The 53,034-nt window shown below is 68.0% G+C and carries 63 protein-coding genes and 1 pseudogene (1 of these 64 only partly in view); 21 read left to right on the forward strand and 43 right to left on the reverse strand.

Annotated features, from left to right (window positions below):
* Both Q8Q77_RS05305 and Q8Q77_RS05310 read left to right on the forward strand, forming a co-directional pair.
* A partial coding sequence (locus Q8Q77_RS05305; protein WP_305581903.1) for a DUF1963 domain-containing protein occupies nucleotides 1-229 on the forward strand: 229 nt, incomplete at its 5' end.
* A gap of 1,089 nt (nucleotides 230-1,318) precedes the next feature.
* Nucleotides 1,319-1,909 carry an HD domain-containing protein gene (locus Q8Q77_RS05310; RefSeq protein WP_305581905.1) on the forward strand — a complete coding sequence of 197 codons (591 nt, stop codon included), beginning with the start codon at nucleotides 1,319-1,321 and terminating at the stop codon, nucleotides 1,907-1,909.
* A 14-nt stretch (nucleotides 1,910-1,923) separates the two neighbouring features.
* Here Q8Q77_RS05310 and Q8Q77_RS05315 read toward each other — a convergent pair whose 3' ends face one another.
* The 3 genes from Q8Q77_RS05315 to Q8Q77_RS05325 are packed head-to-tail and all read right to left on the reverse strand — an operon-like array spanning nucleotide 1,924 to nucleotide 2,770.
* Entirely contained in the window at nucleotides 1,924-2,115 is a 192-nt protein-coding gene (locus Q8Q77_RS05315) for a helix-turn-helix transcriptional regulator (protein ID WP_305582065.1), read from the reverse strand.
* A gap of 5 nt (nucleotides 2,116-2,120) precedes the next feature.
* The gene (locus Q8Q77_RS05320; protein WP_305581907.1) at nucleotides 2,121-2,546 is read right to left on the reverse strand and encodes a hypothetical protein; all 426 of its coding nucleotides are present in this window, start codon (nucleotides 2,544-2,546) and stop codon (nucleotides 2,121-2,123) included.
* A 14-nt stretch (nucleotides 2,547-2,560) separates the two neighbouring features.
* A complete protein-coding gene (locus Q8Q77_RS05325) occupies nucleotides 2,561-2,770 on the reverse strand; it encodes a hypothetical protein (protein ID WP_305581909.1) in 210 nt (69 codons plus the stop codon).
* A 93-nt stretch (nucleotides 2,771-2,863) separates the two neighbouring features.
* On the opposite strand from Q8Q77_RS05325, the gene Q8Q77_RS05330 reads away from it, so the two are divergent.
* Entirely contained in the window at nucleotides 2,864-3,286 is a 423-nt protein-coding gene (locus Q8Q77_RS05330) for a hypothetical protein (protein ID WP_305581911.1), read from the forward strand.
* 270 nt (nucleotides 3,287-3,556) lie between these two features.
* Here Q8Q77_RS05330 and Q8Q77_RS05335 read toward each other — a convergent pair whose 3' ends face one another.
* The 5 genes from Q8Q77_RS05335 to Q8Q77_RS05355 form a co-directional block, all read right to left on the reverse strand.
* Complete coding sequence (locus Q8Q77_RS05335; protein ID WP_305581913.1) at nucleotides 3,557-3,706, reverse strand: hypothetical protein; 150 nt, start codon at nucleotides 3,704-3,706, stop codon at nucleotides 3,557-3,559.
* Between the two features lie 222 nt (nucleotides 3,707-3,928).
* On the reverse strand, nucleotides 3,929-4,666 hold the full coding sequence (locus Q8Q77_RS05340) for a DUF5343 domain-containing protein (protein ID WP_305581915.1): 738 nt from the start codon (nucleotides 4,664-4,666) through the stop codon (nucleotides 3,929-3,931).
* A 402-nt stretch (nucleotides 4,667-5,068) separates the two neighbouring features.
* A complete protein-coding gene (locus Q8Q77_RS05345; RefSeq protein WP_305581917.1) occupies nucleotides 5,069-6,046 on the reverse strand; it encodes an IS1595 family transposase in 978 nt (325 codons plus the stop codon).
* Nucleotides 6,047-6,170: 124 nt separating this feature from the next.
* Nucleotides 6,171-7,022, reverse strand: coding sequence for a TraB/GumN family protein (locus Q8Q77_RS05350; RefSeq protein ID WP_305581919.1), 852 nt, complete (start codon nucleotides 7,020-7,022; stop codon nucleotides 6,171-6,173).
* Between the two features lie 51 nt (nucleotides 7,023-7,073).
* A complete protein-coding gene (locus Q8Q77_RS05355; protein ID WP_305581921.1) occupies nucleotides 7,074-8,111 on the reverse strand; it encodes a 2'-deoxycytidine 5'-triphosphate deaminase in 1,038 nt (345 codons plus the stop codon).
* Nucleotides 8,112-8,250: 139 nt separating this feature from the next.
* Between Q8Q77_RS05355 and metZ the strand changes: the two genes are divergently transcribed.
* Entirely contained in the window at nucleotides 8,251-9,435 is a 1,185-nt protein-coding gene (metZ, locus tag Q8Q77_RS05360) for an O-succinylhomoserine sulfhydrylase (protein ID WP_305581923.1), read from the forward strand.
* 83 nt (nucleotides 9,436-9,518) lie between these two features.
* On the opposite strand, the gene Q8Q77_RS05365 is transcribed toward metZ, so the two are convergent.
* The gene (locus Q8Q77_RS05365) at nucleotides 9,519-10,211 is read right to left on the reverse strand and encodes a DUF4145 domain-containing protein (RefSeq protein ID WP_305581925.1); all 693 of its coding nucleotides are present in this window, start codon (nucleotides 10,209-10,211) and stop codon (nucleotides 9,519-9,521) included.
* A 155-nt stretch (nucleotides 10,212-10,366) separates the two neighbouring features.
* Between Q8Q77_RS05365 and Q8Q77_RS05370 the strand changes: the two genes are divergently transcribed.
* The 5 genes from Q8Q77_RS05370 to Q8Q77_RS05390 all read left to right on the forward strand — a co-directional run bounded on the left by Q8Q77_RS05370 (nucleotide 10,367) and on the right by Q8Q77_RS05390 (nucleotide 12,745).
* Nucleotides 10,367-10,537, forward strand: coding sequence for a hypothetical protein (locus tag Q8Q77_RS05370; protein ID WP_305581927.1), 171 nt, complete (start codon nucleotides 10,367-10,369; stop codon nucleotides 10,535-10,537).
* Nucleotides 10,534-10,698: a hypothetical protein gene (locus Q8Q77_RS05375; RefSeq protein WP_305581929.1), complete on the forward strand. Its 165-nt coding sequence runs from the start codon at nucleotides 10,534-10,536 to the stop codon at nucleotides 10,696-10,698. Before Q8Q77_RS05370 ends, Q8Q77_RS05375 begins: the two co-directional genes overlap by 4 nt.
* A gap of 3 nt (nucleotides 10,699-10,701) precedes the next feature.
* A complete protein-coding gene (locus Q8Q77_RS05380) occupies nucleotides 10,702-11,016 on the forward strand; it encodes a hypothetical protein (protein ID WP_305581931.1) in 315 nt (104 codons plus the stop codon).
* Between the two features lie 127 nt (nucleotides 11,017-11,143).
* Nucleotides 11,144-12,157, forward strand: a complete 1,014-nt coding sequence (locus tag Q8Q77_RS05385) for a hypothetical protein (protein WP_305581933.1) — start codon at nucleotides 11,144-11,146, stop codon at nucleotides 12,155-12,157.
* Between the two features lie 3 nt (nucleotides 12,158-12,160).
* A complete protein-coding gene (locus tag Q8Q77_RS05390; RefSeq protein ID WP_305581935.1) occupies nucleotides 12,161-12,745 on the forward strand; it encodes a hypothetical protein in 585 nt (194 codons plus the stop codon).
* Nucleotides 12,746-12,769: 24 nt separating this feature from the next.
* Here Q8Q77_RS05390 and Q8Q77_RS05395 read toward each other — a convergent pair whose 3' ends face one another.
* The 5 genes from Q8Q77_RS05395 to Q8Q77_RS05415 form a co-directional block, all read right to left on the reverse strand.
* On the reverse strand, nucleotides 12,770-12,964 hold the full coding sequence (locus tag Q8Q77_RS05395) for a hypothetical protein (RefSeq protein WP_305581937.1): 195 nt from the start codon (nucleotides 12,962-12,964) through the stop codon (nucleotides 12,770-12,772).
* Nucleotides 12,965-13,070: 106 nt separating this feature from the next.
* Complete coding sequence (locus Q8Q77_RS05400) at nucleotides 13,071-13,361, reverse strand: hypothetical protein (protein ID WP_305581939.1); 291 nt, start codon at nucleotides 13,359-13,361, stop codon at nucleotides 13,071-13,073.
* A gap of 49 nt (nucleotides 13,362-13,410) precedes the next feature.
* Complete coding sequence (locus tag Q8Q77_RS05405) at nucleotides 13,411-14,037, reverse strand: hypothetical protein (RefSeq protein WP_305581941.1); 627 nt, start codon at nucleotides 14,035-14,037, stop codon at nucleotides 13,411-13,413.
* Nucleotides 14,037-14,312 (reverse strand): hypothetical protein, encoded by a 276-nt coding sequence (locus tag Q8Q77_RS05410; protein ID WP_305581943.1) that lies wholly within the window; start codon nucleotides 14,310-14,312, stop codon nucleotides 14,037-14,039. The genes Q8Q77_RS05405 and Q8Q77_RS05410 overlap by 1 nt, the downstream gene beginning before the upstream one ends.
* Nucleotides 14,309-14,791: a hypothetical protein gene (locus tag Q8Q77_RS05415; protein ID WP_305581945.1), complete on the reverse strand. Its 483-nt coding sequence runs from the start codon at nucleotides 14,789-14,791 to the stop codon at nucleotides 14,309-14,311. Before Q8Q77_RS05415 ends, Q8Q77_RS05410 begins: the two co-directional genes overlap by 4 nt.
* Before the next feature lie 639 nt (nucleotides 14,792-15,430).
* Between Q8Q77_RS05415 and Q8Q77_RS20690 the strand changes: the two are divergent.
* Nucleotides 15,431-15,532: pseudogene (locus tag Q8Q77_RS20690) on the forward strand (PEPxxWA-CTERM sorting domain-containing protein); the annotation flags it as partial.
* On the opposite strand, the gene Q8Q77_RS05425 reads toward Q8Q77_RS20690, so the two are convergent.
* From Q8Q77_RS05425 to Q8Q77_RS05565, 29 genes are all read right to left on the reverse strand, one after another.
* A complete protein-coding gene (locus Q8Q77_RS05425) occupies nucleotides 15,529-17,970 on the reverse strand; it encodes a hypothetical protein (RefSeq protein ID WP_305581949.1) in 2,442 nt (813 codons plus the stop codon). The pseudogene Q8Q77_RS20690 and the gene Q8Q77_RS05425 sit on opposite strands and share 4 nt — an antisense overlap.
* 4 nt (nucleotides 17,971-17,974) lie before the next feature.
* Nucleotides 17,975-19,162, reverse strand: a complete 1,188-nt coding sequence (locus Q8Q77_RS05430) for a hypothetical protein (RefSeq protein WP_305581951.1) — start codon at nucleotides 19,160-19,162, stop codon at nucleotides 17,975-17,977.
* Between the two features lie 11 nt (nucleotides 19,163-19,173).
* Complete coding sequence (locus Q8Q77_RS05435; RefSeq protein ID WP_305581953.1) at nucleotides 19,174-20,199, reverse strand: hypothetical protein; 1,026 nt, start codon at nucleotides 20,197-20,199, stop codon at nucleotides 19,174-19,176.
* Between the two features lie 56 nt (nucleotides 20,200-20,255).
* On the reverse strand, nucleotides 20,256-21,176 hold the full coding sequence (locus tag Q8Q77_RS05440) for a hypothetical protein (RefSeq protein WP_305581954.1): 921 nt from the start codon (nucleotides 21,174-21,176) through the stop codon (nucleotides 20,256-20,258).
* A gap of 10 nt (nucleotides 21,177-21,186) precedes the next feature.
* Nucleotides 21,187-24,399: a phage tail protein gene (locus Q8Q77_RS05445; protein WP_305581956.1), complete on the reverse strand. Its 3,213-nt coding sequence runs from the start codon at nucleotides 24,397-24,399 to the stop codon at nucleotides 21,187-21,189.
* Nucleotides 24,396-24,791, reverse strand: a complete 396-nt coding sequence (locus Q8Q77_RS05450; RefSeq protein ID WP_305581958.1) for a hypothetical protein — start codon at nucleotides 24,789-24,791, stop codon at nucleotides 24,396-24,398. Before Q8Q77_RS05450 ends, Q8Q77_RS05445 begins: the two co-directional genes overlap by 4 nt.
* A 6-nt stretch (nucleotides 24,792-24,797) precedes the next feature.
* The gene (locus tag Q8Q77_RS05455) at nucleotides 24,798-25,457 is read right to left on the reverse strand and encodes a hypothetical protein (RefSeq protein WP_305581960.1); all 660 of its coding nucleotides are present in this window, start codon (nucleotides 25,455-25,457) and stop codon (nucleotides 24,798-24,800) included.
* Entirely contained in the window at nucleotides 25,454-26,137 is a 684-nt protein-coding gene (locus Q8Q77_RS05460) for a hypothetical protein (protein WP_305581962.1), read from the reverse strand. The genes Q8Q77_RS05455 and Q8Q77_RS05460 overlap by 4 nt, the downstream gene beginning before the upstream one ends.
* Nucleotides 26,137-28,626, reverse strand: coding sequence for a phage tail length tape measure family protein (locus tag Q8Q77_RS05465; RefSeq protein ID WP_305581963.1), 2,490 nt, complete (start codon nucleotides 28,624-28,626; stop codon nucleotides 26,137-26,139). The genes Q8Q77_RS05460 and Q8Q77_RS05465 overlap by 1 nt, the downstream gene beginning before the upstream one ends.
* Nucleotides 28,626-28,769: a hypothetical protein gene (locus tag Q8Q77_RS05470; RefSeq protein ID WP_305581965.1), complete on the reverse strand. Its 144-nt coding sequence runs from the start codon at nucleotides 28,767-28,769 to the stop codon at nucleotides 28,626-28,628. Before Q8Q77_RS05470 ends, Q8Q77_RS05465 begins: the two co-directional genes overlap by 1 nt.
* 71 nt (nucleotides 28,770-28,840) lie before the next feature.
* Complete coding sequence (locus tag Q8Q77_RS05475; RefSeq protein WP_305581967.1) at nucleotides 28,841-29,341, reverse strand: hypothetical protein; 501 nt, start codon at nucleotides 29,339-29,341, stop codon at nucleotides 28,841-28,843.
* Nucleotides 29,342-29,378: 37 nt separating this feature from the next.
* Nucleotides 29,379-30,671, reverse strand: coding sequence for a phage tail tube protein (locus tag Q8Q77_RS05480; protein ID WP_305581969.1), 1,293 nt, complete (start codon nucleotides 30,669-30,671; stop codon nucleotides 29,379-29,381).
* A gap of 13 nt (nucleotides 30,672-30,684) precedes the next feature.
* Entirely contained in the window at nucleotides 30,685-31,122 is a 438-nt protein-coding gene (locus tag Q8Q77_RS05485; RefSeq protein WP_305581971.1) for a hypothetical protein, read from the reverse strand.
* Nucleotides 31,119-31,838 (reverse strand): DUF6441 family protein, encoded by a 720-nt coding sequence (locus Q8Q77_RS05490; protein ID WP_305581973.1) that lies wholly within the window; start codon nucleotides 31,836-31,838, stop codon nucleotides 31,119-31,121. Before Q8Q77_RS05490 ends, Q8Q77_RS05485 begins: the two co-directional genes overlap by 4 nt.
* A gap of 22 nt (nucleotides 31,839-31,860) precedes the next feature.
* A complete protein-coding gene (locus Q8Q77_RS05495; RefSeq protein ID WP_305581975.1) occupies nucleotides 31,861-32,190 on the reverse strand; it encodes a hypothetical protein in 330 nt (109 codons plus the stop codon).
* A gap of 3 nt (nucleotides 32,191-32,193) precedes the next feature.
* A complete protein-coding gene (locus tag Q8Q77_RS05500) occupies nucleotides 32,194-32,667 on the reverse strand; it encodes a hypothetical protein (RefSeq protein WP_305581976.1) in 474 nt (157 codons plus the stop codon).
* A 56-nt stretch (nucleotides 32,668-32,723) separates the two neighbouring features.
* Nucleotides 32,724-33,065, reverse strand: a complete 342-nt coding sequence (locus tag Q8Q77_RS05505) for a DUF2190 family protein (protein WP_305581977.1) — start codon at nucleotides 33,063-33,065, stop codon at nucleotides 32,724-32,726.
* Nucleotides 33,066-33,217: 152 nt separating this feature from the next.
* Nucleotides 33,218-35,179, reverse strand: coding sequence for a prohead protease/major capsid protein fusion protein (locus tag Q8Q77_RS05510; RefSeq protein WP_305581978.1), 1,962 nt, complete (start codon nucleotides 35,177-35,179; stop codon nucleotides 33,218-33,220).
* A 3-nt stretch (nucleotides 35,180-35,182) separates the two neighbouring features.
* A complete protein-coding gene (locus Q8Q77_RS05515) occupies nucleotides 35,183-36,685 on the reverse strand; it encodes a phage portal protein (protein ID WP_305581979.1) in 1,503 nt (500 codons plus the stop codon).
* 3 nt (nucleotides 36,686-36,688) lie between these two features.
* Nucleotides 36,689-36,904, reverse strand: coding sequence for a phage head-tail joining protein (locus tag Q8Q77_RS05520; protein WP_305581980.1), 216 nt, complete (start codon nucleotides 36,902-36,904; stop codon nucleotides 36,689-36,691).
* Nucleotides 36,904-39,054, reverse strand: coding sequence for a phage terminase large subunit family protein (locus Q8Q77_RS05525; RefSeq protein WP_305582067.1), 2,151 nt, complete (start codon nucleotides 39,052-39,054; stop codon nucleotides 36,904-36,906). Before Q8Q77_RS05525 ends, Q8Q77_RS05520 begins: the two co-directional genes overlap by 1 nt.
* A 10-nt stretch (nucleotides 39,055-39,064) precedes the next feature.
* On the reverse strand, nucleotides 39,065-39,673 hold the full coding sequence (locus Q8Q77_RS05530; RefSeq protein ID WP_305581981.1) for a hypothetical protein: 609 nt from the start codon (nucleotides 39,671-39,673) through the stop codon (nucleotides 39,065-39,067).
* A 236-nt stretch (nucleotides 39,674-39,909) separates the two neighbouring features.
* The gene (locus Q8Q77_RS05535; protein ID WP_305581982.1) at nucleotides 39,910-40,620 is read right to left on the reverse strand and encodes a hypothetical protein; all 711 of its coding nucleotides are present in this window, start codon (nucleotides 40,618-40,620) and stop codon (nucleotides 39,910-39,912) included.
* 200 nt (nucleotides 40,621-40,820) lie between these two features.
* On the reverse strand, nucleotides 40,821-42,674 hold the full coding sequence (locus Q8Q77_RS05540) for a hypothetical protein (protein WP_305581983.1): 1,854 nt from the start codon (nucleotides 42,672-42,674) through the stop codon (nucleotides 40,821-40,823).
* Nucleotides 42,671-43,864, reverse strand: a complete 1,194-nt coding sequence (locus Q8Q77_RS05545; protein ID WP_305581984.1) for a hypothetical protein — start codon at nucleotides 43,862-43,864, stop codon at nucleotides 42,671-42,673. Before Q8Q77_RS05545 ends, Q8Q77_RS05540 begins: the two co-directional genes overlap by 4 nt.
* Nucleotides 43,861-44,565, reverse strand: coding sequence for a hypothetical protein (locus tag Q8Q77_RS05550; RefSeq protein ID WP_305581985.1), 705 nt, complete (start codon nucleotides 44,563-44,565; stop codon nucleotides 43,861-43,863). Before Q8Q77_RS05550 ends, Q8Q77_RS05545 begins: the two co-directional genes overlap by 4 nt.
* Nucleotides 44,565-44,759, reverse strand: a complete 195-nt coding sequence (locus Q8Q77_RS05555; protein ID WP_305581987.1) for a hypothetical protein — start codon at nucleotides 44,757-44,759, stop codon at nucleotides 44,565-44,567. The genes Q8Q77_RS05550 and Q8Q77_RS05555 overlap by 1 nt, the downstream gene beginning before the upstream one ends.
* A complete protein-coding gene (locus Q8Q77_RS05560; protein WP_305581989.1) occupies nucleotides 44,752-45,111 on the reverse strand; it encodes a hypothetical protein in 360 nt (119 codons plus the stop codon). The genes Q8Q77_RS05555 and Q8Q77_RS05560 overlap by 8 nt, the downstream gene beginning before the upstream one ends.
* Nucleotides 45,108-45,320: a helix-turn-helix domain-containing protein gene (locus Q8Q77_RS05565; RefSeq protein ID WP_305581991.1), complete on the reverse strand. Its 213-nt coding sequence runs from the start codon at nucleotides 45,318-45,320 to the stop codon at nucleotides 45,108-45,110. Before Q8Q77_RS05565 ends, Q8Q77_RS05560 begins: the two co-directional genes overlap by 4 nt.
* 102 nt (nucleotides 45,321-45,422) lie before the next feature.
* Here Q8Q77_RS05565 and Q8Q77_RS05570 point away from each other — a divergent pair, with 102 nt between their 5' ends.
* The 11 genes from Q8Q77_RS05570 to Q8Q77_RS20695 form a co-directional block, all read left to right on the forward strand.
* Nucleotides 45,423-46,097 carry a helix-turn-helix domain-containing protein gene (locus tag Q8Q77_RS05570; RefSeq protein ID WP_305581993.1) on the forward strand — a complete coding sequence of 225 codons (675 nt, stop codon included), beginning with the start codon at nucleotides 45,423-45,425 and terminating at the stop codon, nucleotides 46,095-46,097.
* 191 nt (nucleotides 46,098-46,288) lie between these two features.
* Nucleotides 46,289-46,657, forward strand: coding sequence for a hypothetical protein (locus Q8Q77_RS05575; protein ID WP_305581995.1), 369 nt, complete (start codon nucleotides 46,289-46,291; stop codon nucleotides 46,655-46,657).
* Nucleotides 46,654-47,049, forward strand: coding sequence for a hypothetical protein (locus Q8Q77_RS05580; protein WP_305581997.1), 396 nt, complete (start codon nucleotides 46,654-46,656; stop codon nucleotides 47,047-47,049). Before Q8Q77_RS05575 ends, Q8Q77_RS05580 begins: the two co-directional genes overlap by 4 nt.
* Before the next feature lie 52 nt (nucleotides 47,050-47,101).
* Entirely contained in the window at nucleotides 47,102-47,284 is a 183-nt protein-coding gene (locus Q8Q77_RS05585; RefSeq protein WP_305581999.1) for a hypothetical protein, read from the forward strand.
* Between the two features lie 50 nt (nucleotides 47,285-47,334).
* Nucleotides 47,335-49,791, forward strand: coding sequence for a ParB/RepB/Spo0J family partition protein (locus Q8Q77_RS05590; RefSeq protein ID WP_305582001.1), 2,457 nt, complete (start codon nucleotides 47,335-47,337; stop codon nucleotides 49,789-49,791).
* A complete protein-coding gene (locus Q8Q77_RS05595; RefSeq protein WP_305582003.1) occupies nucleotides 49,788-50,153 on the forward strand; it encodes a hypothetical protein in 366 nt (121 codons plus the stop codon). The genes Q8Q77_RS05590 and Q8Q77_RS05595 overlap by 4 nt, the downstream gene beginning before the upstream one ends.
* Nucleotides 50,150-50,419: a hypothetical protein gene (locus Q8Q77_RS05600; protein WP_305582005.1), complete on the forward strand. Its 270-nt coding sequence runs from the start codon at nucleotides 50,150-50,152 to the stop codon at nucleotides 50,417-50,419. The genes Q8Q77_RS05595 and Q8Q77_RS05600 overlap by 4 nt, the downstream gene beginning before the upstream one ends.
* On the forward strand, nucleotides 50,419-50,721 hold the full coding sequence (locus Q8Q77_RS05605; protein WP_305582007.1) for a hypothetical protein: 303 nt from the start codon (nucleotides 50,419-50,421) through the stop codon (nucleotides 50,719-50,721). The genes Q8Q77_RS05600 and Q8Q77_RS05605 overlap by 1 nt, the downstream gene beginning before the upstream one ends.
* On the forward strand, nucleotides 50,721-51,008 hold the full coding sequence (locus Q8Q77_RS05610) for a hypothetical protein (protein WP_305582009.1): 288 nt from the start codon (nucleotides 50,721-50,723) through the stop codon (nucleotides 51,006-51,008). Before Q8Q77_RS05605 ends, Q8Q77_RS05610 begins: the two co-directional genes overlap by 1 nt.
* A gap of 181 nt (nucleotides 51,009-51,189) precedes the next feature.
* The gene (locus Q8Q77_RS05615; protein WP_305582011.1) at nucleotides 51,190-51,528 is read left to right on the forward strand and encodes a hypothetical protein; all 339 of its coding nucleotides are present in this window, start codon (nucleotides 51,190-51,192) and stop codon (nucleotides 51,526-51,528) included.
* Between the two features lie 173 nt (nucleotides 51,529-51,701).
* Nucleotides 51,702-53,034 carry the 5' portion of a recombinase family protein gene (locus Q8Q77_RS20695; RefSeq protein ID WP_371130414.1) on the forward strand. 284 nt of this gene lie beyond the right edge of the window, so the window shows 1,333 of its 1,617 coding nt (coding positions 1-1,333); its start codon is at nucleotides 51,702-51,704; its stop codon lies beyond the right edge, outside the window.

Below are 53,034 nucleotides of genomic sequence, written 5' to 3' on the forward strand. Positions count from 1 at the left end.
GTGCCCGGTTCAGAGCGACAGCATGGAGGCGGAGTGCCAAGACATCGCTAGGCGCCTGGGCCAACGGGGCGGCGACCTGGCAGATTGGCGTCTGCTGCTGCAGCTCGACACGGATGATGAAGCGGGCATGATGTGGGGCGACGTGGGATCGCTTTACTTCTGGATCCGAGAGAGAGATGCCAGGATCGGCGACTTCTCGAAGGTCTGGATGATCCTCCAGTGTCACTGAGCCGTTCCTTGCGACGCGACGGATAGAGACGACTGCTGGCCTGACTGCCTCCACCGCCAACCACCCCGACAACTTGTCTCTCCGGGTATGGCCATTCCCTAAGGCGCGGAATTTCCGCGACTAACGCCGCCGAAACCCCCGTCACGAGTCTGAATTGCGCCCTGTCTCCGGGACAATCCGAGGCCATTCCCGGTCAACGTCTCCGCGTGTCCGCGTGTCCGCGATCTAGTTGAGTTTCCCTGCGATCAGGGAATTCTGCAGGGAATTTGGAACAAGCACGCAATCGGCGCGCATCTCGTGGCGCCAGGCCGCTCACAATATCCTTTGTTCTCGTAGGCTTACGCTCGTCGAGAGCGAAAATTCCCTGCGTGCGGAAGCAGGGAATTCATTTCTAACAGCAAGGAAATGTGCAGGCCTGATCAGGGAGCCGATCGCCAAGAACAGGAGGCCTCAGGAGAGGTCGGCGAATAGGCGCCGCTGATCTTCCCACGCCGCGGGAAGGTCGGCCGCAATTGGTCCGCGTAGCGTCGGACCTGGAGGCTGCCGACCCTCCAAGATCTGAGCCTGCAGGTCGGGCGCGAGAAGCGCCAGCATCAGCAACTTGCGGTCATAAGGGCTTGCCGGGGCCGAACGCAGAACAGCCTGATCCGGCGCCGCCAGCGGCGCATCGCCGACCTCGGCCAGGAAGCTGTGCGCAGAGCGGCTTAACCCCGTCCACTAATTCAGGCGAAGATCAGGGCCTTCACCGAGAGCTCGGTCAATTTAAGTCGGGCCATCCATTGGCTCCTTTCTGGCTCACAAATCGAATGTGCAAGAGCCAGAACCCATGTTCTCACATGAGCGGAGCCGTAGACCGCAAAGTCAACGGGGATAAGGGATTGGTGCAGGTATGAGAAGCTATGAGAAGCGAGAATTCTAGCTTGGGAAGCTGACGCTCTACCCCTGAGCTACGCCCGCATGCGGTCCGCTTGGGCGGCGGCCGGGAGCGGAACATAGACGGGAGATCGCGCGCGGCCAAGCGCCCTCGTTGACGTCCGCCCTGGTCCGCCGCACGATGGCCTGAACAGCGATAACCCAAGGGAGGCCGTCATGGCCGACGACGCGAGCAGCGCCAAGTTCCACGCCATGACCGAGGGCACCCTGGAGGACTGGCAGGCCATCGGCCGCGCCGGCGCCCCCTATCGCAACGAGCTGCCCGACCGCCTGCTGGCGCACCTGAAGATGCTGGAGGCCGATAGCGGCGGCTTCGCCGTCACCCGGCTGGAGCATTCCCTGCAGACCGCCACGCGGGCCTTCAAGGATGGGCGCGACGAGGAATACGTGGTCTGCGCCCTGATGCACGACATCGGCGACATCCTGGGCCCGTCGAACCACGCCGAGATCGGGGCGATCATCATGAAGCCCTACGTCTCGGAGCGGAACTTCTGGATGATGGACAAGCACGGCGTCTTCCAGGGCTACTATTTCTTCCACTACCTCGGCTTGGATCGCGACATGCGCGACCAGTACCGCGGCCATCCGGACTTCGAGCACACCGCCCAGTTCTGCCACATGTACGACCAGAACAGCTTCGACCCGGCCTACCAGTCCATGCCGCTGGAGGCGTTCGAACCGATGCTACGCCGCGTCGTGGCCGCGCCGAAGCGGTCGATCTACCGGCGGGAGGAGGCGGCGGCCTAGCCGCCCCGCCACCGTCAGTCGTCGCTGAAGATCGTCTCGATCGGCGCCTCGAACAGGCGGGCGATCTTGAAGGCCAGGGGCAGGCTGGGGTCGTACTTGCCGGTTTCGATGGCGTTGACGCTCTGGCGGGACACATCCAATCGCGTGGCGAGGTCGGCCTGGCTCCAGTCGCGTTCGGCGCGGAGCACCTTGAGGCGGTTTTTCATCAGCATCACCGCTTCGAGATCCACCAGCCCACCCAGGCGACGATATAGCCGGTGATCTGGGGAACCAGGACGCCGATCACGCCCAACTCGACGAAGTCCTGTGGAGTCGAGCGGCCATTCCATCCGGCGGTGAGCAGGGCGCCGTCATGGGAGAACAGGGCCACGAAGCCCACGGCCGCGGCGGCCATGCCGATGCTGGCGCCCCAGTACCAGGCGAATTTGTGGGCTTCCTTGGCGGCCTCGTCGAGCCGTCGCCACCAGACCACGCTGGCGCCGATCACCAGGGCGAAGGTGGCCGCCGCGACCAGGCCGGTCGCCAACGGGTTGAACGTCAAGCCGAGATGCTTGCCGACGATGGGAATGCCCGCGCCGAGCGCGATGATGATCGGGCCGTAAGTCCAGGTCGGGACCTGGGCGAGAGGGTTTCTCACTTGGTGCTCCATGGTCAGAGGGCGCGCACAGCGCCCGGAAGCGCCCAGCAGAAATCGGCCACGGCGACGATGAGGTTGGCGGCGGGCGGCAGGGCCTGGGCCAAGGCCACAGCGTCAGCCTCCGCCCAGAAGACGGCGGCGCCGGCGGCGTAGAAGAGCACGATGGCCAGCAACGCCAGCGCGATGACCGCCCTGCCCCACCATCCGTTCGTCCGCGCCGCCATGCCAAGTCTCCCTGTCGATATGACAAGGAAACAGGCGATTATATCGTTCACAAACCCACTTCCCGAACGGGGGTGCGGTGATATGCTGAAGCTATGCGCATCCCGCCGCCGAACCCGCTCACTACAACCTGCACCTGGATCGCAGCCGTCTTCATCGCGGTTCGCGAGGGCGCTGCAAGCACCACTAGTCTCGAGTGGCTGGCTGAAGCCATGAGTGGGTGGTGGAGCTACCTGCCGCTGGCCGTTTTATCGCTCGCTGCGGTCGTCTACCTCGCGCGGCTTGCCCTGCCCAGCAAGGAGCGGCCCGCGAAGGCTCCAGAAGCGAGCCCAGAGCCCGCAAGCCAGCGTCGCACTGGCGTCCTAATGGACGAAGGCGGCCTCGCCGAGGGGTTCGTCGTGACCGGACAGGATGTCGGAGTGCACATGAAGCGCGGCGGCACCATGCGGAACGCCATCATCTTCGGCGGGGACTCCGGCATCGTACTTGGCGATCGTCCCAAAGAGGAGGACACCTAGCTAAGAGCCTTGTCCTCAGGATCGGATTTAGGCGGCGCGGTCGCCACCTTCTTCACGACCTTCTCAAACGCCGCTTCATCGCCGACCACGCCCGCCAGAGGCAGACTAACCCCCACCCGACAAGCGCGACGCCCAAGAGGAAGGGGATAGCCGACAGGACGGCGCCATCCTTGATCTCAAGCCCGGTAGGGTTTGGATTGATCAAATCGGTGAGGAAAAACCACGTCGGGTATATCGCGAGCCCAAGGGCGACTAGGACTAAGCCGCGCCTCACTGGTCCTTGGCCTCGTCCGCCGCTGGTGCCTTCGGCGCGATCTTCCTCACCGTCTCTTCGAAGCGGCCTTCGTCTTCGTCGGCCTCTAGCTCGCGGGCGAGGTCACGGAACTTGTCGGGCTGGGGCTTGTCCTTCGGATCGGCCACGGGATTCCTCTCAACGAGAAGACATGATAGATACGCGTACGCCCGACACCGCAAGCGGAGCCGGGCGCAGAGGCGGTTTGTGAGGCTATCTACCTCCTCATGTGCCACCCCCCTCCGGCTCGCCGCGCCAACGGCGTCCGGCCTTCGGGGTATTCGCCCGTAGGAACTGACGGTTGATGGGGCCGGGGCCGCAAGGCCCCGGTTTCCGTTTTCACGGAACTCTTACGCTTCGGCATCTTCGTCCTCAGCGTCATTGGACGATTGAGACACCCCCGGCGGATAAGCGAAGTCGAGCACAACGCTAAAGGCGGCGAGGAAGCGGTCCCGATCCTCCTGCGTCCAGCCGCGGCCCGATGTCGGGAGGCTGGAGAGAAGCCCCCCCAGCGCAGGATGTAGGCCTGAATTGCCCGGTGGCTCGTACGTCGCGCGGCCCTGATTAGAAGTCGGCGCGCGAACGACGGCCCGTTGCGGGCGAGGCAAGAGGCGCGCCCCTCCGCTAGTCACCGTCTTCTTCGGCGGCGGCTTTGTCTCGCTAGCCTCTCGTACGCCCGCCTCTTCAAACAGGCTCGTGAACAGCCGGATCATGCGCGGCTGCAAGCTTGGGGGGTTGTAATGGCGGAAGGCGTCTCGGATCTGCATCTCGGTCGCCGTGGCCGGGTCGAGTACGTCGAGCGTGTGCTCGTAGGCCCCCTTCAGCCATTCGGCCATTCGCGGGCGGTATTCTGCTTCGGGCGCTCGGCGCAGCGCGTCGAAGACGCCCGTGTGCTTCCCGTCGTCTTCGATTAGGTCAAATATTTTAAGTGCTTGGAACGTGCGTTGGACTAGACTGTCTGACACGCCGAGTCGCTGAAGGACTTCGGTCGTGATCGGGTTGGGAAGCCCCTTCTCCCGATTGCGCGCCAGGAGCATGAGCATCACCGACGTCGGCGCGTAGGGCGCGGATTGTTCTGTTACAGCCATTGGGTCTCAGCCCTTTGTCCCGATCTCATTGGGTACAAGCTACGAGCAATTACATACAGAGTCAATGCGCTGTAATCGTTACGCACTGTAACTCCATGCGCCCTCTGTAATGGCCTTATCTATTTGATTTTCCGTTAAAAAAAATGCCTCATAGCGCGGCGCTACGCCAGCGTCGGAGACAACGAACATGACCAGCCTTGGCGACTTGACGCGAATCGCGCCCCGATCATGCGGGGGGTGGATCGGGATTTTTGCGGACGGTTCCTTGCGGTTCGGCGTGACGGCAGCCTCGGAGGAAGAGGCGCGGACCGCTCTGGAGGCCGCGAGACTTCAATGGCGAGAGCTTGCCTTGCTCCGCGCCGCTTCCCCTTCGTCCGCCAGCGCGACCGACGCCGCTTGCGCTTAGCCTCTGGCGTTGAGCCCATCGTGAGGCCTGCGGTAGGTTAGACGCTTGCCGACCACGCCCTTCAGCGCCGTCACCGCACGGGCCTTGTCGTCCACACCGAGGGCGATGCGGTTCGAATACCGGAAATCGAACTCGGCGGCGTAGCGGTGCAGATGCTTCTTGGAGCAGTGCTGGTAGACGCCCTTCATGCCGCGCTTGAAGATCGAATAGAAGCCTTCGACCGTGTTCGTGTGGACGGTCGGGTCGTCCTTGCTCACGTACTCTTCGCGGGCGTGGGCGACGCTCTGATGCTCGGCGTAGGCCTTGCCAGGGGTGATGTAGTGTTTGGCTTCGTCCGTGCGCAGACGAGCTTCCTTCACGACGTTGACGGAGAGGACTTCGGCGATGTTCGCCGCGTTTAGCTGATCCACCGGCATGACGATGGAGCGCGCCCGGCCGCCGCGCTCAACGAGCGTGAGGATCGCGTTCTTGTTGCGGATCGCCATCTTGGAGGGTGCCGCATCGGGGTCTTGGCCCTGGAACGTCTCGTCGACTTCCACGATGCCGCCGCCGCCGCCGAAGGGCGCCAGCTCGCCGTCGCGCATGGCCTCACGGATGCGGTGCGAGAGGAACCAGGCCGTCTTGTAGGTGACTTCCAGCGTGCGGTGCAGCTGGTGGCTGCTGACGCCCTTCTTGGACGAACACATGAGGAAGATCGCCTGGAGCCACTTGTGGAGCGGCAGGTGGCTTTCCTCGAAGATCGTGCCGATGCGGACGGTGAACTGCTTACGGCAGTCGCCGCACTTCTTCAGGCCCTCGCGCACGACGCCTTCGGGGTTCTTCTTGGTGGCCTTCGTCCGCACGCCCGCCAGCACGTAGACGCGGCCCATCGCGCCGCAATGCGGGCACACCGGGCCTTGCGCCCAGAGGACCGACTCGACGAAAGCGAACGCTTCGGCTTCGTTGTGGAAGTAGGGCTTGGAGAGAACAGACATCGGCGGATTCCTTCAATGGAATCAACGTACCCGATCCTGTGGGTTTGTCAAAGATATAATCGCCAGGAAACATGACAACATCGCGTGTGTCACGCGACCATGACAAAATGTCGATGACGCCTAACTATTGGATGCGGCGGACCTCGTAGCCACGGGCGGCCAGCAGGGTCGGCAGGCCGTCGTCGCCGACCATGTGCAAGGCCCCGACATTGACCAGGTGCACCCCGCCGGACGCGGTGATCTCGCGCTCCAGGGTCTGCGCCCAGGCCAGGTTCCGGCGGCGCAGCAGCATGTCGTAGAACTCGGGGCTGGCCTGGCGCATGTCGCCCACCAGGCCGGGGCCCAGGCGCTGGATGTCGCCGGCGATCCAGGCGTCCTGCAGGGAGGGCTCGCCCCGACGCGCGGGGGCGGAGCGCTCGCGGATCACGTCGGTGAGGTACTGGAGCTCCCCCGGCTCGGAGAGCCCGGCGAACATCCGCACCTGCTCCTCCACGGTCTCGAAGGTGCGCACGGTCTTGGCCGCCTGCTTGGCCTGGCGGGTGACGGCCAGGTCGGCGCCGTGCGCCGCGGTCCCACCACCCGGGCCCAGGGAGCGGGTCGACAGCATCAGGGCCGCGGCCCAGGGGCGCATATGCTCGATCCGCGCCAGGGGAACGCGGCCGCGTTCGAGCAGGGGCTTCAGCGCCCGCATCTCCCAGCTCGCCAGCTTGGCGCTGAGCGGCCGATTGGGATCGACGCCGTAGCGGGCGACCAGGTCGGTGAGCACGGGCGGATCGGCGGTGGTGAGGTCGGCCTCGAACCAGACGGTCTGGGCGCGGTCGTAGGCCGCGTCATAGGCCGGCGTGCGCCAGGCCGCGGCCGGGGTGAGGACGTGCATGGTCCCGAACAGGTAGATCTCGGTGTCGGCGTCGCGCACGAGCCACATGGCCGGGGCCGCGCCAGCCCAGCCGGGCAGAAGGCTCAGGAGGAGCGCCACGGCGCTCGAGATCGCCGATACCCGCCCCACACTTCCCCCGGGACTGAAGGCCTACGACCAGACCTTGAAGTGCTTTGATAGCTTCAAACCCTGGCGCTGGTAATGCGACCCCTGGTCGCCGTAGAGCCGGGTGGGTTTCTCGGTCAGCGGTTCATAGACCAGGCGCGCGACGGTCTGGCCGTCCTCCAGCAGGAAGGGGGTCTCGTGGCTGCGCACCTCCAGCACCCCCTTGGAGCCGACGGCTTTGGCCTCTTCGGTGCCGAAGCCGGGGTCGAAGAAGCCGGCGTAGTGGACCCGGAACTCGCCCACCGAGGGGTCGATGGGGGTCATCTCGGCCGCCTGCAGCACCGGGATCTCGACCGCCTCCTTGGAGGCCAGGATGTAGAACTCGCCGGGGTCCAGCAGCAGTTCCCCGCGGCGCGGGAACAGCGGCTCCCAGAAGTCCTTCGGGTCGTGGCCGTCCACGTGGTCCATGTCGACGACGCCGGCGTGGCGGCGACCGCGGAAGCCGGCGATGCCGTCGGTGAGGTCGGAGAGCTCGACGCCGACGCTGCGGATCGAGAGCTTGGGCGGGGCGCCCCGCTTCAAGCGAAGCTGGTTCAGCCGGGTGTTGGTGCGCACCAGGATCGAGAAGGTCTGGGGCGCGACCTCGATATAGGTCGGGCCGGCATAGCCCTCGGCGACATCGTCGAAAGCCACGGAATTGTTGGTCAGCAGCCGCACGAAGACGTCGACCCGGCCAGTTGAGCTCTTGGGATTGGCCCGCGCCGAGACCCCCGGCGGGAGGGCTAGGCCCTCCTGCAGCTCGGCGATGTAGACGCAGCCGCGCTCCAGCACCGCACCCCTGGTGAGGTCGAGCTCGTGCATGGCCACGTCGGCGATGCGCTGGGGCACCGTGCGGCCCAGGCCCGGCAGGAAGGAGGCGCGAACCCGCCAGGCGCGTGCGCCCAGGCGCAGGTCGAGGCTGGCTGGCTGGACCTGGTCATGGTCGAAGGGCTGGACCGACGTGATGGCGCCCGCGGCGATCAGCGCGTCGATGGACTGGCAGGGCAGGATGCCGGCGGCGTCCTTGGATGGGGTGTCGATCATCGGGGCGACACTCGCCGTCCGGTACGAGTCTGGCAAGGCGCAGACCACGTTCCCCTGGGCGCCGCGACAGTTTTTCCGCTGTGGCGGCGGGCGTTTTCGCCGGGTAGAAGGCCCTGCCCCGTCTGAACTGGAGACCCCGATGGCCGAAGACCCGCGCGACTGGCAGCAGGAGACCAAGCTGGTGCGGGGCGGCATGGCCCGCTCGCCCTATGGCGAGATCTCCGAGGCGATCTTCCTGACCCAGAGCTTCGCCTATGAGAGCGCCAGCGCCGCCGACAAGCGCTTCTCGGGCGAGGAGCCGGGCTTCATCTACCAGCGCTTCGGCAACCCCACGACCCAGATGTTCGAGGACCGCCTGGCCCTGCTGGAGGGCGCCGAGACCTGCCGCGCCACGGCCTCGGGCATGAGCGCGGTGCATGTGTCCCTGCAGGGGCTGGTGCGGGCCGGCGACCACATCGTGGCGGGCCGGGCGCTGTTCGGCTCCTGCCGCTGGATTCTGTCGGAGTGGATGCCCCGGTTCGGCGTCGAGGTGACCTTCGTCGACGCTGTCGATGTCGAGGCCTGGAAGAACGCGGTGCGGCCCAACACCAAGGCCTTCCTGGTGGAGAGCCCGGCCAACCCGCTGCTGGAGGTGACCGCCATCGGCGCGGTGGCCGACATCGCCCACGCCGCCGGCGCCAAGCTGGTGGTCGACAACGTCTTCGCCACCCCGATCTTCCAGAAGCCGTTGGCCCTGGGCGCCGACATCGTCGTCTATTCCGCCACCAAGCACATCGACGGCCAGGGCCGGGTGCTGGGCGGGGCGATCCTGGGCGCTGAGCCGCTGATGACCGAGAGCTACAAGGATATCCTGCGCCACACCGGCCCGGCCCTGTCGCCGTTCAATTCCTGGGTCCTGCTGAAGGGCCTGGAGACCCTGGAGCTGCGCGTGCGCCGCCAGACCGAGAACGCCGGCAAGGTGGCCGACGCCATCGCCGCGCACTCGAAGGCCAAGCGCGTGATCTATCCCGGCCGCTCCGACCATCCGCAGGCGGCGATCATCGCCAACCAGATGAGCGGCGGCGGCAATGTGGTGGCCTTCGACCTGGGGAGCCGCGAGGCGGCCTGGCGGTTCCTCGACACCCTGGCCATCGTCGACATCTCCAACAACCTGGGCGACGCCAAGTCGATGGCGACCCATCCGTCGACCACCACCCACCGCTCGATGTCCGAGGAACAGCGCCAGGAGATCGGCCTGACCGAGGGCTGGGTGCGGATGAGCGTGGGCCTGGAAGGTTCGGGCGACCTGGTGCGCGACGTGAACCGGGCCCTGGACGCGGCCTAGGTCGGGGAGGTCTCGCGAGGTGCGTTGGTAGCTGGGGCGCGCTACAACGTGGAACAACCTAGCCCCGCGCTCCGCATTGCTTGCTAGTCGGCTACTGGTTCGACTGGGACGGCGCCATGCGACGAGAGCGCGACCCTCGCCGGCATTTCAAACGCGACTTCGAAGAAGAGCCGCAAAAAATCGACGTGCTCAATTGCCCGATCAAGGTTCGCTTGAAGGTCATGCGATGCATCAGATCCCTCTTCCCAAAGGGTCTGCGCCCACGCCGCGATAGCTGTCGTGATTAGCCCGGCCGACGCCAGGTTATTGATCCGGGCACGACGGCCACCTTCCTCCTGCCCGAGCGCCTTCAGGGCGACGTCCAGACAGCTCCTCGCGCCGCTTAGTATTCCTGCCGGATTTCGGCGGCGTTGAGCATCCTCCTGGATATAGACGAAGTTCTCCGAGATCAGCTTTGGGAGGTTCGGATAACTCTCAGGTGCGATTGCCGACGGAGGGACAGTTACAATACTTGCGTCGCGAAGAGCGACGTCGGTCTCTTCGGGCGAATTGGTATTGAAAAGATGCTGGATCGTCGACGATCCCAAGTAGATCAGAACGCCGAAAGGCGACTGACAATTGGGACAGATCGCCGCCGCCGCCCCGACATGGCAATTCGGATCGATCCTGATCGCCTGCCGGGACACATCGCTCCAGACCCGCAGGGGACCGGTCAATTCCATGCGCTCGATCGTGTCGCAGATCGGGCAGGTGATGCGCGCTAGTGGCTTACCCATGCGAGACTAGTTCTGCTTCTACCTTGGCCTGTCAACCGGATGACCGCGTCGCGCGCCCGTGCGAGCGCCGCTCGCATCCACCTCGAGCAATGAGAACATATTGCGAACATCGCGAAGGTGAGTCATGAGTCCAGGCCTTCGCTATGGAGGCTGACATGCCCGACCGAAACCCGCCCGATCCTGCCCCACCCCAGCCCGATCCCGGCTTCGCGCCGGTCCTGTCGTTCGGGGCTGACGGCCAGGTGAGCTGGCTCTCCCTGGACGAAACCGCCCGGTTCTGGGCCGCAGTCGACGGCGTCGACCTTGACGAGGTCTGTGGCCGATGAGCGCGAACGACAACGCCAAGCCGGCCGAGACCGCCGATCGCCCGATGTACGTCGCCCAGCTCGGCGCCGACGATGTGGTCAACTTCCTGGCCATCCTGCCGCCCGAGGAAGCCGCTCGCGTGCGAGCGCGGGCCTGGAGCCTGCGGGCCGTCGAGGACTGAGCCGTGGCCTTCCAGAACGCCAACGAGGCCTATGAGGCCTCCCTTCGCAATACGACAATCGGGCTCTGTATTGAGAAGGGCTGGAAGGTGATGCTGACCTGCTCAACCTGCGGCCACGGCGGCAAGATGGGCGCGCTCCTGAACGTCGACCAACTCCGAGAGATGGAGCAGCAAATGACGATGGCGGAACTGGCGCGGCGCGCAACCTTCTCCTGTGGCCATAGTGGGGCCTGGGTCGATCATCGCCAGGACCGCGCCGCAACCCACGTCGGCGAGAAAGCGCGGATCGCGGCCTGGCAGGCACGGTCAGCCGAGTGACGATGCTCGATCCCCTGGCCGCAAAGACCCAGCCTGGCCTGCAACCTGCGGGACCGCTGATCGGTACCACACCCTTGACTCGTAGTTCCGTCCAAGCGCCACTTCCTCCCGGTTGAGGGGGATTTATATGACGACAGGCACGGCACGCACCGTAAAGGTCCACTATCGGCTGGCTCAACTCGCCGGCCCGGACAGCACCGGTCAGACCCTCCAGCAGCGTATCCATGCGGTCATGTCAGGTCCTCTCGGGCTGGATGCCCGCGAGCGGGTCTTCCACATTTCAGACGACGGCCAGCACCGCGGTTGCCTGAACTTCTCAGAGGACGGAACCGCCTTCCTCGCCGACATCATGCACCTGGACGGTCGCAGCGCCTTGCCCACTTGGCTTCACCCGAAGGAGCCCCGGCCCGTCGCAGAAGTGATCCCAAGGACGCTGGCCGAAGGCGAGGCGTCGCTTGGCGAGCCTGTCTACCTCATGGTCCGGGGCAACCACGTCGCCGCGATTGAGCGCATGGCGTTCCGGACGATCAGTCTGGCCAGGTACATCAATGCGCTCCTGAAGGCCGGCTCGCAGCTCGACCCCGGGTCGGAATGGAAGCTTCAGCCGAAGATCCAAATTGAAGGCGGAGCGTCACTCGGCGGCAGCGCCAAGAAGCTTGTGTTCAAGGCCCGGGGGCTGGCAGTCGGAGAGGGGCCTACCGATGGTCCCGGAGGGTTCCCTTTGGCTGCAGAGCGACCCAAATCGCGCAAGTTCGACGAGATGGCCGCCGAAGGCTGGCGTGTGCTGGACATGATGCGTGCGGCTGGCGCCGACGAGACGAAGCTTGAGGCGCTGCGCGCGAACATGAGCCCCGAGCTGGCGCTGAAGGCCCGGCTAGAAGTCTCGATCGCCAGCGTGCGACGCAAGACGACCGCTGACGTGCATCCGGACGCCCTCCAGCAGGCCGTCGCGGAACTCACCAACCAGGGCGATGTTCATATTCTTTCGAGCGATGGGAAGACCGACGGCAAACTGGTACAATTAATGCATAGCGCCGAGGTGCTGGAGACAGGCGGCCTCATCGATTGGCAACGGGCAACCTATGCGCTCGTTTCGGCGATGAACGCCTGGGCCGCCAAGGGCTCGATCGATCTGGACTAGGTCATGGGAATTGTCAGGGCGCTCATCGCGGGAATCTTGGGCGGTGCGTTCGCGCTCGCCCTTCCGCGCCTGGGTGTCTTGGCTGCGACCCAAGAGATCATCGCGTTCCTGTCCCTCCTCATGGCGGGGCTTCTCCCAGCCATGATCCTGACCGCGACCATTTTGCGCGGTGACGGTATGTCCGTGCACCGGGTGGACAGCTACACCGCCGCGCTCCAGGCGCAGATGGTGTTCTGGGCGACCCTCTTTCTCGCTGCGCTGGCAACCACTGTTGCGATCGTCGGCGCCAAGATATTTTCCACCACGGGAGTGGATTTTTCACTCGCTCTGCCGAAGCTCACCTTCACCGATCAGGATGCGACGACGCTGTGCGTCGGGGCGGCCGGCGCCGGGGTGGGGGTTGTCTTTCAGCGCCTTCACCCGGCCTTCGTCGGCATTCAGTCGCTTCTCGAGCTCAACGGCCAACTAGCCCGCGCACAGGCAAAACTGACCCAGACCGCCTTGGCTGAAGCACTTCTCGCAGAATCTCGCGCCGCGCGAACGCCTGAGGCCTACGCCAAGACCCAACCCGGGAAGGCCGCCGCTTAGCGCCGGATCGGTCGCCACGCGTCGCTAGGCGGCCGTCAGCGTCGGGATCGCGTCCAAGTCGGCGCCCAGCTTCTCGCGGGCGATCGCCAGGTCATAGGTCCGCTGCAGGTTCATCCAGAACTCGGGCGTCGATCCCACCAGCTTTCCCAGCTTCAGCGCCAGCACGGCGTCGATGTTCGCGCGGCCCTCCAGGAGGTCGTAGAGGCTGCGCCGGCCCATGTGCGGATAATCCGCACATAACCACGCAACGAAAAAGCGCCCCCCGGCCGGAGCCGAGGGGCGCAGGGGGGCGTTGGGAGGTCCGCCCGGTCGTTCTGGCGAGGCGCTAGAGCCCCGGCATCGACTTCCGGGCGGCTTCCGGGTCCAGGATGATCGTCTGGCCGCCCTGCCAGGCCGTACAGGCCTTGAAGAGCGCGACCAGGGCCTTGTTCGACAGTTCGCCCTCGTCCGTGGCGGCGACCACGCCGGCCGCCACGTCGCCGCAGTTCTGGTTGGACTGGATGCGCAGCTCGATCTGCTTGAGGTTCGGGAACGCGGCTCGGCCCGCCTCGGTGATGCAGCCGGATAGGGCGACGGACGCGAGCGCCAGCGCGCCGGCGCAGAGCATGGTCTTCATTTTCGGATCCTTTTTCAGCGGCCGGCGACGGGGAGCCCCCGCTAGCGGCCTAGGGGCGGTAGTTCGGCCGCCAGATGGCGTTGGCCCGCCGCACGGCTCTCCCGCGCTCAGCGAGGCCTAGGGAGCCGCCCTGGACGCGTCTGGTGATCCCAGCCAGGTCCTCGCTATCGGCGAGGGCGTTGAGGCCCCGATCGGCCCAGTAGGCCCCCGCGGCGCGGGCGGCGATCTTCGGCTGACGCAGCAGCTCGGGCGCGGCGACCAGGTCAACGCCGATCTGGTCGCCGACGCGCTGATGGTTCGCCTTGCCGGTGTTCATGATCAGGCCAGAGCCTCGATGCTTCCAGCCGTCGTCGACCTTGTTGTTGCCCAGTCGCCCGCCGTAGACCTTGTTGGCCAAGGCGCGGGGATTGCGGGCGAAAGGCGTGGCGGATTCGAGCGTCGGGAACCGCGTCGGCCAAACCTCCATCAGGCGCTCGGCGGAGTAGTTCAGGTTTTCCTCCAACCGCGTGAGCCCGGCGCTCTCGTGGTGCAACTGGCCCAGGAAGTGGCAGATGCGCGGCGGCGTGGTGATGGCGAACTCGACGCAGGCGGCGTCGATGGCCGGCGCCATCACCAGGTAGTCGCAACGTGGCGCGAAGAGCCGGAGCTGCGCGGCCGAGATCAGGGTGGCGACCATCAGCCCCGATCCACGGTCGCCACGGCGTTCGGCGCCGCCTCGGCCGTGACGACCAGCTTGGCGTGCCGGCCGCGCACCGCGATCTGCGACCACACGATGGGGCCGACGACCAGGACCAGGCCGGTCACGGCCGAGGCCGTGCTCTCATCGACCCAGCCCTTGCCGACCGCGAAACCGCCCAGCGCGACCAGCACCTGGCGCACCGCCGCCATGATCTGGTCGACCGCCGGGCTCTCCCGGACGGAGATCGGCGTGTTGATGTCGGGATCGCTCATGTTCCACCTCCTGCGGCCTTCCAAAGGGCCTCGATCAACTTGATGAATTTCGGCAGCTTCTCGGCGAGTGTCCCGGCCGTGATCAGGAAGGCGCAGACCGTCACCGCCCAGCCCTTCCAGTCGCTCCAGAACCCGATCGTCCTGGACGACTTCACGCTGGCCACGCCGGCGGCGGCCCCTCGCGCGGCCCCCTCGGCGGTCAGCAGCTCGTGGTCTGCCTGGTCGGCCCGGACCAGCTCGATCTCGCGCAGCGCCGCGTCGTGGAAGCGCTCGATCCGATTGTTGAGGTGGCTGATCTCGCGGCCGACGTCCTCGCCCAGGCCCTTGATCCCCAGGTCGACCCTCGCATCCGTGCGCTCGACGCGCTCTTCCAGGCGCGCAATGTCGCCCCGCAGATCGTCCCGCAGCGCCGTAATCTGGCCGGCGAGCTGGTCGAGCGGGCCGGTCGGCCGCCGGGGCGGGACAGGGCGGCGGGCCATCGGCTTGTACTCCCTGGGCACGGCCGATCGGCCAGTTGATCGCCTTGCCGGCGAGAGCTGGGTAAGCGGGGACATGGTCACTCCGCGTCTGAGGGTGGGAGATTTGGGCGCACACGGGCTTGTCGCCAGGCGCGTGCATCCGGTTGACAGGGACAACGCTAGGGCGAAGGGTCGCGCAAACTTGGAGAGGACTTGGACATGAAAATCATGTCGGCGGCGGCTGCCGCCTGCCTGCTATTGGCCGCCGCGGCGCCGGCTCAGGCCGCGAGATGGATTATCGATTTCAGCGTCGTGAGCGGTCTCTGGGCGCCCTCCGGCGATCCACGACCTTATGGCCTGCCCGATCAGTTTGGCCTGACCGGGTCGTTCACGACCGAGCTTGATGGCTTCGGCGCGCTCGTTCCGGTCGAGCTGGACTTTTCGCCCGGCCACGGGTTCCTGAAAGAAGACATCGTCATCGCCAGTTCATACCTGACGTTCACGCCCACCACGACGCCCCGGCCCGCCGGGTTCTTCCTGGACTTCGGGGGCGGCAATCAGGTGTTCTACTTCAGCCCCGGCGACAACGGCGTGCGCCTCAATGACGGGGTGAACCAAGCCTCTTGCGACGCCTGCGTCGTCGCGCCCGACCTGCCCATGGTTCCCGAGCCCGCGACCTGGGCGCTGATGATCACAGGCTTTGGTCTGGTCGGGACCGCCCTGCGGCGGCGGCCCAGGCTGGCCGCCGCCGCCCGCGCCTAGGCCGCCAGCGGCATCCCCTGCTGCTGGCCACTGGCGAGGTAGCGCCCGGCGACCGTCGTGTCGCTCAGGACCAGCGCCCCGCCGATCGGCAGGAAGCTGGGGTCCGCCGGCGTCAGGTCCGCGAAGATCGACGCGGCGGCCAGTCCGCCCTGGGCGACGGACGTGGCGTCCGACCCGAGCGGCAGGGCCCCGGTGCGGACGCTCAGGCCGACGATGTCGAGGTCCGGATAGACCCCGCCCACCCGCGTCGACCAGGCCAGGGTTTCCATGTGCAGGTGACTGAACAGGCAATAGCTGTCGGGTTCGAAGCTGGTGGTGAAGTTCGTGCTTCCCCCGACCTGGCTGCTGTGGAGCCAGACCAGATGCTCGGCGAAGTCGCAGGACACATAGGCGCCGGAAACGCCCACGCCATAGGCCGCCGAGTTGTCGAGGCCGGAGATGTTGCGCAGTCCGAAGTCGCGCACCGGGGCGTCGCTGTTGAACGAAACCCAGGCCGCGCCGACATAGTTGGTGGCCGTATGGAAGCGCACCGCCACGTTCTCATAGGCGTCGTAATAGGGCGCGAACACCGCCCCATGCCAGACCAGCACATCGGCGTGAATGTCCATCCAGGCGACCATCTGGGTCGGCGTGGAATTGACCGTGCGCAGGGCGACCGGATTGGCCGTGGTCTCACCCGCGATCGTCAGGAAGGTCGCCGCGCGCAAGGTGAGCGAAGCGGTCGCCGTCCAACCCGTGAGGGCGTTCACCGCATCGACCACGTCCTGGACCTGGGTGACCGCCCCAGCGGTCTTGTCCAGGATGACCTCAAGCACCTGCACGGCGCTCTCATAGAGCCGGAAGCGGCGATAGCTTCCCATGCCGGAGCCGCTGCCCAGGTTGCCCGTGATCTCCATTTGGCAGGACCCGAGGGAGCTGCTGATCTGGAATGCGTTTTCAGGAACCCGCAGGCCCGACAGGACCCCGCCGATCTCAGCCGTCCAGCCGCCATGAATGGCGCCGTGGACGTTTTCATGCGCCGACCCGGAGATCCGTTCGGTCAGGCAGTTCAACACCAGGGCGCAGAAACTGAGGCCGTATCCCGGAAGGTCGTGAGCCCAGACGTTGGTGAAATAGGTGTTGCCGCGCAGGTTCGACTGGTGAGTGATCCAGTTGCCGCGCGCGCTCATGCCTTCATTGAGGGCCGCCATGCCGGAGCCGGAGCCGCCATAGGCCGGGTTCGGCGACCCGCATTTGATCTCGCAGCCGGCGAAATGGTTCATGCGGTTGGACCCGGTCTGGGTCCGCAGGATCGCGCCCAGCGCCGGGTTCATGGCGGCGGTGTCGACCACGACGCCTAGGCCGAAGAACCGCAGGCCGTCATACTTCATCGTTGAGTTGGCCATCACCGGCTCATGGTCGCCCACCGTCATGGTCGACCCGCCGGCGGCGGCGAAGGTGGCCCAAGTCACGGCGGGCTTGTGGTCGCTCGCGACCGCATCCAGGCGATAGTTGCCCGTTTCGTGGCAGGTGATCAGCGGCCGAATTTTCCCTGTCGCCATCGCCCGGTCCAGGCAGGCCTTGGGCGTCCGATAGCGGGTGTCGGTCACCTCGGTCGGGGTCTTTTCCAGGCTGTACTCGACATCGAACACCTTGTTGGCGCCGACACCAGGTGCGCGCGGGCTGAAGACGAACGGCCCCTCGGTGCGCACCTCCATGGTGGGATCGAGCGCGATGGCGTCGACATAGAGCCGAGCGTCGCCCGTAGCGGATGCGGCCATGGCCGCATCGTAATCGAGGGTGATGCAGTATCCGCCGACGCGCACCGGCAGGCCGTTCTCATCGATGTCGTCGTGCCAGGTCTCTTCGGTGACGTCGAGAACGCCGCCCTCCCAGCGGCCGACCAGCTTCTCAAGTCCGCCCTTGGCCCCAGCATCGAAGACGATCGTGACTTCGCCGCCGATGGTCATGTAGGGCACGAACAGGGGCACGCACCATGGCTTGGCGGTCGTGCGCGGCAATTCCGGATCGGGCTCGGTCCCGACCGTCCAGCCGCTGCCCTGCGTCCCGTTGTAGAGCGGGCCTGGCGCCAGCTTGCCGGCCGGGGCGACAGGGGCGACCGTGCGCTTCATACGCATCCGCCAGCCGCCGGCCGCCGCGGCGTCGGCGGACGCCAGGGTGGCCACCGCCAGGGCGGCGCCCAGGAAACGGCGCCGACTCCGGCTGAATCCAGCAGCCTCATCCAGCGGGCGGCGGCTGGGTTCTTCCGACCAGCGCGGCCGGGGCGGTCGGGCGGGTCCCGCCGCCGCCCGGGCCGCCCGACGCATCCCGCCCAGGCTCTCGCGCGAACTCAGCGCGACCGAGGGAACGGCCAAAGCGAGTGAGACCGACCCGTCGACACCGACCCGGGCCGACGGCCGGGGAGCCAAGGCCCGCAGAGGCCATTGGAACCTGGTCATCCGATCAGGCCCCCATGCAATGATAGTTGAGCTTGGTGGACGACAGCGCCCCGACGTTGGTGACGATGATCGCCGTGGTCGAGACTGCGTAGCTGAAGACCAGGCCGCCCTGGCTGGTCACCGTGCAGAACGGCGCGGCCGCGTAGGCGGTAGCGAAGGTGATGGTGCAGGCGCTGGCCCCGGAACCTTCGGTCACCTCCCCCGCCGTGTCAGTCGAACCCGTCGTGATTGCCGGGGAGGTTCCGCAGTTGGACAGCGCCGGGATCGTGCCGAGCGAATTGATGTGACCGGCGTGGTTGATGCTCATCACCGACCGGACCGTGTTGGGCGTCGAACTGGTGGCCGCTTTCGGAGCCGTCTGGATGATGAAGGCGCCGCCGCCGCCGGTTCCGGTGCCGACCGGGGTCTGCACGGTGAAGTTCGGTCCGGCCGTGTCGGACGTTCCGGTCGCGACCCCTTGCGCGCGTAGGACTTGCGCCACGGGCGCAGCAGCATCGGTCGCGCCAAGCTGCACGACGGGCGTCGCATCAGCACCCGCCGCCGTCAGGATGAAAGACTGCGATTGGGCATTGTTGCGAATCCGCAACTCCCCATCCGCCGAAGCGAACAGTTTGGTTCGCGAACTGAAGGACAGGGCGCTGGTCGAGGCGACGGAAAGCCCTGCTCCGACAGTGACGGTTCCAATCTTGTCGACGCTGAACACCGAAGTCGTGCCGCTGCCGCCGCCATAGATGTTGAGCAGCTTGGTTGACGATCCGGTCCCAGTGATCGTCGCGCGGAACGCAACCCAGTCGAAGTTGGTCGAGCCGTTGTTGAGCGTCCCGGCCAGGTCAACCACGGCCGTAGTGCCCGAAGTGAGGTTGTAGCCGGTCGACACGAGGGCGGAGGTTCCGGCCGCCGGGGTGATGGTCTGGGTCTCAGTGAAGGTGTTGGCGCCGAGGGTCGCGCCGCCACCGCCGGAGATCGAGTGACAGCCCAGGCCCGTGCTGGTCGTCCAGATCAAGGCGTCGGTCGCGCCCGAGCAGGACGGGGCCGCGTGCGCGACGTAGGACCCTGACGATCCAGTCGGGTTCGCCAGGATCGTGTTGGCCGCGCCGGTCGCCGGCGCGCCGCCCCCAGACCCGGGCGGATTGGTGATGCTCTGGGCGCAGACAGAGCCGGCCAGGGCGAGCGCCGCCAGGGCGCCGATCATGAGGTTACGGATCATTGGGATTTCGCCACGAAAGCATGGGCCGTGGTCGCGGCGGTCACCTGGACAAGGCCGGTGACGACGATGCCGCCGGCGTTGCAGTTGAAGGCCGCGCCTGGCGCGAGGTTGATGGATTTGGCGGTCGTCGCGGTCCCGGTTCCCTCATAGACAAACAGGGTCTCGGACGCGGTGATGGGGTTCTGGATGAAGCATCCCAGCCGGCTGGCGGACGACGCAAAGACCGTTTGGAAGGTCCCGCCCGTGGTCACCGTGGAGGATGCATCGGTCGTGGTGGCCGCCCGGGGCTGGGTTGTCACCGGATCGGTCGCGGTCTTGATCGCCACCAGCTCGGCGATGGCGGCATCGAGCTTGGTGTTCGACGACGTGACCAAGGTCTCCAGGCCGTCGACCCGGCCATCCAGCGTATCGAGCTTGGTGTTGGTGCTGGCGATCGCGGTCTCGACGCCGTCGAGGAACCCCTCCAGGCCGTCGACCCGGCCGTCCAAGGTGGTGAGCTGGCCTTCCAGGCCGTCGGCGTGACCGATCAGCGTAGTCAGGCGCTCGTTGCGCCGCTTGTCGAGGGCGATGGCGTCGCACGTGCCGGCGTCGGTCCCGCAGGACGACGAGCCCGGCGCCCCGATGTCGGTGTCCAGGTTGCTGAGCGGCGTGCTGGTGACCGCCACCGTGCCGTCGACCGTGAACGCGCCGGAGCCGTCCCCGACCAGCAGCGTGCCCGCCAGCAGGTTGCGGATCGCCTTCTGGACCGCGATCGACGTCCCGCTGCCCGTGCCCGACCAGGCCGCGTCGTCCCGGTCACCCTGGGCGACGTCGCCGCCGTCGGCGATCGTCGTCGCCCCGCCCCCGCCGCCGCCCGCGCCTGGCGCATATTCGCCGGTCAGCGGATCGACCGAGACGACCTCGACATAGGTCTTCGCCGGGGCGGTTTCGCCGACGGATCGTTCGGCAGCCCAGGTCGGGGGCACAAGGGCGACGCTGAGCATGGCCGCAAGCGCAACCAGCCCTCTGATGCGGTGACGCATGGGGATATCCTCGGGTTGATGGGATGGGATGCGAGCGGCGCTCGCACCTGGCCGCCTCAGGGGGTCTTGGGTCGGGCGAGTTCTGGAAGTGGGACAGGGTCGGCGGTCGGTTCCGGCCAAGCCATCCCCTCAATGGGATGAGGCTCACCGGCCTCCCGCCGCAGGGCCGCGGAGATGCCCGCGCCCCGGCCGGCGAGGCCTAGCCCCTGATAGCCGTGCGTGGCGGCCAAGGCGGCGAGACCTGCGCCTAGCGCCAGCAGCTCCGACGTCACCTCATCGCGGCGGGCATAGATGATTTCGGCAGTCTGGCTGATCCCGTCCACTGGGGAGAAGGACGCGGCAGCTTTCATCAGGAGCGCCGCCAGGTCTCCGGCAAGACCGCCGAAGCCTTCCGTCCGGTCCAAGCTCCGCAGGGCGGTGCGGGCCTCCTCCAGGTCCATGAGCACCGGCATGGGGACCGGCTTGGCCCGTGTCGCCGCCACCTCGGCGGTGACCTCAGGCTCAGGCGCCGAGAGGGTCGCCGCGAGCTGGGCTCGGATGGCGTCCATGTCCGACTTTGCGACCCCCGCGGGCGGCGCGGCGACCCGCGACTTCGCCACCCGCTCTAGCAGCAGCACGTAGTCCCGGCGGGCTTCCTCGACCTGTTCGGCCTTGGTCTTTGGATTGGACCGCCAGAGTTCGGTGATCCCGATCCCCTGGCCATTCCCGACGATGAGCGGAAGGCCGTCGTCTCCGACTAGGGCCGTGCCGGTCTCGTCGCACAGGGAACCGCTCATGAAGTAGTTGTCGACGCCGGCCTGGACCGCCTCGACCTGCCACGTCTTGATCTTGACGTGGTGGCCGTCCGCCGTCCGATAGATGCGGTTCTCCGGCTTCTCGTCAGCCCGGGCCAGGACTTCGGTGATGTCCTCAGGCGGGCTGACGGCGGCCAGGGCGCGCACCCAAGGGACTTCGCCGCCGGGGATCGGATCGGCCAATTCGGGCCTCCTAGGGTTGGAAGACGTAAGGGTCGCCCGCCCCGCCGCCGTAGTAGCCGGGCGGGCTGGCCGGCGGCGGGGGGAACACCGCGGAACTGGACGTGGCCATGGTCCCCAGGAACAGCCAGTCGCCGGTCGCCAGGTAGCCGTTCAGATCGACGTTGCTGGCCAGGCCGAAGCCGCCGGTCGGCCAATAGAGCAGGATGTGCCAGCTATTTCCCGGCGGCATGGAGGAGAAGGTGTAGCCCGAGATCGAGCGCGTGTAGCTGGGGAACCCTTTGACCACGAAGCTGTCGATGTAGATGTGCGTGTCGTCGGCGGTCATAGGGAAGTGGTCGAGGACCAGGGCCTGGCCGAAGCCCGACGTGACCGCCCCTAACCCCTGGACGTTGCTGATCTTGCCGTCCTCGCCCAGGAACTGGAGCGACCCGGCCGGCGTCTTGGCTGTATGCGTCGCCCAGGCCGCCTGACCTGTGAATGCCGCCGAGGTCCCGACGCTGGTCAGGAAGTTCGACAGCGTCGCCAGGGTCCCGCCGGGCGTGTGATAGAGGTTCGATCCGAAGGCCCCGCCTACCGTCGAGGCCACATACCAGGTCGAGGTGACCCCGCTATAGACCTTGATCACGTCGCCGCCGGAGACGGTCGTATCGACCCAGACGTCCCCGTTCTGCGGTGAGGCCGGCGTTGTCGACTGGCGGAAGATTTCGTTTCGGGTGGCGATCAGGCTTCCGAGGTAGCCGGCGTAGCGCAGCAGATCGACGTCATCGGGCGAGGGCCGCCAGCCGTTCGTCGTGGTCGGCCCGAATTCCATCTGCAGGTCGGTGACGCTGATCGTCTGGCCGCCCGTCGCGTCGGCCGGGGTCACGAAGAGCCGGAAGTGGCCCGAATTCAGGTCCGGGTCCGCAGACTGCATGCCCGGCCAGGTGAAGCGCTTGGCCGTCGTCGTCAGGGGGAAAGTCTGATCAGGAACGTCCGACAGCGCATTGCCCGAGGCGTCCCGCCAGCCGGCCCGAAGTGTGGCCGTCCCGCTGCTGACCTTGGCCTTGAAGCTGGCCGAATAGGCCGCAAGCAAGTCCTCGCCGGTATGGTCGAAATCCCTGCCAGAACCGCCTTCGACGCGCGCATTGGAATTGCCTGGCAGGGTGAAGCCCCACTTGGCGTCGCCGACCGTCATGGGGTCGACCAGGACGGCGGTCGCGAATGGGACCCAGTCCTGCTTACGGAGGAGGTTTTTCGCTGGGATGCTGGAGAGCGCCGCCGAGATTTCCTCGAAGGTCTTCAGCGCACCGCCGGCGCTCAGCAGGTATCGCGCCGCCAGATCGCCCGGCGCCAAGGCGATCCAGGACGAGGCCGTGACCCGCCGACCTTCGGTGCTGATCGGGACCAGGCGGCCCTCGCAGGGGGTGTCCGGGGCGATCCCGTTGGTCGAGGTCATAACGCCGGCGGCCGGATCATTCGCAAGCGTCGCGGCGACCTCGGCCGAGCCCAGCACCCGGACTTCCAGGCGGACGCCCATGATTGCGGCGTCCACAGGCGTGTCCCAGTGGGCGATTACGCCAGGGGCCTCCTGGCCGTTGTCGCCGACATACTGGAAGGTCTCGATATCGACGCCGTCCAGTTCCAGCGGGTCCAGCGAGCCGGCCTCATCGACCGGCGCCGCGCCCGGCGTTCCTTCGTCCGTGGCCGCCGTCCAGGCGTAACAGCTCGAATTGATCTGCCGCAGGACCAGGCTGGTCCGATGGTCTTCGCCGACGACCACGTTCTCCACACGGAAGGTGATGGTCGAACCCAGGAAGCGCCGGTCGGACTGCCAGGCGAGCCAGTCGCCGTCTTCCAGCCATGAGAACCGCGGGCCAAGGACCAGCGAATATCGGCGCTCCTGGCGGCCCAGGCGGCGCTCGATCTCGCCGCAGCGCTGCGCCTGGGTCTGACTGGTCACCATGGACAGGGTCAGCGTCTTGGCCCGCTGGCCGCCATCCGCCACGATGTCCGAGACAGACCGGCGAACCGGCGCTGCGTGGTCTTGCCAGAGCTGGTCGGGCGCGATGTAGCGCGGCGTGACCAGGTTGACCCGCTGAGTGTCGCTCAGGAAGTCCTCGCCCTGGACCGCCTCACCCACGACCAGGTCGGCATCGGTGATCGTCGTGACGACGCTTTTGGCCGCGCCGGGCTCGATCTCAACGCCGCCGTCGCGCTGGACGATGACGCCGGCCATGGCCGCGGCGAAATACTCTTCGACCACGATGAACGGCTCGTCGGCCCGGATGACGCCGTTGGCGCGATATCGAGGCTCGGTTCCGCCGGCCAGCAGGGTCACGGCTTCGTCGCAGAGATTGGCCGCGGCGAAGATCCGAACCGGCTGGGCCTCTTCGGCGGTCAGGCCGCGGCCGATTAGCAGTTGCTCCGGCTCCTCGACCTGGTCGCCGGCATAGACGCCGCGACGGTAGTTGTAGGCGCAGATCGCCGCGTTGTCGGTCCACGCCCAGGTGTCCGGATCGTCCCACCGGTGCGCGCCCGACCCGCCGTCGACCGTCGTGTCCAAGCGCGGATCGTAGCAACGCTTGCCCTTCACCAGGGCCTTGAAGCTGGGACGCCCCGTCGACCACACTGGGCTGGTCGCGTTCGGCGCATCGGCCTTGTAGGCGAACACGATGTAGGCGACGCCGGCGGCGCGCTCGGTCGAGGTCCAGCGTCCACTCGAATTGGTCACGAGGTAGCTGCTAGCCGCCTGCGCCCAGGACCCGTCCTTCCAGTAGACCTCGAGTTGGCTGTTGAAGCCCGACTGCACGCCGTCGGCGGCGTAGGCGTAGTAGGTGTCCCCGATGAAGAACCCTTCCAGGCTCTCGCACTTGTGGTCGGCGACGGCGACGATCTGGACTTCCCAGTCTGTGCCGTACTGGCCGCCGAAGTTGAAGGCGTCCAGGAGCTGGCCGCCAGTCGCCGACAAACCGAAGATCACCTCTCGCGGGGCCTCGCCCAGCGTCAGCGACATCACGCTGGCTTGGCGTTCCTGACCTGATGTCCGCTGCGAGGGCGAGAGCAGCCGGTTGGCGATCGCCGAGATGGCGAGTGAGACGACCGCGTTGATGACGAAGGTCGCGACGGCCGCGGCGGTGCCGGTCAGGGCGAAGAAGCTGACGATGGCGGTCGAGACCGGTTCCGCGTGCGCGACGGTCGGAAGGACCAGCAGGATGGCCAGCGCCGCCAGGAAGAAGCCGATCACGCGACGCTCCAGGCGGCCGTGATCACCCGACGCGGCAGGCGGACCAGGCCATGGTCGCCCGGGCCGACGACCGTATCGCCTTCGACCACGACCAGGCTGTCGATCCCGCCGATCGTGACCAGGCCGACGTCGCCGCGCTTGGCCATGCTGGGCGCGATCCGGGGCAGGACGCTGTCTACGGCGGCTTCCAGGCCGCCCAGCCGCCTCAGGACGCGCTGAGCGCCCCTTTGGCTCGTCCAGTGGTGGCCAAGGCCCGCCAGAGGGTCCCGGCCGATGAGCGCCGTGACAACCGCCCGCGCGAAGGAGACGCAGTCGTTCGCCTGGTCGCCCCATGCGAGCGGCGCTCGCGCCCGGCTCTCCACCAGGGCGATCATGGCGTCATGGTCGCGCATGGGACCTCACACGAAGTGGTTGAAGTTCCCGAAGCCGGTCTGGCCACCGCCGAGCGCGCCGCCGCCGACCGTCTGGCCATTGGGCAGAGCGACGCCGGCGCGGGCCGGCGGCTTGCCACCCCAGGCCAGGGTCAGTTCCGCCGCCTGGCTGACCCGCTGGAAGGCCCCATCAGTCGCCTCGACCATCCGGTGATCGGCGTCCGAGCGCATCCGTCCGGTGTTGCGGCCAAGGCCCCGCGCGGCGGTCTCGACCAGGCAGCGGATTGTCGCCGTGCCGCCCGGTGTTTCCTCCCGCGGCAGGGTGTCCACCTTGCCCCGCGCGAACACGTTGGCGTCCAGGAGGTTGAGGCCTGAGCCATCGAAACCGAGACGCCAGACCGTCACCCGAGCCCCACGGACGTCCGCCGCCTCGATCAACGGGATGATGTCGGGATCGACCCCTGACAGGATCAGTTCGATCGCCTGTTCCGCGCCACCGAGTTGCGACCCGGTCGCGCGGATCATCCCGGCCGACCCGATCCCGACATAGACCTCACCGTCCAGGGTGATGGAGCCGTCCCCCGTCCAGACCCGAAATGGGTCGGACGTGGCGATCTTCACCGCCCCGGCGGTCATGGCGTCGCCGAGGTCCAGCGCGGCCTGCCAATCGACGCTGTAGGCCTTCATTCCAGAATCTCCTGGACGGCGACGATCCGCCCGCCGACCCGACGGCGGCGATCCATGTCGGTCAGCCGGGTCTCGCCGGGGACCAGCCCCATGATGCAGACCGGATTGTCCAGATAGGCGACCGCGTCGGAGGGCGTGAGGCCCGGGATCGCCGGCTCGATCGCCACAGTCACATTGCCCGAGCCATCGGTCGTGGCGCTTTCCAGCAGCCGGGTCAGGCCGCGGCGCGCGAGGCTCCCGGTCGTCCAACGATGGCCGACATAGTCGCCGATCGAGAGCTGCAATGCCGCCGGCAGATTGGTCAAGGTCAGCAGCGCCTGGCCGCCCGCTCCGGTCGACTGGGACCAGGTCGTGGCCGATCCGTCGAATGATCCCCCGCCCGCGCGCAGCAGGCCCGTAAAGCCGCCCATGTAGAGCCGCGGATAGGGCCGCGAGACGTCCTTGCCGTAGAAGCGCTTCTGAGCGCCCCGCAAGGCCGCCACGAAAGCCCTGACCTGGTCGGAGGTGACATCGGTGATCGCGTTCGCCACCGACCACTCTGCGGCCCAGCGTGGCGGACCGGCGGTAACGCCGCCGAACCGCCCGCCCGTCTCCGGGCTCGCATAGTCGAGGCGGGAAGGCTCGAAGACCTGCTGCCCGACCCAGTTGGCCGGCATCGCCAAAGGAAACGTCAGGGCCATCAGGCGGCCATCCGGCGGGCGCGGGCGTCGTTTGTGGTCGTCACGATGATGGTCGGCAGCTCAGCCTTCAGCCGCGCCATCTCGGTCCGGATGAGGTCCACCTCGCGCGGGCCAGCCCCTTGGGCGTTCACAGTGATGTAGATCGACGGCGCGCCGCCGCCCGCCATCGCCCGGCTTCGGTTCGCGTCAAAGACCTGGGTCGCGCCGGGCAGCCGGAGAAGTTCCGGGCCGCGCTCACCCGCCCAGGCCCAGCCGCCGGGATGATAGTTCGTTCCGTTGGCGTACATCTTGAAGCCGCCGCCGCTGAAGATTTCGCCCAGCTTGCCGAAGATGTTGGGCAGGCCCTTCGGGACAGAACCTTCCTGCAGGGGTGCGAAGCTGGAAGAACCCCCGCCGCCCTTGCCGCCGAACAGCGCGCCGAAGATGCCGCCGCTGCCCAGGGTCGGTTCGCTCGTGCCGAACAGCATGTTCCGCAGCGGATTGATCGCGGCCAGCCGGACTAGATCCCCGATGATGTCCTGGATCGCCTCGCGGGCGGTGTCCTTCCACGTGCCCCACGCCTGTCCGCCGGAGGCGAGCCGATCGGCGACCCGGTCGAATGCGCTCATATAGGCGCCCTTCATGGTCTGGGCGGCGGCTTCGTTGTCGTTCGCCTCGATGCGCAGGCTCGCCAGGCGGCGCTGCAGGTCCTCGGTCGACTCGAAGCCCTGCGGGGTCTCGGTCAACAGCTTGCGGCGGGTCTCGTACTCCGCGCGGGTCTCCGCGCCGATCTGTTGCTGCGCGATGAGCCGGGCCTTTGCCGCGGCGACGCCGGCGTTCTCATAATCGTTGATCAGCGCTCGCAGCCGGACTTCCGTCTCCAGCTCCTCGACCAGGAACTTGTTGTCCTGCAGCCGGGCGATGTTCAGCCGGTCGCGAAGCTTGAGGTCGGTCAGCCGCTCGGCGTTGCGCAGGGCCTCTTCGGCTTCGCGGGCCGCTTCGCGCGCCGCCTTACGGCCTTCCGTGGCGGCCGACCGGCCCTCGCGGGTCAGGGCGGCGGCCTGGGCGCTGGCGGACGAGTAGCCCGCTTCCACGGCCTTGATTTCTCGGCGCAGGGCGGCCAAGTCCTTCGTCGCCTTCGCGCCGTCGGACATCAGGCCCTTGTCGATCGCCTCCTGCAGCTTCGCGGCGTCGGTTCGCAGCCCGCCCAGTCGCCCGGCGCCCGGATTGATCCGGTCGCGGACGGCCCGGGCGTCCTGCGCCAGGATGTTCTCGCGGGTGGATTGGGCCGATCGCTGCTGGGACGCCAATTGCGATCGCAGGGTGGCCATCTCCGCGTCGATCTTCGCCAGTTCCGCCTGGACCAGGTTCGGCCCGACATTCAGGCCGGCGACCGTGTTCGCGCGCTTGATCTGCAGCGCGTTCAACTGCTCCAGGGCGCTGCCGCCGGAGATGGCCCGGTCGATCGCCCGGCCCATGGCGTCCCAGGCCCCCATGGCCTTCAGTTTCACGCTGTCCCAAGCGGCGCCCAGGACGCTGACATTGCTGGCCGCCGAAGTCAGCTTGCGCGAGAGCGCATCGGACAGCACGAGTTGGGCGTCTGTGACCCGGTTCTGTTCCAGCAGCGTCTGGACATAGCGATAGGTCCCGTCGTCCAGGAACCCGATCTTGGCGTTCAGCACCTCGGCGCCCTTGGCCGGATCGGCGAAGGCGACCGCCAGTTCCTGGGTGGCGGCCTTGGCGTCCTGGCGGGTGACGGTCGCATAGGTTCGGGTGAGCGCGATCAGTCCGCCGATCACGTCTTTCCCGATCCGCCCGGTCTCGGCGTAGGCGCCCGCCATCTCACGCGCCGCGCCCCCGCTGACCTGCCCGGCCTCGCGGTTGGCCTCGGCCAGAGCCATCAGTTCGGCGGCCGACGCGCCGGACGCCGCGCCGATCCCGCTCACGGCGATCTGCATCTGGCGCGAGGCTTCCTTGTTGGAGAGCCATGCCCCGGTCAGAAGCGCGATCGCCGTGACCGGGAGCCCGATGCTGAGCGCCAGGCGGGTCATGACGCCAATGGCGTTGCCCCCTTCCATGGCGATCGCCTGCAGGACCTGGGGACCCTGCTGCAGGGCGATCATGGCGGGACTGATGCCCGAGCCCAGCGACGCGACGATATCGGACCCGGTGTAGATCATGGTCTGACGCGTCATGTTCGACATGCCGCGACCGCGACCGCCGCCGGCGAAGGCCGCGGCGCTGTCCTGGGCAGACTTCGATTGGCGATCGACGCCCAGGATGGCGTTGAACTTCCGCTGCTCATCCGCCGCCCGACCGGCTTGCCGGGCGGCTTCGGCCATCTGGCGATATTTCGCCATCTGCCGATCGCTGGCGCGGCTGGCTTCGTCGGCGCCTTGGGCGATCGCGCCGTAAGCCGACTTGCCGGCCTGGCCGATCTCGCCGAGATCGCGCTTCACCTCCGCCTTGCCGTCGCTCTTGAGGCGGAATGCAACCTGGCGCGTCGTCATCAGGTCTCCTCCCGCCTCCAGGCGGTCACGATGAAAGGTTCGATGGCCGGCAGGATGTCGGCGACGAAGGCCTGATCGACGTCGCCGATCGCGGCCATCGTCAGGAAGGCTGGGAAGTCGAGCCCGAAGACCCCGCTATCCACCGCGCGGAGCTGGGCCTTGCAGGCCAGGACCAGCCGCCAGGTCGCCTTGCCGAGGTCCGTGCGGGGCTTGTTCAGCTCGTAGGGGCAGGCGGGGCAGGTCTCGCCGCACGCTTCACAGTAGTCCCGGCCGCCCCACGGGATTTCCGGGCCTTGGTCTTCTTCAGGGTCAGCGCCCCGGCCGGCGAAGTGCCACGCGGCAAGGGCGATGATCCGTTTTTTTCGTGCTCCTCCAGGAACGCCGGCACGACGTATTTCCGGTCGACGGCGTCGTAGGCGCCTTGGTTCTGCTCCAGCAGCTCCCTGACGCCGTCGGGCGTGATGTCGAGGGGATCGCCCTCTTCGTCGCCCACCCCCTCCCAGGCCAGCGCGGCCCAGACGGCCATCCCGATCGAGAAGGCGACGTTGGCCTCCCCGACCGTGGCGCCGGCCGCGATCGCCCGTTCCAGCTCTTCGCGGCCGGCGCCGATCCCGAGCGACGTCCAGGGCTTGAGCAACAGTCTCGACGGCTCGGGCGCGTCGGGCAGAGTGAGCACGATCCAAACCGGCTCGCGGTTCTTTTTGACGGTCAGCATGGGGGGTCCTGGGATGCGAGCGCCGCTCGCATCCGGGTTAGGCCGAGTGGTCGATGTCGTTGACCAGCGTGGCGGTGAGGAACAGCGACGTCCCGGACTGGGCCGAGGACTGGTAGGCGAAGGTCGCCTGGACCCCGCCAGGACCGCTGAGCGGAAGGCGCGGCTTGGGCAGGAAGACGCTGTGCAGGACGATCCGGAGCCGTTTGCTGGCGCTGATCCGCCAGCCGAAGGCCAGGTCAATAGGCTCCCCGGCGATCGCCAGGTCGAACATGACATTGTCCTTGAACCGGACCACGACATTACCGGTCGCCGACATCATGCCCGGGTCGGCCCCGGCGATCCGGCCGTCCTGGCGAACCACCTCGACCTTATCCAGGCCGTTCGAGAAGTTGAGGCCGCCCGAGACGATATCGCCCAGCAGGGTGCCGGCGCGCTCGATCTGGCTGGTGAACTGGCTGAAGCGCTCGATCACCTGTTCCGTCGGCGTGCCGGCCGAACTGGTGGGCAGGCGGGTCTCGCCCTGGCAGATCAGCCCGATCGCCGCCGACAGGTGCCCCGACCGCTGGACCTCGATCGCCAGGGTATTGGCCAGGCAGCCGAAGTTCACGCCATAGGAGGGCACGTCCGGAAGTCCGATTTCGATGCAGGCGTCCGGCAGGGTCAGGGCGCCGGCCTCATAGACGTTGTTGAAAGGACCGCTGGCCGAGCCGCCAGCGAGGGTGGCTCCCGACGGGGTCGCGTTCGTGGCGGGCGAACTGCCGGCGACGATCGTGAAGGCGTTGCCGCCGGTCCCCAGCGTGTCGTGGGTGATGGTGATCGTCGTGCCGGCCAGGTCCAGGCTGTAGCTGGCGACCGCGACGCCGGCGACGACGCTGGCGTTGAGCGCCAGCACGGCGTTGAAGAGCGTATCGGCGAGGGTCGCGCCGATCTTGATCTGGTTGGCCGCCGGCGTGCCGGTGACGAACGTGAAGGCCTGGCCGCCGACCGTGATGATGGCGTTGTTTGCGGGCTGGGCGCTGAACACGTAGGCGCCGCTCGCAGCGACGCCGGCGGCGGTCGCAGGAACGCCAAGCAGCAGCTTCAGCCAATAGCCGAAATTGCGCAGGTCGACCGGGACCTGGACGTCGCCGTCATCATTGATCACGTCCTTGCTCGGCGGCTGCGGCGCGCGGCCATAGCCCAGCAGGTCGCTTTCGATCAGCGCCTGTTCCTCGCCCAGGTTGGAGGAGACGAACGGCATTTTGTGCCAGTTACCGGTCGGGATTGCGCCATAGGCGCCCCCATTGAATTCCAGCGCCATGATGGCGTTGGCGCCGCGTGCGCGAGCCATGGTCGTTCTCCGATCAGGTGAGGGGGTTCGGCGTGGAGTAGACGGCGATCAGGCCCGCTGAGGTCCAGCGGATCGCGGCCGAGCCCATCGGGTCGGCGTCATCTGGTGAGGGCGCTTCCGGCTCCAGCCATTCGCAGAGCCCGCCCAGGGTGCGATCGGCGGCGACGGCCGCGCCGATCGCGCCCAGCATGTCGTCCAGGACTTCTTCCCGGGTCTTCAGCGTCGACTCGTAGGCGGCCAGCTCGAAGACGATCCGGTGAGCATAGGTGTAGCTGAGCGGCGAGAGCTGGACGTCGGGCTCCCCAGGGTCTCCGTCGCGGATGATCACGTTGCCGCCCGGTCCGACGCGCTGCGGAGCATCCCGGTTCCGGGCGACATCCGCGCCAGAGCCGAGGGCGGCGATGAACATCGCTTTCACGCCCTCCAGGACTTGTTCGCGCTTGCTGCTCACCAGCCGCTTCCCTTCGTTCTGGGGCCGCTCCAGGGCTTGAAGGGCGCGATCGGGCGTCCACTATCGTCCATCAGCATGGGAGCGTTGCGGTCGGGCATCCGCGACCAGTGCTTGTCGATCAGGGCCGGCATCCGCGCTGCGGCACGGGTCGCCAGGGTCTCCAGATCGAACAGCTTTTTGACCCTGCTGGTCCGGTGCAGGACGAAGATCACGACCGTCGCGCGGCCCGCCAGCCGGGTGTAGCCGCCGCCGTTGCGCGAGGTCGACCGGTTCTGCGCCGCGAGCCCCCGGCCCGTCAGCCTGGCATTGTCGAGGACCAGGATGGCTGATCTGCCGCCGCGCAGCGGAATGAAGCGAAGCTTGACGCCCTTGCGCTTCTCCCAGACCGCCGGGGTGATCCGCCGGGCGCCGGCGGCCGGCGTCGGCCAGGCAAGCCACTTTCCGTCCCGGGCGCGAATGGTGACGCCTCGCGAGAAGGCGTCGATGATCTTGGGGGCCTTCGTCCAGATGAAGGCGGCGGGGTCCAGGGAGTTCTGACCCTTGGCGGGATAGGCTCGGCTTCGAACAGTCCGCGCCAGCCGCGCGCCAAGTCCGGCGGCCTCGATCACGCCGCGCCAGTCGTCCTTCAGCAGCTCGCCGGCCTCTTCCATCGCCCGGGTCTGGACTTCGGCGATGTCCTCTTCCGTGCCGGCCAGCAGGGTTGCGATGTCGGTCATTCCGACCCGTTGGCGCATGGCCTCAGGGAACCGGGATCGGCTCGCAGAGCCATTCGAGCCCGGTCGTCGTCAGGCGAGGCTCGATGCTCACCTTCAGCACTTCGCCGGTCTCGGTGATGGTCACCAGGTCGTCCTGCTGCGCCGTCGTCAGTTCGGATTTTCGCACTCGCAACTCGCCGACCGCGACGATCGCCGTGCTGTCGCCGAACCCGATCACGTCTTCGCCGTTGCGGCGGCGGATGGTCAGGGGGATAGCCGGCCCGCCCCCCTGAGGCTGCCAGGACGCAGGCTCGCCGTACGCGCGGTACAGCGCGCCCAGCAGCCTGGCGCGGCGCTCAGAGAGGGCGGACATGCCTTAGAGGCCTTCGACGTCCGGGATATCCCGCTTGGCGTCCCCGGCGGCCTTGATCTCGGCCTCCGAAGCGTAGCGAGCCCGACCGGCGCTGCGGAGGTTTTCGCCCAGCTCGGTCGGCGTGCGGATCATCATGCCGATGCCGAAGGTCTCATGGCCGGGCTGCGCCCAGACCATGACGACAGACTTGGAGTCGCCAGCCTTCGCCGCTTTGGCGGCTTTCTTCGCGTCGGCGGCGTTCGTCGGCGCGCTGACGTCGGCCCCGGCCGCATTACCTTCGGCCGCCGGCGCGGGATCGGCCCTCGGTTCGGCGGGAGCAACCTCGTCCGCGCTGAGCGGGGCCGGAGCCGCGTCGGCCTTGGCGACCGGATCGGCCCCGGCGGCGGGCGGCGCAGCCGGCTTGGGGGAGTGGCCGGCGTCCTTGTCGGGCGACAGCGCGGCGGCGGCGCAGGCCGCCATGAGGTGGATACGGAGCATCGAAGCTCTCCTGGATTAGTGGAAGGAAGGGTGAGGCGACGCCCCCGCGCCGGGTCCTAGATGGTCGGGACCAGGCGAAGCCGGACGGTCGTGTCGGCGGTGAGCTTGGCGGCCACGGCCACACCGACCTTGGTGTTGCTGGTCGACGTCTTGGTCATCCGCTTGTTGGTGTTGTCCCAGTAGACGAGCTCGCCGACCGCGAAGGCCTGGCCCGAGCCCGCGCCCTCGGCGATGTGGTCGAAGACGCCGCTGACGTGGATCGCCACCGCGTCGCCGGCGACATTGGTCGTCACCGCGATGCCGAACAGCAGGTTCAGCAGCACACCGACGCCCGAAGTGGTGCCGCCCGAGGGAGCGGTGATGTCGATGGGCGAGCCTTCGGAAATCTGGGTCTTCATGGTCTGAGTGTCCTTTTGCTGGAGGAGCCGGGGTCTCCGGCGAAGACACCGGGCGCCATCGCATCGGGATGGCGTCGGGGGCGTTCGCTGGTCCGGAAAGACAAGGGCCGCCCGAAGGCGGCCCTGTCCGTCGTGGGTCTAGATCCCCAGGCTTAGGTGCCCGGGTTCATGTAGAGGCCGCGGTGATCGATGGCCTTCACGCCGAAGTCGAGGCGCGCCTTGAACTCCATCCCATCGACTTCGAAACCGACGCGCTCCTCCATGAACACGCCGTCGTCGCCTTCCAGGTAGGCGTACTCGATCGTGTCGACCATGCTCGGGTCGGCCGCCGTGAACCAGGGCGTAGCGCCCGAGCTGCGGTTGAGCCGGGACTCCACGATCAGGCTCATGGAGTCGGCGAAGACGTTCACGTCGCCCGTCGTCGTGGCCTGGATGCCCGACAGGATTTTCTGACCCGCCACCCGATCCTTACGGCCGACCAGCAGGAACTTCGGCGCGAGGTTCAACTGTTCCCCGCCGATGCCCACCTGGTTGCCCATGGCCACGTCGCTGGCGTTGAGCGTGCTTTCGGAGATCGCGCCGCCCGCTCCCGCCAGATTGCCGTGGGTCGCGTGGAAGAGAGCCACGCCGTCGGCCATGTTCGGGTTGGCGATGAGCGGCGCATAGGCCGCGTCGGATTCGAACCGGGCCGCCGCCGCACCGAACATCTGCGGGATGCGGGTGAAGGCGTCCAGATCGTCGTTGATCAGGACTTGGCGGGTGATCGCGAAGCGGCGGCCATAGGTGGCCAGGGCGTAGACTTCCTTGCCCTCGCCGATGGTCCCCATCTTGAACGCACCGCCCTCCGGAACCAGCAGGAAGGCCGGCGCCGTGCCGAGCTGCAGGCGGGAGATTTGCTTGAAGTCCGGAGCCGTCGCGCGGCGCTGCCAGGCCTTGAAGGTCTGCGGCGCTTCCTCGTAGCCCCGGCGCAGGGTCGCGCCGGCCACGTTCGACAGCACGTGGGGGAAGTCCGACGTCGAATGGATGCGCAGCGCCAGGTCGGCCAGCTCGCGCTTGCCAAGGCCCCGCACCTTCTCGCCGTTCTCTTCCAAGTTCCGGCGCGCCATCTCCAGCAGGCTCATCCCCCGCCATTCGCGGGCGGCCGGGGTCAGCTCCTGGCTCGGGTCGTGGCGGTGCGCCAGGGCGCTGGCGATCGCCTCCCGCATCGTGTCGCGCTCATCGACATTGATGCGGACACCCGAATGGGCGGGTTGCAGCGGGGCCTGGGTCCGCTGGGCGTCGGCGGCCGTGCGCAGGAGGTGCGAACGCGCCGCTTCCGGGGTCATGTCCGTCGCCCAGGTGCGGGCCTGGACGGCGATGGCGTCGCCGAAGGCGCGGGCGTCCTCGACGAACGACAGGGCCTCGGCCGGGGTCATGCGAGCGCCGCTCGCATCGGCCGCCGGAGCCGGAACGGGCGCGGGCGCGGGAGCCGGCGGCGCGACCGGATCGGCGCGGTTCAGAGGAGCCGGCGCGGGGCCGGGGTTGACGATATCTTCCGGGTCCATGTGCCGGTTCTCCGTTGTGATGATGACGCAGGGGTTCAATCCATCGTCCGACCGGACCCCTGCATCCGGGTCGGCTGGAACGGGACAAAGGGAGACTTCCAGAAGCTCCCATCGGGTGGCGGTGTAGACCGGGTAATCACCCTCCTTGTGTTCGGTCAGGGTGAGTTCCGTGATCCGGTAGCCGATGCTCACGCCCTTCACGTTGCCGGCGGCGACGTCTCCTTCCGCCGAGCGGGCCGGGTCGGAATCGCCGAACTTGACGGGCAGGACGAGTTGGCCGGCGTCGAACCGGGCGCCGGTGACGACGCCGAGCTGGTCCTTCACGCTCCAACGCGAATGGCTGTCCAGCAGCGGGCAGACGCCCTTCTCGACGCGGCCCAGGTCGACGGCCGACGCAGAGATGTCGAGGACTTCCCAGTAGTAGTCGCGGGTCCAGGACCAGCGCAGAACGCGCGTTCCTGTCGCGGCGGTCAGGTCGACGGTGTGCTTGTCCGGGTCGTAGCTGGTGGCCTGGGACTCACGACGCTGCACCGCGAGGCGGACCTCGCGCCGAATTTGGATCGCCGACATGGATTATTTCCCTTGGTTCGCGCCGCCGGCGATGTAGCCGACCGCAGCTTGCAGGATGCCGCTGTCCGTCAGACGGCGGGGATCAGTGTCGAAGGCCAGACCTCTCTCGTCCGCCATCCTGTTGAACTCGGCGATCTCGTCGAGGTGATCGGCGGGCTTTAGGCCCCGTTCCGACAGCGCCTTGGACATCGACTTCAGGCCGCCGCGGATATCCATCTGCTCGCCGGCGGAATCCTTGATCGGATCGTTCGAACGACGCACCGGGAAGGCGTAGGTCGCCTTGACCTCCAGGAACCGCTTGTCGCCGGTTTCCAGGTACAGCCGGCGCATCCGGCGGGCGAAGGCCGGCGCGGCGACGAACGGGACCAAGATGTTCTGCTGCACATCGTCCAGGCGGGCGTGGAACGGGTTGGTCAGGGCGCGCAGGCTGGAATAGTTGGCCTCGCTCGGGTCACCCGTGAGCATGTGGTACGGGATCGTCGTCGCCGAGACGCCCATCAGTTCCTGTTTCATGAGCTGGGCGCCGCCAACGCTCGTATTGGGATTGAGAACGGTCGCGGTCTCGCCTGGGCGGGCGCGGAACACCATGCCGGGGCGAAGCGTGTCGGGCGATTTCGCCTCGCCCGGGGCCGGGATCGCCTGACTTGTCGTGTCGTCGAACGGGCTGGTTGGCGTTCCAGCTTCACCAGGCGTCAGGACCAGGGCCAGGCAGGCGGCGACCTTTTCGCGCACGAGCTGAGCGTCGGCGCAATCGGCGACGTCCCGAAGCGTCGTGGCCACCGGCGCGAGCCAGGAGATGCCCCGGGTCTGGCCGGCGCGGCGCTCTTCGTAGACGTGGTCGACGTGCGCGGCTTCGAAACGGGTCGACTGGTTCGCGCGGAAGCCGATGTCGCCGGGATGGCGGTCGAAAATCCAGTAGGCGATCCGGTCGCCGGCGGCGTCGAACTCGACGCCCTGGACGATCAGATTGGAGCCGGCGACGTCGCGGTTCTTCGTGTGGTCGAGGAAGGCGCCTTCCAGGACCTTGCAGCGGCCGTCCGGGCCTTTGGCGTCCGGTTGCCAGACGATCAGTGACTCGCCGCCGACCACCATCCCGCTGCAGGCCAGTTTCTGGACGCCATAGATGTCCTGGCGACCGTCGACTTTCGAGCCTGCGAACGCGTCCCATTCCTGCTGGGCGCGGGCCTGGACGCCCGGGTCTTCGTGGACGGCGCTGGCGGCGATCCCGTCGCCCACCAGGTGGGCGGTGAGCTGGATATCGATCGCCGCGGCGTGCTTGTTGTTGCGGACCAGGTCGAAACCGCTGTTGCGGGACTTCTCGATCGCGCGGGCGCCCTCGCGGTCGGCGCTGGACGACGGGCGACGCCAATTCTGCGTCCGCCGGCCCGAGGTCGCGACCTCGTAGTCCCGCATCGCCCGCACCGCGATGCGTTCGGCGATCCGCCGACGCACCCGCGCGGGATCGAAGGGTTCGATAACCCGGTCCAGGACCTCGCCAAGCGTCATGGCCTAATCCCGGCTGTGCGCGGGCGCGCTGAAGCCGAACTGGCCTTGGCCCGAGGTCGACGCGGAGGCGGCCAGGTCGCGGAAGTGATCGAGGGCCGAGCGGATTTCCTTCACGCTCCGATAGGTCACGCGCTCGCCGTTCTGTTCGATCGTCAGTTCCCCGGACGCCAGCGCGTTCACCAGGCCGGAGATTTCGGTCGCGTAGTCGGGTGCGGGCATCAGCTAAGCCAGTCCTCTCGGGCAGGAATCCATGGGGTGGACGGCTCTGGCGCGCCCGCCGCCGGCGCAGGTGCGACGGCGAGCGCTGCCCCCGGATTGTCAGCCCTCGTGGGGAGAGGCTGCGTCACCGGGATCGGGTTGATCATCCGAGCGACCAGGTCGCCCTGCAGGGGGTCGGGCGAGGCGTAACGATCGGCCTGTAGGCCCATCCAGTCCGTCTCGGATCGGTTGTCCAAGGCCATCGCCTCGGCCGCGGCGCGGTTGTAGATGCGGCAGTCCAGCCAGTGGTTCTGACGGCCGCTCTCGACCTTCCACACCCGGCGAGGCTGACCGGCCTTCACTTCCACGACGCAGCTCTCGCTGGTCAGCATGTCGAAGTAGTCGGCGGTCGCGTGACGCCCGAAATGGATGCGACCGGGGAGACGTTCGGCCCGCTCGCCCTTCGCCTCTCGCTCGGCGAACTGGATCGAGGCGCGCAGGAACCCGAAGAAGCTGTATTTCGCGCCGTAGGTCCCGACGAAGTGGGCGTCCTCACCGGCCTTCTTCTTCCGGCGCTTCACCCGGTTCGATTTGCCCTGGTCGTAGTGGATGGGTTGGCTGCGGCCGAGGATCGGCAACGTCCAACCATCGCGGCCGAAGATCGGGAGCCGCTTGTGCGATCGGCGGCAGAACGCCTTGGCGGCTTCGGTGTTGTAGCCGGCGTCGACAACGATCTGATCGAAGCCGTAGGCCTTGCCACCCGGCAGTTCGAAGGTCCGCTTCGCATAGTCCTCGAGGACGGCCCAGGCGCCCTGGCTGGGGACGTCGGTTGGCCCGGGCAGGAAGCCGTTGTCGAGGCTCCAGTTCTCAAGCCCATAGGCCCATCCGAGGGCTTCGAAGTAGATCCCATCACCTTGGATGTCGCAGCCCAGCGTGAAGACGACCGGACCCCAGGGCAGTTGATGCTTGTCCCAGTCCTGAGAGCGAAGGACTTCCAGGCTCTCGGCCGGCGGCGCGTCGCCCTTCAGGGCGAAGACCTCGCCGAGCTGCAGGTTCGTCCAGGTCCGCAGCTTGTTGACGTCGCCCTGCGCGGCCACAAAGCCCGTGCAGAGCGTCGCCCAGGTCATGAACGCCGTGATGATCCCGGTGATGTGGTAGCCGGGCTGGCGGCCCTTCACATCGCGCGCGCGGGCCTGCTGGAAGTCCTCTTCCGACATCACCCGCGGCGGCTTCTCGCCGTCGATCTCCACCGTCGGGACCCATCCGTCGGCGAGCGACATCAGGGCCTTTTCCCAGTGGGCGGCCGGATAGCCGCAGCAGGGCGATTTCAGGTGGACCTTGGCCGGCTCCCCGTCCGGCCACTTCAGGTCGTCCCACACCGGATCGAACCGGTCGCCGCACTGGCGGCACTTCAGGTAGAAGCGGCGTTGATCGCTGAGCCCGTAGGCCCGTTCGATCTTCGACGCGCCCTTGTTCGTCGGCGTGCTGATCTTCAGGCGCTTGGCGATGCCCTGGCGCGTGAAGGTCGTCAGGCGGGCGTCGACCATGCTTTCCGGCGAGCCCTGGTTGTCCAGGTCGTCGGGGAACTGGTCCAGGTCGTCTTCGATCGCGTAGCGGATCGAGTGCTGGCGAAGGGTGGCGGCGGAGTTCGCGCCGGCGATCAGCATCCAGCCGCCGCGCTTGAACCGCACCCGTAGCGCCGTGGTCCCGTTTCCCTCGCGGGAGCGCTTCGGCATGATCGAACCGCGGCGCTCCGGATTGAGTTGCGGCGTGGCCTCGACCATCGGCCAGAACTTCTCGGCCAGCCAATCCTTGGCCGCCGTGATCGTCGCCTGCACGTACATCAGCGGGCCGGGGGCGACGTCGCTGATGTAGCCGATCCAGTTTTCGGCGGTCACCGAGCCGCCCGACTGGGCGCATTTGATGATCGGGACTTCGCTCGTCGGATCGAAGGGCGAAAGCTTGTCGTGGATTTCGACCAGGTAGGGCGCGCGGGTCGCGTCGTACTTGCCGGGATACGGGCTGTCGTCGCCGAAGTGGCGGTGCTTGGCCGACCAGTCGGCGACGCTGATCCGGGGCGGCGGGCGGAGCGAGGCGGCGAAGGCCCGGTCGATGCGAGCGGCGTTCGCATCCAGGACCGGCTCCGCGTAGCCGAAGGGCCGGACGTGCATGTTCACGCGGTCAGTCCTCCGGGGGTTCGTCCTCTTCGTCGTCCAGCGACGCCAAGGTGTGGTCGGCTTCGCGTTCGGCCCGGGCCTGGTCGTCGATGTCGGCGGCGAGCTGGTCGAACATCGCGTCGAAGGCCTCGCCCAGGATGGAGATGATCGTCCGAGGCTCAGTCTCGGCCGCCAGGCGCTCGGCGTGCTGCCGGACCAGGGCCAGGGTCCGCTCCCTCACCAGGCGGGCCATGTCGCCGGCCCGGCGTTCGTACTCGGCCAGCGGGACCAGATTGCCCAGAAGCTGTTCGGTCTCGATCCGGCGGCGGCGAGTCCGCTGCTGCATCTCGTCGAGGCGGGCGGCCTCGATCGCGGTCGGCGCCGGCGGCGCCCTGGTCGTCTCCGGCTGGGCCGCCGAGGCCTCGCCCTGATCTGACGTGCGAGGCCGTCCCCGCGTCGGGTCGATCGTGCCCCGGACCAGCAGGTCCGACTTCTCGGCGTCGACCAGTTGCTTGCCCGGGCGGGCGGGATCGGGCGCGAAGACCAGCAGGCCCTTCGCCTTCCAGTTCGAGACCGCCGGCTTTCCCACCTGGTGGCGGGCGGCGAACTCCGTCTGGCTCATCAGAAGGGCCATGGTTCACCGAGTTCAAATTGAATTCAGGGCCGGAACTAACGGACTTTCGCGCTCAGCCCCACCGCATAGGGGGCCGCCCCCCTGGGGAGGACCCGCGACCCCTCGCCGAGGGCGGCGGGTCGCGACGGCTCCTTGCTGGGCAAGGGTTTGATGTGAGGTGAGGGCCAATGGAAAGCCCGCCTCGGCGGGGCCGGGCGGGCTTCAGTCGCAAGTTCAGCGGTGTCCTTTGTATGAACTTAATGGCCTGCGATTCGCAAGGCCTGAACGATGGCGTCGAGAGCCCGGACCAAGGCGGCCCGGTAGGCCTCCCTCGCGTGGCCGCTGCTGCCGGCGATCTCGCGCACCGTGCGGCCCTCTCCGGCGATCATCCGCAGGGCATGCAGCTCGCGCCCATCGACCATCGCAGCATTCACCGCGCGCTCCATCTGGTTGAGCCGGGCCAGGATGTAGACCCGATGCAGCTCAGCGGCACTGCGCTGGACGATCACCGACGATGTCACCTTCCGACCGCCGCCGCCCTGCCCTGCATTGCCCAGGCCGCTGGCCAGGCCGCCAGCCTGGGCTTCGTAGCAGAGCCGGAAGGCCAGCCCGCCCTTGGCCTGGTCATCGGTAAGACCCTTGGCCCGATGCAGCAGCGCCAGGCCATCGCGGTTCCTGATCCGAATACGTCCATCCACCACCTCAACGCCGAACTCTTCGGCCACGGCCTGCCGAGGGTCGAGGGGGCCAACCTCACCCACGGCGTCCTCCCGTAGGGCTTGGGCCACCATGCCGGCCTGCCGATAGGCGACCTCATCCTGCTGGGCCACCCGGGCGGCCATGCCCTTCGGCTCAGCCTGGGCCTTCGCCGCTACGGTCACGGTCAGGCCAGCAGCTCTCGCCGGCTTGGGTACGCCCTTCAAAGCCAGGCGGCGCTTGCGGTTCGAGAGAGCGTGCGACTTACCCATGGTGGGCTCCGAAGGGCGATGGGACGACCGTTCCGCGAGCGTTCCCGCTGCTGTTCCGGTCTATCTTTCTGAAAGTGTTAGGAAAAAGAGGTAGCGGAACGGTCGGAACGCATGGAACGCATTGCGCCTGTCCTGCGCCCGCTCGCTTGTGCAGGGGGCCTAGGTGCGTTCCGAGCGTTCCGGCGTTCCCAGCCGGCGGTTTAGTCAGGCCAATCAAGGTCTCCCCCCGGAACGCCAGTGGGAACGCCGCCGGAACCGGGCGTCACGACCCCGCGAAACGGCTTCTCAAACCAGGGGGTGAGGGGGATCGCGATGCCGCGCTGCTCCACCCCGACGCCGAAGCGCTGCTTCTTCGTGGCGGCCGTCTTGAACTCGGGTCCCAGGGCGTCGAGGTAGGACAGCGTCCGTCGCCAGTCCGCCCACCTGGTCTTCTCGAAAATCCGCTCCAGGAACGGGTGATGGTTAGCGACGATGAGGAACGGCCCAGGCCGCCCCCTGACGTCGGTTTCCCAGATGCGCATCCCGAGGGTCTTCAGCAGCTCCTCGTATTCCCGCTCGTTGTTCTGCCAGCGCTGCAGCAGCTCCCCGATGGTCTGGCGCTTGTCGCGGACATGCAGGCCGGAGTCGGCCGCCATCAGGTGCGCCAGGCAGTCGGCCCCGGCGTTGGAGACGATCTCGCTGGACTCGCGCTGGACCAGGAGGGGCCGCCAGAAGTCCACCTGTTCGTCGGCCGTCTCCGGCGTCAGGGGATCATCGCTCAGCAGCAGCAGGCGCCCAGCGGCTAGCATGGAGATCAGATCGGCCGCCCGCGGCGACTCTCCGCTCCGCAGCAGGGCCGCCTTCACCTCCGCGACATCGGCCTTGTAGCGCCAGGCCCCGGCCAGCGCCCGGGCTAGCAGGGCCGGCGCCAGGGCATGCGCCTTCTCGATCGCTCCGGCTAGTTGGAGATCGGTGACCAACTGCGGCTTGGCGACGTCCTTTTCGAGATCCGATCCGGAGAGCGGCAACAGCCGCACTTCTACAATCCGCGTGGCGTCGGCCGGCCCCAACCTTGGCGGATTGATCGCCGCCAGCATGACGGCCCCCACGGCGGTCTGGGTGATCGACCCGCCGCCGATATCGCCCATCTTCCGTGTGCCGCCTGACCCCGTGGCCATCCGGCGAAGCATCTCCAGGGCGCGCTCCACCACGCCTGGCCCATGGGTCGACGGCGAGCCCTCAGCCTCGTCCAGCAGCACCGCGCGCGCCATTCCGGCCAGGTCGTTCCTGAGGCCCGCTTCCGTGAAGCTGTCGATCACCGGCCCGGCCTGGGCCGACAGCAGGGCTTGGGCGAACTCGACCAGGGTCGACTTCCCCGATCCCTGGAGGGCATTGACCAGGAGGTGGCCCCGGAACGGCGCCACGGCGCCGAGTTGCGCCGCCATGACCCAACCGGCGGTAACGTCGGCCCCGGTCAGCCCATCTTCGCCTATGGGCTCGAAACGCCAGGAATCGAGCTGGTCCCGCGCCCACAGTCCGTCGGCGGCCGACGCCATGCCATCCGGCCGGGGGGCCGGGGGGCGCAGCCGATAGAGCGGCCCGCGTCGCTCCCGCAGCGCTTGGGCCACGGGCAGCTTCTCGACCTCGCCGGAGACCCTGTAGCGCCAGACCTCATCGCCGACGTGCAACACGATGCTGGTCGCGTCGCCGGGCCAAACGCCAAGCGAGCGGATCGGCCGGCTGGAGTCCCACAGGCCCGCCTCTCGGCACTTTCGCACGAACCACATGGCGGCGAAGTCGCGGACGAACTTGTCGTCTGGGTCGCGCCAGTTGACCAGGAAGGCGGCCCCCGCTTGGCAGGCGAAGATATCCGTCTTCAGCATGGTCCCGATCTTGGCGGCCAGCTCCTTCCGGATTTCGCCCTCCGGCATGGCGAACACCACGCGCGGCCCTTCGAACCCCAAAGGGACGACCGGGCATTCCTTGACGTCGGGATTGGGGAAGACGCCCAGCTTCTTTTCCGCTGCTGCGTCTTCGCCCCCGGCCACCTGGTCATAGTCATCGAACCCACTCACGCCCCACACCCCAGCGCCAGAACGCGGCGCAGTTCGTCGTTGAAATCAGACCCAGGAGGCGGGGCGATCGCCCGCGCCTTTGGCGCGCCGGCGGCGAGCCAGGCGGCCACGGCCAGTCGGCCGCACATCCTCGCGCGCTGTTCGGCGCCGAATTCGAACCAGCAGGTCCGCCCCCGCGCCGTTCGGCCCTTTACGCGGATCGCGCTCATGTCGCGATCGACGGCCACCAGGACTTCCGACCAGGGCGCGTCGGGCGGCGCCGGCCAGGTGAAAGCGGGGTTCGTCGGGTCACCTTTGGGATTGAAGGGATCGATACGCCCCTCTTCGTCGCGCTCCACCCCGCCCTGGAGGCGATTGAGCGATAGGGCCGCACAGGCCCTCAGGGGCAACCCCTTGCCCAGGCCCAGGGTCACCACGGCCAGCGTGGTCTCGATCCCCTCCCCGGTGACCAGGTCTCCCTCTCCGGACGGCCCGATCAGCCAGGCGCCGCCGGGGCGGCCTTCCGCGTCGGCCTGAGGACCCCACATGCGCTTCGCCGGCGACAGCGGCGCCTTCAGGCCCTCCAGCGTCAGATAGGTCGCGTGGACGCCCCCGGTCGGCCCTGAGTCCGTCTCCACCCGCGCCAGCATCGCTGGGGCCGTTACCCAGGCCCGCGCCTCGTCATCCCAGCCCCATTTGGCCCGGGGATGGAAACGCAGGCGCTCGCCGACCATGGCGACCACTTCGGCGGCGATCCCGCGCCGGCGCAGGTAGCGTTCGGCCAGAGTGCCGCGGATCGACGAATGGGCGCCGTTCCACAGCTCCAGCGCCACCCGATCGGAAACGGACGGCCCCTGGGGTTCCGGGCGCGTTTCCCGCACCGGCCTGGGCGTGCTGCGGTACTCGCCGCCCACCAGGCGTCGCGCGGCCTCCAGCGGGCTCCCGCCTCCCAGGGCGCGCTCCAGGTCGACGACGTCGCCGCGCAGGTCGCAGCCGCAGTAGGCCCGGAAGGTTTGCTTGTCGGCCCGCAACGCGAAGGGTCCGGACTTGGACTTCGAACCGGCCCCGCAGATCGGGCATGGGCCGCGCAGCTCGCGGCCGGCCCTCATCAACTTCACCCCGGCCTTGCTGGCCAGGTCCTCGATCGCCACGGCCCTGCGCGCAGCGTCGAAGATGGATTCCGTGCGAGCGCCGTTCGCATAGGCGGTCATCGCCGGCCCCCGACCTTAGACCGGTCGACGGCGCCGAATAACCGCGCGTCGCTCTCGCGGGTCAGCCGCGCCTCAGTCCCGGGCGGGATCAGATAGGTCGCCGGGTGATAGGTCTCGCCGATCCGGGCCATGAAGCGCCGAGGGCGCAGCACCGGCTTCAGGTAGAAGAACCAGGCGTAGAAAGCCGCCGAATTGCCGTCCGGCTCCCAGCGCCCCTTGGTGATCGGCAGGCGCTCGCAGAACGGCGCGAAGACCGTCAGCGGGCAGTCTTCCATGTGCAGCGGATAGCGGGTGGCGCTCTCCAGCATCCCCACCCGCAGCAGCATGGCGACGCCGCGCCGGGCTAGCGGATAGGCGCGGCGGATGAAGGCTTCGGCCTTGCCGTCCGCGAAGGGCGGATTGCTCACGATCCAATCGACCTCCCAGGGCGGGTCCGCCTCGCCCAGGAAGTCGTGGATGACATTGCCGTCGTAGGGGTAGGCGTCCGACGCCCGGACGATGGGGAAGTAGTCCCGCAGCGCGTGCACCATGTGGCCGGCGCCGCAGGCGAACTCGCCCGCCGATCGCGCCTTGGGATCGAGGCGCTTGATGATCTCGCCGCCCGCCCGCCCTCCCCATGGCCCGGTCGGGAAGAAGTCGTCCGGGTCCAGACCAGGCTCGCGGGAGGCCATGACGGCCCTATGGGCGGCAGGGCGGGCCATCAGCGCGTCGCCCAGGCCGCGTCGCACTCCCGGCGCACGTCGGGCTCGGATCGGCCCAGCGCCCGGGCGACGGCTCCCCAGCTCATGCGCTGGGCGCGCCAGGCGGCGGCCAGCGCCAATTCCTCGGCGGTCAGCTCGCCCTTGCGAACGGCGATGGCCACGGCGTTGCGATATCCGCTGGCCATCTCACCCATGGATGTCGGCCCGCGTTCGGGTGGGGCCTGACGGCGCCTCCAGCGCCGCGTCGCACTCCCCGGCGTACTCGGCCAGCTCGGCCGCCCGAATGCGCCGGTCAGCTTCCGACAGCCGCCACCAGGTCTGACCCAGGGCGATCAGCTTCACGAAGGCGCTCAGCCGGCTCTGATGGCCGATCGGCAGGACCGCGCGGCGGGCCTGGTCGGAAGTCCGCTGCAGGCGCAGCCGATGCTTCTCGTCCAGCGGTGCGTTGGCGACCCGACGGGCGCGGATAACCAGGCGGCGCAGGACCGCGAGATCGGCTTCGGTCGGGACGGCCGGTTTGCGGAAGCGGCGGGCGGCGTAGCTCACTGGCCCGTCCCCTCATCCGAGGCGGCGTCGCCCAGGCGGGCCGCAGGGTGTTCGAAGAACCAGTCGCCGCTGAAAGCGAGGCCGCGCCGCAATGCCTCTTCGCGGACCCGCCGCATGAAGGGAAAGGTCGGCGTGTCCGCTTGGGTCTCATAGCGCGAGACGCGTGGGCGGCTGACGCCTCCAATGGTGGCAAGTTCGTCCTGGGTCACCCCAAAGACCGCCCGCCGGATATGTCGGATGGGAGATTCGCTAGCCATGGCTAAGGTTTTGTGCGTGATTCGAACAAACTGGCTAGGGATTTCGTTCGGATTATGAACGTGCGCACCGCGCACATTGTCGCGATAGCCCCATTTATGGTCGCTCGCGCGAAGTCCGCTTCTGTTGGACGCCCCTCCCTGCCGGTGGATGAAACCACGGCCGGGGGACGCCTTCGTGCGCTTCGCAAGGGTGCGAAGATGGGCCAGGAGGAGCTAGCCGACCACCTGGGCGTCGGGCGGCCGATGATCTCCAAATATGAGACCGGCGATCACCAGTTGCCCGACTATGTCGTGGAACGGGCCGGTCAGGTGTTCGGCGTCACGCCTGCGTTCCTTCGCTATGGCGACGTTGACTCACGAATGGTTGCCGTCCGCGGCATGGTCGGAGCTGGCGCGCGGATCGAGGCCATAGAAAACCCGCCTTGGCGATATGTCGAGGTTCCGGCGAGTTGGGGTGACGCCATCCCCCTGCAGGTCTCCGGTACGTCCTGCTATCCGGTCTATAACGACGGCGACGACCTGGTCATCCGTGGCGAACAGCGCCTTGAGGAAGATGAGTTCCTGGGGCGGATGTGCGTCGTCGAAACTGACGACGGCTTGGGCCTGGTCAAACGAGTTCGGCGGGGATCAGAGCCGGGACGCTATACCCTTGAGAGCCCCAACGGCCCGCCCATCGAAGACGTGGTGTTGCACAGCGCCCGGCCCGTGCGCGCCCATTACCAGAAGTAGCTAGACCGGCTCGTCCGAACCGCTGCCACGCACAAATTGAAGTGAATCCAGAACTCGATTTCGGCTGTCCAAACGACGAAAGTTCGTGTTACGCACAAATCCTCTTGCCAGAGGGTGCGTAATACGCACAAATCCCCCGGCCTCGCTTCGAGTCCGGTCTTTCGCGAGGCGCACCCTTCCAGGAGCGCCACATGGCCCAGCCCATCCACTCACCCATCAGCAGCGAAGCCGAGCGCATCGCGACGATCCTGCTGCGTCTCGAAACCTCCCTGGCGCCCAGCCTGAGCCTGACCGCGCTCGGTGTCCGCACCGGCGCCATTGTCGAGGCCAAGGTTATCGTCCGCCTGGACGACGGCGGCCGGGAGGTCTTCACCCCCGGTGAAGCCCGTTTCCTCGCCCGATGCCTGCGGGCCGACGGCGCCTATCTCGAGGCGACCGAACACGCCGACGCCCTGGAGTGCGCCGCCAACGATGCCGATGAGCGCGCCAGCGCCTGTCACCTGACCTTCGGCAGCGGCGCGCCGCCGGCTGACGCCCGTCGCTTCGGGTTCTGGCGGTGAGCGGCCCGGACCATGCGAGCGCCGCTCGCACCTCCCAGCAGGTCATCCGCATCCACCTGACCCAGTTCGCTCCGGGCATGGACCGGGTCGGGCTGGAAGACCCGAAACGCTGGAAGACGTTCTGGAACCAGGACCTCGCCAGGGTGACCCGCGCGCTGCTGAAGCGCCTCCAGATCGCGCCGGCGGCGATCGAGCTGTCCACCGTCATCAACGGCGACGTCGAACTGCTCATCGAGCCGCCGGCACGCCTCGCCGCGCACCTGTCCACCGGCGACGCCCCGGTCCCCGTCGCGATCTTCTGGGAGGGGGCCGACGAGGCCCAGCTCAAGGCGATCCTGCGGGACCTGCACGTCGCCGGCTGGACGCCGCCGGTACTCGACATCGCCGCCTGACGCCATCCCCACGCGCCGCCGGGGATGAGCGCGGCGCACCTGAGAGGCACCCATGGAAACCAAATTCAAATTCGATCTCAAGGCGAAGGTGGGTCTCGGCCCGGCTGAGAACGGCGAAGTCATCGGGCGCGCCGAGTACCTGACGTCCGAGCCCTCCTACTACGTTCGCTATGTCGCTGGGGACGGCCGCCTGGTCGAAGCCTGGTGGAGCGAAAGCGCCCTGACCGCAGCCTGACCCGACGCGGGCGGCTTCGGTCGCCCGCGTCCCACTCACCGGGACCCCACATGAACGCTCAATCACCTACCCAGTCCGCCCTCACGGTCGTCGCCGTGGGGAACCAGGAAATCCTCCGCGCCTTCGCCGGCGGCCCCCTGGACAGCCTGAAGGACATCGCCGCCGCCAGCGGCATGGACTCCAAGAACATCGGCCGCCAGGTCAGCCTGATGCAGCGCGACGGGCTGGTGACCGACGCCAAGCCGTTCGATCTGACCGACACGGGACGCCGGGCGCTGCGGGCCATCAACCTCGCCGACGGCCTTGGCCCGTCCGGGGCCTCCGACATCATCGAACTGCGCCACCATCAACTCCGGCCCAACCCGGGTCAGCCGCGGCAGCACTTCGACGAGCAGGCCCTGGAGGAGCTGGCCGCCACCATCCACGAGTCCGGCGACGTCCTTCAGAACCTGGTGGCCTTCCCGGCCGACGCTGAGGGCGTCCACGACATCGCCGCCGGCGAGCGCCGCTGGCGCGCCGTCGGCCTGCTGATCGAGCGAGGGCTCTGGCCGCAGGTCCGCCCTCTGCGCGCGCTGATCCGCGAGCGTTCGCCGGGTCAGGTCGCCTACCTGGCCCTGGTCGAGAACCGCCAGCGCGAGAACCTAACTCTGATGGAGGAGGCCCGCGCCTACGCCAGCATGATCGAGGAAACCGGCTGCAGCGCCCGCGAGGCGGCGCTCAAGACCGGCCGCGATCCCCGCACCGTCCAGGAGATGATGAAGGTCCTGCGCGAGGCCTCGCCCGAGGACATCGCCCGCCATGAGGCCGACCCGAAGGACTTCACCTGGGAGAGGTTGCGCGACAGTGTGAAGGCCCCGACGCCGGTTGAGCCGGTGCAGACCGACATCGAAGAGGTTGCCGCCGAGCTGACCGCTGAGGAACGGGCCGCGCTCCTGGAGACCGCGAGGATCGCCCTCGTCAGCTACGACGCTGCAATCCGCAGGCGCGACACGGACGCCGCCGGCGCCTTCGCTGAAGAGTACGACCAGGTCGTCTACGCCTTCAACGGCGGCGAGAGCATCGGTTCGGCCGCCCCTCGCGATGACGGGCGGCAATCGGCTTGCGCCGAAGTCGCCGAGGCCTTGGCCGCCCCGATCGGCGAGGCGCCCATGTACGGGCAGTCCGGCCTCTTCAAGCTCGATATCAACGGCATGGCCGTGATCGTGAAGGCCAAGGGGCGGCTTTCGAAGTACGTCCCGGGCGGCGATGCCGATCTCAACATCGCCGACCTGGACGCGCCATTTCTCAGCAACACCGGCTATCGCTCCTGCCTTGGCGTCAGGGGACCAGGAACCTTCGCTGAGGGGATCACCCGCCATATCGTTTGGCTGATCCACCAGAAGGAGAACAGGCCGGCGCTCATCGATGCCCAGTTTCGCGAAAACCGGGCGAAGGAGGTGTGGCCGGACCTTCCGCTGCTGCAGGTTCCGCAGTCCTGGCTGGACTACGAAGAGCCGCCGAAGAAGGGGAGGGCCACGGCCACGCCGCAAGCGCCGGCCCCCGTCGTCCTGCCGACCCGAGAACTAGATCCCCACGAGCGTCTTGCAATGCTCGAATTGGCCCTCAAGCTGGAGAACGACCCGACCATCTATCGCGCGATGGTCACCGGCGTGCCCTGGGCTCAGGTGCGGAAGTACTGGCTGGACAAGACCTGCGCCCAGCTCGCGAGCGACCTGCGCTTGATCCAGGTCAGCCATCAGTGGCCGGACGGTCCGCACGCGGCGCTTACCGAGGCCGGCCACGCCTGGCTGGAAACGCAGGCCGCCGACGCCGACGCCCTGATGGACGCCCGTAAGGCCATCGGCCTCGAACCCCTTCCGGTCGAACCCTTCGGGACGCCCTGGCTCAACGTGGACGATGTCGCCGCACCCCAGGTGGCCCGGGACGAGTCCGAGCTAACCGGCGACGAAGAGGACGAGGCCGCCGCGGCTGAAGGTCTGAAGGCGCTGCACGCGGTCAGCAAGGCCCTGGACCAATGGGACGACTTTGACCGCCCTGCTGTCTTCGCCAGCGCGGGAGTGGCCTTCCCCTTGCGGGCGGGCGCCGGGCCAGACCTGGGGGTCATCTTCGACGCCAACGGCGACGCCCTGCTGACCGTCGACAGCGATGGCCAGCACCCGGCCGAACTGGTCCGGGCTCGCGTCCTGCTGGTCATGGCCACCCTCAACGCCACGATCGCCGAGTGGGACATGCCCATGGAGGCCTCCGGCGAGCGCACCGACCGCGAGCCCAAGGTCCCGATCCGGCGCTCGATCACCCCTGACACGATCACCTGTCTTGAGGATGGCCGGCGCGTCCTCTCGCTCGCGCCGCACCTGCGGACCGCCTACGGCCTCACTCCGGACGCCTACCGCACCCGATGGGCCTTGCCGGCCGACTATCCGATGGTCGCGCCCAACTACGCCAAGCTCCGGTTCGACCAGGCCCGTGATCTCCGCGAAGAACCCCCGTTCGAGGCCGGCGAATGACCGCGCCCGTCGCCACCCATCGGGCCTGGTGCCCCGGCGCCCGCGCCGCCTACGACTACGCGCTGCTGGCCAACCTCCACCCCCTGACCAAGCCGATGGTCTTCGCCGACCTGTCGGCCCTGGCCCGCCGCATTCATCGCGACCGGCAAGGCCAAGCCCTCCAGCTCCGCAATGACCGCGTCCACCTGGCCTTCGACGGTTCGATCCGCCGCGTCGTCGCCGTCTACGGCGAAGACCAGGTCGGCCAGCGGACCCGCTTCATCGGCTACGCCTGGCTGAACGGCCGCGACTGGGAGGCCCTGCAGGCCGCCCTGGACGCCGCCGAGCCCATGGCCCGCCAAACGGCCAGGAGGGCGGCATGAGCGCCGCTCTGATCGGCTTGGCGACGGCCGCCGCCCATGCCGCCGCCGCCGCGAACCGGGTCACCCTCACCCTAACCATGGACGGCGTCCACGTCCTCGCCCAGGGCCGTCCGGACGTCGTCTGGCCCAACCTGCCGGCGGCATCGGAAACCGTCTCCTGGATCGACCTGGCGACCCAGCCCGACCGCCTGGCGGCGATGATCTCCACCCTCGATCACCGGATCACGACGCTCCGCGCGGAGCGCATCGAAAAGGAAGCGCTCTGATGAGAACCGCAGCCGATCTGTTCGTGCGCACCCTGCGCAAGCTGCATCGCGAAACCCGCCAGGGCATCTGTGCGGTCCTGGTCGCACCGAACACCGGAACGCCCGGTGTGATCGGAGCCTACAGCGTCGAAGGCGCGGGCCTGGAGGCGATGGAGTTCGCCGCCGAAACCTTCCTCGACCTGGTCGTCCAGGAGAGCGCGAAGGAAGAGACGACCTGCCCTTGCTGCCATGACCGGGCCGATCGCGCCCGCCAGGCGCTGGCGATCCTGCGCCAGCGGCCCGCAACCCGAGCGATGCACTGATGCCCGCGATCATCTGCCAGGCCGTCGGCTGCGCCTGCACTCGCCGATCCAGTCAGTTCATGTGCACGGACCACTGGAAGCGGCTCCCCATGCCGCTCCGGACCCAGATCAACGCGTGCTGGCGGGCTTGGCGCCGGGGCGAGGGCGAGCGGGACGCCCTTTGGCTGGACTGCATCGAAGCCTGGGACGAGGCCAAGCGCTGGACCGCCGAGGGCGAAGGCCGGCTCGGCCAGTTCGTCCCGGACGCACCGCGAATCAGGGCGCTCAGGGCGGCGCGGGCGCGATGACTGATTTCGTGTGGCTCTCAGACGAGTACAGCGTGCCGATCGAGACGCTTTGTATGCACGAGCCCCCCGCGCCGAACCGGGACTTCAGGTGCATCAGGGCCGCCGGCCATCCTGGCAAGCACCGCTACAGCATGGACGCTCGCGTTCGGCCCTACTCCCACAAAGAGAAGCGGCCGGACTGATGGACTATCTAACCCGCAAACAGGCCCTGGCGGTCATGGAGCGCGCACTGCAGGGCGTGTTCGGCCATCGCCGGGCGATCGGCCAGCAGATGCGGGATGCCGCCCTGGCGCACGCCCAGGCTCGCCACCCTGAGTTTCGGCGGTCCTCCCACTTCCCTTGCTCCAGTCGCTGGAGCAAGGCGGACGCCCACGCGATGGACCAGCACCTGGTCGCATTGCATTTCGCGCGGGGCCGCGAGCTGGCCGCGCTGGACGCCAAGATCGAGCGCCAGCGCGCGGCGATCAACGCCTTCCGGAGCAAGCACGGGATCAACGCCCCTTTTGAGATTGCGGCCTAATCATGCGGGCCGCGGCGCATCCCCAGCCCGAGGCCGACGACGTCGCGCCCGAACTGCTGCGCCTGATCCAGGCCCTTGCGCGCGCCCATGCCGATGAGGACTATGCGGCCGCGGCCGAGGGTCGCCTGGGAGCGTCCGACATGCCCGACCCCGCGCCGGCCTGTGCCTGATCCATGCGCGTCGCCATCTACGCCCGCTATTCCGACGACAAGCAAAACCCTCGCTCGATCGAGGACCAGGTCGAACTCTGCACCCGTCACGCTCGCGCCAAGGGCTGGACGATCGTCAACACCTTCCTGGACGCGGCGATCTCCGGCGCAGCCATGGCCAATCGGCCGGGCCTGCTGGCCGCCGTCGCAGCGGCCGAGGACGGCCAGATCGACGCCCTGCTTACCGAGGATGAAGACCGCATCGCCCGGAGCCTGGAGCATCTGGCGCACGTCGTCAGCCGCCTCGACTTCGCCGGAGCCCGGCTAGCCACCCTGGAAGTCGAGCGGGTCGAAACGATGCGCGTCGCCTTCAAGGGCCTCATCGGCCAGGACTACCTGAAAGGCCTCTCGGCCAAGACCAAACGCGGGATGCACTCCAACGCCGAGAAGGGTCTCGCCACGGGCTCGCGGCTCTACGGCTACGCCTCCCAGCCCGGCGGGGCCATGGCCATTGTCGAAACGGAACGCACCGTCATTCTTCGGATCTTCCAGGAATGCGCTCAGGGCGCGCACGCCCGCCAGATCGCGGCCGGCCTCAATACCGATCGCATCCCCGGTCCGCGCGGCGGGACCTGGAACACATCGACCATCGCCGGCTCCAAGCAGCGGGCCAACGGAGTTCTCAACACCGAGCTTTATGCCGGCGTGAAGGTCTTCAACCGGATCGACATGCGCAAGGACCCCCGCACGGGCAAGCGCATCTCAAAGCCAAGGCCCGAGGGAGAGTGGAAACGCGTGGCGGTCCCCCATCTGCGGATCGTGCCGCCGGACCTCTGGGCGGCCGTCAGGGCGCGGCGCGATGGCCGCGCCGCCTTCAGCCGCTCGCCCCGCCCCAAGCATGTATTCTCCGGCCTCATCCGCTGCGCCGAGTGCGGCGCCAGCATGACTGTGACGGATAGCCGGGGCCGCCTGGGCTGCGCCGCACACCGCGAGAAAGGACCGGCGGTCTGCACGAACGATCGCCGCGTCGCCCGCCAGGAGGTCGAGTCCCGGGTCCTCACGGCCCTCCGCGACCGCCTCCTGACCCCGGCGGCCGTCAAGGCCTATGTCCTGGCCTATCATCAGGCATGGGAGGCCAGGCGGTCCGCCAGCACTAGCCAGATCGCCCCCCTGGCGCGACGCGTCGGCGAGCTGACCCGGCAAATCGAACGGCTAGTCGACGCCATCTGCGACGGGACGGCCTCGCCGGCCATGCGCGAAAGACTGGCCGCACAGGAGGCCGAGAAGGCCGATGTCGTGTCCCGCCTCGCCATCGCCCAAGCCAACGCCCCGCCGCCGCTCACGCTCCACCCCAGGG

It is taken from the genome of Phenylobacterium sp., assembly GCF_030698145.1.
Taxonomy (GTDB): domain Bacteria; phylum Pseudomonadota; class Alphaproteobacteria; order Caulobacterales; family Caulobacteraceae; genus Phenylobacterium.

Excerpts from the sequence above, each read along its gene's own strand:
- Q8Q77_RS05455 (WP_305581960.1), bottom strand. The coding sequence starts at position 25,457 with ATGAAGGCCTACAGCGTCGATTGGCAGGCCGCGCTGGACCTCGGCGAC.
- Q8Q77_RS05315 (WP_305582065.1), bottom strand. The coding sequence starts at position 2,115 with ATGAAAAACCGCCTCAAGGTGCTCCGCGCCGAACGCGACTGGAGCCAG.
- Q8Q77_RS05525 (WP_305582067.1), bottom strand. The coding sequence starts at position 39,054 with ATGCACGTCCGGCCCTTCGGCTACGCGGAGCCGGTCCTGGATGCGAAC.
- Q8Q77_RS05510 (WP_305581978.1), bottom strand. The coding sequence starts at position 35,179 with ATGTCGGCGATCCAAATTCGGCGCGAGGTCCGCCTCGCGGTGCAGCGT.
- Q8Q77_RS05545 (WP_305581984.1), bottom strand. The coding sequence starts at position 43,864 with ATGACCGCCTATGCGAACGGCGCTCGCACGGAATCCATCTTCGACGCT.
- Q8Q77_RS05550 (WP_305581985.1), bottom strand. The coding sequence starts at position 44,565 with ATGGCCCGCCCTGCCGCCCATAGGGCCGTCATGGCCTCCCGCGAGCCT.
- Q8Q77_RS05530 (WP_305581981.1), bottom strand. The coding sequence starts at position 39,673 with ATGGCCCTTCTGATGAGCCAGACGGAGTTCGCCGCCCGCCACCAGGTG.
- Q8Q77_RS05515 (WP_305581979.1), bottom strand. The coding sequence starts at position 36,685 with ATGACGCTTGGCGAGGTCCTGGACCGGGTTATCGAACCCTTCGATCCC.
- Q8Q77_RS05570 (WP_305581993.1), top strand. The coding sequence starts at position 45,423 with ATGAACGTGCGCACCGCGCACATTGTCGCGATAGCCCCATTTATGGTC.
- Q8Q77_RS05535 (WP_305581982.1), bottom strand. The coding sequence starts at position 40,620 with ATGGGTAAGTCGCACGCTCTCTCGAACCGCAAGCGCCGCCTGGCTTTG.
- Q8Q77_RS05385 (WP_305581933.1), top strand. The coding sequence starts at position 11,144 with ATGACGACAGGCACGGCACGCACCGTAAAGGTCCACTATCGGCTGGCT.
- Q8Q77_RS05595 (WP_305582003.1), top strand. The coding sequence starts at position 49,788 with ATGACCGCGCCCGTCGCCACCCATCGGGCCTGGTGCCCCGGCGCCCGC.
- Q8Q77_RS05575 (WP_305581995.1), top strand. The coding sequence starts at position 46,289 with ATGGCCCAGCCCATCCACTCACCCATCAGCAGCGAAGCCGAGCGCATC.
- Q8Q77_RS05375 (WP_305581929.1), top strand. The coding sequence starts at position 10,534 with ATGAGCGCGAACGACAACGCCAAGCCGGCCGAGACCGCCGATCGCCCG.
- Q8Q77_RS05370 (WP_305581927.1), top strand. The coding sequence starts at position 10,367 with ATGCCCGACCGAAACCCGCCCGATCCTGCCCCACCCCAGCCCGATCCC.
- Q8Q77_RS05395 (WP_305581937.1), bottom strand. The coding sequence starts at position 12,964 with ATGGGCCGGCGCAGCCTCTACGACCTCCTGGAGGGCCGCGCGAACATC.
- metZ (WP_305581923.1), top strand. The coding sequence starts at position 8,251 with ATGGCCGAAGACCCGCGCGACTGGCAGCAGGAGACCAAGCTGGTGCGG.
- Q8Q77_RS05615 (WP_305582011.1), top strand. The coding sequence starts at position 51,190 with ATGGACTATCTAACCCGCAAACAGGCCCTGGCGGTCATGGAGCGCGCA.
- Q8Q77_RS05310 (WP_305581905.1), top strand. The coding sequence starts at position 1,319 with ATGGCCGACGACGCGAGCAGCGCCAAGTTCCACGCCATGACCGAGGGC.
- Q8Q77_RS05495 (WP_305581975.1), bottom strand. The coding sequence starts at position 32,190 with ATGTCCGCCCTCTCTGAGCGCCGCGCCAGGCTGCTGGGCGCGCTGTAC.
- Q8Q77_RS05600 (WP_305582005.1), top strand. The coding sequence starts at position 50,150 with ATGAGCGCCGCTCTGATCGGCTTGGCGACGGCCGCCGCCCATGCCGCC.
- Q8Q77_RS05340 (WP_305581915.1), bottom strand. The coding sequence starts at position 4,666 with ATGGCTGTAACAGAACAATCCGCGCCCTACGCGCCGACGTCGGTGATG.
- Q8Q77_RS05435 (WP_305581953.1), bottom strand. The coding sequence starts at position 20,199 with ATGCGTCACCGCATCAGAGGGCTGGTTGCGCTTGCGGCCATGCTCAGC.
- Q8Q77_RS05480 (WP_305581969.1), bottom strand. The coding sequence starts at position 30,671 with ATGGCTCGCGCACGCGGCGCCAACGCCATCATGGCGCTGGAATTCAAT.
- Q8Q77_RS05355 (WP_305581921.1), bottom strand. The coding sequence starts at position 8,111 with ATGATCGACACCCCATCCAAGGACGCCGCCGGCATCCTGCCCTGCCAG.
- Q8Q77_RS05425 (WP_305581949.1), bottom strand. The coding sequence starts at position 17,970 with ATGACCAGGTTCCAATGGCCTCTGCGGGCCTTGGCTCCCCGGCCGTCG.
- Q8Q77_RS05390 (WP_305581935.1), top strand. The coding sequence starts at position 12,161 with ATGGGAATTGTCAGGGCGCTCATCGCGGGAATCTTGGGCGGTGCGTTC.
- Q8Q77_RS05400 (WP_305581939.1), bottom strand. The coding sequence starts at position 13,361 with ATGAAGACCATGCTCTGCGCCGGCGCGCTGGCGCTCGCGTCCGTCGCC.
- Q8Q77_RS05450 (WP_305581958.1), bottom strand. The coding sequence starts at position 24,791 with ATGCGCGACCATGACGCCATGATCGCCCTGGTGGAGAGCCGGGCGCGA.
- Q8Q77_RS05475 (WP_305581967.1), bottom strand. The coding sequence starts at position 29,341 with ATGCTGACCGTCAAAAAGAACCGCGAGCCGGTTTGGATCGTGCTCACT.
- Q8Q77_RS05490 (WP_305581973.1), bottom strand. The coding sequence starts at position 31,838 with ATGACCGACATCGCAACCCTGCTGGCCGGCACGGAAGAGGACATCGCC.
- Q8Q77_RS05555 (WP_305581987.1), bottom strand. The coding sequence starts at position 44,759 with ATGGGTGAGATGGCCAGCGGATATCGCAACGCCGTGGCCATCGCCGTT.
- Q8Q77_RS05365 (WP_305581925.1), bottom strand. The coding sequence starts at position 10,211 with ATGGGTAAGCCACTAGCGCGCATCACCTGCCCGATCTGCGACACGATC.
- Q8Q77_RS05605 (WP_305582007.1), top strand. The coding sequence starts at position 50,419 with ATGAGAACCGCAGCCGATCTGTTCGTGCGCACCCTGCGCAAGCTGCAT.
- Q8Q77_RS05520 (WP_305581980.1), bottom strand. The coding sequence starts at position 36,904 with ATGCCCGCACCCGACTACGCGACCGAAATCTCCGGCCTGGTGAACGCG.
- Q8Q77_RS05325 (WP_305581909.1), bottom strand. The coding sequence starts at position 2,770 with ATGGCGGCGCGGACGAACGGATGGTGGGGCAGGGCGGTCATCGCGCTG.
- Q8Q77_RS05465 (WP_305581963.1), bottom strand. The coding sequence starts at position 28,626 with ATGACGACGCGCCAGGTTGCATTCCGCCTCAAGAGCGACGGCAAGGCG.
- Q8Q77_RS05590 (WP_305582001.1), top strand. The coding sequence starts at position 47,335 with ATGAACGCTCAATCACCTACCCAGTCCGCCCTCACGGTCGTCGCCGTG.
- Q8Q77_RS05460 (WP_305581962.1), bottom strand. The coding sequence starts at position 26,137 with ATGGCCCTGACGTTTCCTTTGGCGATGCCGGCCAACTGGGTCGGGCAG.
- Q8Q77_RS05610 (WP_305582009.1), top strand. The coding sequence starts at position 50,721 with ATGCCCGCGATCATCTGCCAGGCCGTCGGCTGCGCCTGCACTCGCCGA.
- Q8Q77_RS05500 (WP_305581976.1), bottom strand. The coding sequence starts at position 32,667 with ATGCTCCGTATCCACCTCATGGCGGCCTGCGCCGCCGCCGCGCTGTCG.
- Q8Q77_RS05330 (WP_305581911.1), top strand. The coding sequence starts at position 2,864 with ATGCGCATCCCGCCGCCGAACCCGCTCACTACAACCTGCACCTGGATC.
- Q8Q77_RS05505 (WP_305581977.1), bottom strand. The coding sequence starts at position 33,065 with ATGAAGACCCAGATTTCCGAAGGCTCGCCCATCGACATCACCGCTCCC.
- Q8Q77_RS05585 (WP_305581999.1), top strand. The coding sequence starts at position 47,102 with ATGGAAACCAAATTCAAATTCGATCTCAAGGCGAAGGTGGGTCTCGGC.
- Q8Q77_RS05430 (WP_305581951.1), bottom strand. The coding sequence starts at position 19,162 with ATGATCGGCGCCCTGGCGGCGCTCGCCCTGGCCGGCTCTGTCTGCGCC.
- Q8Q77_RS05415 (WP_305581945.1), bottom strand. The coding sequence starts at position 14,791 with ATGGCCCGCCGCCCTGTCCCGCCCCGGCGGCCGACCGGCCCGCTCGAC.
- Q8Q77_RS05405 (WP_305581941.1), bottom strand. The coding sequence starts at position 14,037 with ATGGTCGCCACCCTGATCTCGGCCGCGCAGCTCCGGCTCTTCGCGCCA.
- Q8Q77_RS05410 (WP_305581943.1), bottom strand. The coding sequence starts at position 14,312 with ATGAGCGATCCCGACATCAACACGCCGATCTCCGTCCGGGAGAGCCCG.
- Q8Q77_RS05345 (WP_305581917.1), bottom strand. The coding sequence starts at position 6,046 with ATGTCTGTTCTCTCCAAGCCCTACTTCCACAACGAAGCCGAAGCGTTC.